This window comes from Chitinophaga oryzae (assembly GCF_012516375.2).
GTDB lineage: Bacteria > Bacteroidota > Bacteroidia > Chitinophagales > Chitinophagaceae > Chitinophaga > Chitinophaga oryzae.
In genome coordinates this window covers 1,499,233-1,556,903 of the sequence record NZ_CP051204.2, presented here as the reverse complement: position 1 = coordinate 1,556,903, position 57,671 = coordinate 1,499,233, and the positions used below count along the sequence as shown (strand labels likewise).

The following is a 57,671-nucleotide window of genomic DNA, read 5'->3' as shown; positions in this document are numbered from 1 at the left end:
CCGCAATATTGAAAAAGACCTGCGGCAGCTGTTACAGGAGCAGTACGAACCACAGGAGGAAGTATTGGAAACAGGCAGGAGGTATTATGTACTGTAAGACATTCCGCTCATGTGTCAGTTAACGTCTAAGACAAGGACGTAATTATTTATAGCGTATAGTTTCCCCCGGTATACACCGGGGGTTTTTCTTGTCTGGTCAGCAGATGGACCAAATGGGGGAAATTGATTATCTTGGTATCATCTATCAAATCCTTTATCAACCCATACATGGCAAGAAATAATTCATTTCTCACGGATCTGTATAACGAGGAGATAACCGGCGTTGCTTATAAAAACCTCCAGCTGAAGAAAAGCATCCTGTCATGGTTTGCCAACCAGGGCAGCACCACCATCGCCGACCTGAGCAAGGTGCTGAATGTGAGTTCCCCCAAGATAGCAGAACTGATCAACGAACTGATGGAAGCCGGACTGGTAAAGGACTACGGCAAAACAGAATCCACCGTCGGCCGCAGGCCCAACCTGTATGGGCTGGAATCCAACTCCCTGTTTTTCCTGGGCGTGGAGGTCAAAAACAATCACATCAACATCGGCCTGCTCAACTTCCAGAAGGAGCTGGTAAAATTCCAGGAAAAAATCCCTTACGAGCTGAGCAACACGGCCGCATCGCTGGACGAGCTTTGCCGGCTGATCAGCCAGTTCATCAAAGAACTGAAAGGCGCCGCCAAAAAGATATCCAGTATCTGCATCAACCTGTCCGGCCGTATCAACTACCGCACCGGCTACAGTTACAGCTACTTTTATTTCAATGAAGAACCGCTTACCCGCATCATAGAAAGTAAACTGGGCGTTAAAACCTATGTGGAAAACGACTCCCGGTCCATGGCCTACGGCGAGTTCTGCAACGGTGTTGTGAAGAATGAAAAGAACGTGATCTTCATCAACGCCGATTACGGTATAGCCCTGGGCGTTATGATCAACGGGGAGCTGTATTACGGCAAATCCGGTTTCGCCGGTGAGTTTGGGCATATTCCCTTTTTTGAAAACGAGATCCTCTGCCACTGCGGAAAGAAAGGATGCCTGGAAACCGAAACGTCCGGGCAGGCGCTGGTACGGCAGTTCAAACAACGGCTGTCTGAAGGGGCTACTTCAGGCATCACCCGGAAAATACCGGTAAAAGATATTACGCTGGAAGATATCCTGGATGCCGCCAATCACGACGACACACTGGCCATAGAGCTGATTGCCGCCATCGGTGAGAAACTGGGCAAGGGCATTGCCATCCTGATCAACCTGTATAATCCGGAGCTGATTATCCTGGGAGGGGCGTTGTCTGCTACAGGGGAGACTATTTTCCTGCCTTTACGGAGCGCTATCAATAAATATTCGCTGAGCCTTGTCAATAATGACACGCAGTACAAGCTGTCCAAACTGGGCAGCAGGGCCGGCGTGATTGGCGCCTCCCTGCTGGCCCGTAATAAACTGTTTGATATGTTATAGGGCTATGCCTTCCAGGGCAGCCTCACCCAGGGGCTGTCCGGCGCCTGCAACAGGTAATTCATATTGTTTTGCAACGCCTGGAAGCTGTCCTGCTCCACGCCGTTCCATACGCAGCGGGCAAACTGATACGAGAGCGACAGGTGTTTCCATGAACTGTAGGTACGCCTGATCACCGGCACGCAGGCCATGATCTGCTCCAACGCCTCATCATACCCGATATAGCCTGCGTCAAAGCCAGCCCTGGACAGGTTGATGATACGGGCGAAATCCCATATCAGCATATCCGGCTGCAGCTTGTCGTGGATGAGCTGTTTGCTGCGGAACAGTTCCAGCGCATCGCGGGTATTGCGCAGGCGCTCCATCACCACGGCTTCTTCCAGCTCGTTGGCCGCAATGTATTCCCGCAGAAAGGCTTTGCTTTCTTTCATGGACACGCTGCTGATAGCCTGTAGAATGATGTCATAGTCAATTCTGTGGCCGCTCTCCCGGAGCCATGCGAACATCTCGTTCAGTTCTTCCGGACTGTCAATGTCCCACCATTCGGAAAGCAGCTGCCGGCATTCCTGTTTGGAAATACCGGTGGTAATGTCGTTGAGGTATTGGCCGTTGAGGAAAGCCAGATCGGCGCCACAGGCTACGGCCCATTGCTGTTCCTGCGTTAGTAAGCTGGTTTTACTCAGCAACACTGTTTCGGGCTCCCGGCTAAGCGCTTCTTCATCGGCATCGTCGCCGGTAAAAAACTGATTAAACTGTTTGATGTTTTCCGCAAATGGAAGAAGTTGGTCAGCCGTATTCATCGACTGTTCCATCTGCTGGCGGTACAGGTTAATCATCTCGTTGCTCAGGCCCAGATTCTTCAGTTGTCGCCAGTACAGTTCCATATACTGCTGGGAATTCATGGGAAATGGTTTTTGGGTATGGTCGTATGCGTATTCTGATACAAGATAGACATTCCCGTTGTTATAACCAAAAACCTTTTTGTGAGGCAACCCCACCTTTTCACCTGACTATCAATTATTTGAATAGATATAACACAAAATAGCCATTCCTTATAGGGCCACCGTAACCCTTACCCATAGCGATTTACGGTGCTTATCCCTGTAAAAGGAGCCTGCCAATGGTCAGCAGCTCCTTTGGGAACACAGGCATGACCGTTATATTTTTGCCGATTGCTGTAATAGCAAGTCTCCCCAATCATTCAGCTGCCATAACACTTTTACCAGCTCCTCTCCCAGCGCGGTAAGCCGGTACTCCACCCTGGGCGGCACTTCATTAAAACTTTCGCGGGATATGATACCTGCCGCCTCCAGCTCTTTCAACTGCTGGTTAAGTACCCGCCTGTCTACATTGCCGATACCCCGCAAAAACTCGCTGGGCCGCTTTTTCCCTTCATTGATCTGCCACACGATAGGGATCTTCCACTTTCCGCTGATAGCATTAACAGCAAATTCCAATGGACAAATCTTTTCTTCAATAACACGGTCCTTTGTCTTCATAAAATTGACTTTTTTGTCCCTATGGGATAAAAATATGCGGTATTGTCCGCCTGCATTTGTTTCCTCACCTTTGCGGAAACAACAGGCCTGCCTGCATATTATTCATTTTTACAAACATGAACAAACCGACCCGCAAAGGCGCCAGATCTGCCAAAGACATCACGCCGGAAATACAACGCCAGCTAAACAGCGGAGAAACATCCTCTGTCAACCTCACCGAATGGCTGGCCGTAGACCAGCGGGCACTGCTGGCCCACATCCTGCAACAGCTGGGCCGGCCGCAGTACCTGATGCCCGTACTGTCTGCTGCTGACCAGCTGAAAAAGCAGACCGTCAATACCCTCAACGAAGTTATCGGGACCACCCTGCTATCACTGGCCACCACTCACAAAGACCAGGAACTGCTGAAAAAAATCATGCACCATCCGGCCGACATGGTACGGTGCTGGGCCACGTATACCATCGGCCGCCATCCGGCGCTATCGCTGACAGAAAAGCTGCAACACATCCAGCCCTTTGCGGCCGATGATCATTTCGGAGTAAGAGAAATCTGCTGGATGGCCGTCCGGCCGGGCATTGCCGCGCATATAGAAGAAAGCGTCACTTTATTATCCGCCTGGACCACACACATCAATCCTAACATCAGAAGATTTGCCACAGAAGCGACCAGGCCCAGAGGCGTATGGTGCGAACATATAGAAACCCTCAAAAAAGAACCCGAACAGGCATTGGCGATACTGGAACCGCTAAAGGCAGACGAAGCCCGGTATGTGCAGGACAGTGTGGGCAACTGGCTCAATGACGCCGGTAAAACACGACCCGACTTTGTACAGGCGCTCTGTCAACGCTGGCAGCAGGAAAGCAACAGCAAAGCGACCGCCTACATCGTCAAAAAAGCCCTCCGCACCATTACAAAAACAACAGCATAACTTCCGGAGAAGTTATGCTGCCGTCAAAGAAACAAACCGTGATTATCTACGGGCATTCACCGGATTGGGCCTTGCCTCCCCGCCTCCCGGCAGGGTTACAAAATACGGGGTGCCGTAGCCATTGCCCGGCCGGAAGAAATCGGTGGAGATAACCTGCGCGCCGCTTTTAAACGCCGCCTCCGCGCGGGTATGGTCATTCACTTTCGCCTCATAGGTTTCAATATCGGAACGGGTCCTTACCAAAAAACCCTGCTTCACTGCCTGCTGTATCTCCTGCTGACGCATGATGGCGTTGTCCAGCAGTAAAAACGCCGCATAGCTGTCTTGTGGCTTCGACTGCATAAACATGACCCGGCCTTCCAGATTAGGCCTGTTTTTAACATAGTCGGAAGCGAGGTCCATACCCGCGGTGGAAGGCAGCAGCAGGAAAATAAATTTCCCGCGGGCGGCTTTTACGGTCGGCCAGTTTTTCGCCAGCACAGCCTCGCGCAGCGTAGGAAACTGGCCACGCACATCGTCGGGCGTGATCAGTTTGTCCCTGCCCAATTGCCCAATCACCTCCTGGTCCAGCGCATCAAAAGCCTTTTCGTCAAACGGCAGTACCGCTGCGGAACCGGGGAACAACGGGATACCTTTGTCTTTTGCTTCGATCATCACATAGACAGGAAAGTGGCCGGGGTGTGCGTCGGACCAGGAACGCATGGCAGCCAGCGCACCTTTGAAAGTGGTATAGTGCGTACGGAAATCTATATCCGCCATATGCAATACTTTGAAGCCGGGCTTGTCCAGGTCCGTGGTATCAAAGGGCGCCAGGTCCGTCACGCCTTTTTGCCGCAGCACCTGGTAGGCGGCAGGACGATTAAAACGGTTACCGGAAGGATCGTTATACACATCTATCTCGATGCTCCTGATACCGGCATCCAGCTGCACGTCAAACGGCGGATGATTATAACGTAATCCTTCGCTCATTTTCACCGTATTGGGATGAAACTCCCGGAAAGCGGCCAGCTGGTCTTCCGGCATGCTTTTCATGAAGGTCTCTCCCATTTTTTCAAAGATGGGATCTACTAAAGCCAGTACAGCAGCATCCACCGGACGGGCGTAACTGTTATGGGTGCCCAGTACCTGCACCTGGTTTATTTTGAGCCTGTCCAGCGACTGTGCGCCGCAAATGGTGGTGGCGCAGGCCAGCAGCATTGTTCCCAATGCCCGGGTCATCATTGTCTTCATCGTTAATCGTTTTTTGTCTTTAGAAAATTTTAACGCTCACGCCTATCTGTCCGCGGAGCGAATACCATTCGGCTTGCTCCACACGATCGAAGGTACCGTGGTAGTAACGTACCGGCGCGTTGGTGATATTATTCAGTTCGAGGAATGCCCTGATTTTCGGCGCGATGGCGCAGGAAGCGGAAAAGTCGACCGTAAAGTTCTCCGCATACCAGCGGTAGTGGTCCGGACCGGCAGCCTGACGGATCACGTCCAGGTATTTGCCTTTATAGTTACCCGCTATCCGCGCCATTACTTTTCCGTATTCATACAGCAGCGAGGCGTTGAAGATGTGTTTGGCCTGTTTGGGGATTACGCTGTTGTCTTCCACCTTTTCGCTGTTCACAAACCGGGGGATTTTCACACGGGAATCCGTGTAGGTGTAGTTGACATCTACGCCGAAACCTTTCCAGAAGCCGGGCAGGCCGGTGAATCTTTTCACAAACCCCGCTTCGATACCCGCCAGCCAGGCGCCTTGCAGGTTCTGCGGTTCGCTCACGGTATATTGAATGCCGTTGATGTTTTCGGAAGATTGGTTGGTATATACCAGGTCTGTCAGCTTTTTATAGAAAGCGCCTATATTGACCATGCCGATACCGCCGAAATAGTGTTCTGCCATCAGGTCGAAGTTATTGGCAAACGTGGGTTTCAGGGCCGCATTGCCCCGGGTGATGAGTTTGTTGGCATCGTCCTGCGTGGTGCCGGGGTTGAGGTTATTAAAATCTGCGCGGGCGAAGCTGCGGGTATATGCCAGTCGCAGTATATCCTTCTCCGTTAGCTGATATTTCACATGCAGCATCGGCAGGAAAGCGTTGTAGCTGTTGTCCTGTGTAAGGGCCGTCACCTGTTTGCCGTTTATCTTGCTGCCGTTGAAAGTTACCCTATTGTACTCGTTGCGGATACCGCCGGTCAGCGTCAGTTTGCCGGACACCTTGTATTCTCCCATCACATAAAGCGCATATACGTTTTCCACACCGTTGAAGTATTTGGTAGCGCCGGATGCGTTGGTAGCGGAATCCACCTGGAAAGGATACAGCTTATACCGGCTGATGCCCTCCGGCGTGACCAGCGATTGCAGGTTGCCCAGCGCCATCTGATCAATGATCACGTTGTTATAGGGTGAATGAATTTCAGACAGGAAGCCGCCGTTGTATGGGAAGGGCTCGGTGCCGAGGCCCGCCATGGATGGCGCCGCCCCCTGCATGCCTGCTATGTATACATTGTAAGGCGACTGTACCACTTTGTCTTTATGAATGAACTTACCACCGAACTTCAGGAGGAGTTTTTCTGACAGAGTATACTTTAAATTAAAGCTGAATCGTTTGTTTTCCTCCCAATTGGTGGCGCGCAGCATGATCACCTGCGACAGTTTCATGGCATCGGCAGTGATGGGCGTATTGGCCGATATATGCGGCAACACGGCGTCTATTACATCTCCTTTTCCATCGGGGGCGTCCATGGCGAGGTACTTTTTACCGTCGGCGGCGAGACCGTCGTAGGTGACCGCCTGCTGGAAAGTGGCCATGGGATAATATCCCGGGTCTTTAAACCGGAACTTTGATTTATCCAGGCCGGCAGCCCAATCCAGCGTGAGCTTTCCGGAAAACACCGACTGACCGCTCAGTTCACCGGAATACAGGTCCGTGAAGTAGTTGGAAGCCCGGTCTGTAATGGTAGCGTTTTTATTGTTGAAATAGAAATAGGTCTCCCGTACATTCTGCCCGTCCAGGAACGAGCTGTATATCCCTCTGAACTGCATCTTATGCCGGTCGTTGAATTTATATTCCAGGCCGGCATTCAGCCCGGTGGTTTTGCGGTGGGCGATGTAATCGCGCAGCTGCAGGTCGGTGATGGAATACGACTGCCGGGCGTTCGGATTGGCGAAATCGTAGTTCATATTGTAGCGGTCCTGCGCGGAGGTACGGTCCCATATAACGGCAGACACGACAAAGCCCAGTTTGCCTTTCAGCAGGCGGTCGCCATAAACGATGGACGCGTTATAGGAACCTTTGCGGGCCTGGTCGCCGTAACCGCCGGCGGTGTTGATCCGCAGCATCCTGGACTGCGGCGCTGCTTTGGTGATAAAGTTGATGGACCCGCCGATGGCATCCCCTTCCATATCAGGGGTGATGGCTTTGGACAGCTGTACGTATTCTATCAGTTCTGAAGGGAAAATATCCATCTGGATACGGCGGTCGGTATAATCCAGGCTGGCGGTAGGCAGGCGGTTGCCGTTCAGCAGGGTAGCGCTCCACTGGATGGGCGTTCCACGGACAGACACGTAACGCCCTTCGCCCTGGTCCCGTTCAATGGATACGCCCTGGATGCGCTGTACTGCTTCCGCCGCGTTGCGGTCCGGCAGCTTACCGATGGCATCGGCGGCCAGTACTTCCATAATGCCCGGCGCATTCTTTTTGATGCTGATGGCCCGTATCTGTGAACCGGCGGAGGCGCCTTTCACTACCACTTCGCCCAGTACGTCGTTGGCGGGCTCCATCATGATGGCGCCCAGTTGGTTCAATCCCGGTTTGACATCTACCGCTATTATTTTAACGGCAAACCCTACGTAGTTGATTTTAAGCGTCACTTTACCTGTTTTCCGAAGGGTGATGTTGAATACCCCGGAAAGATCGGTCTGCGCTCCGGCGCCGTCGATAACGATGGTCGCAGAGGGCAATGGTCCCTCTTTGGATAAAATACTCCCGCGGATCTGCTGTGCTGTACAGAAAACAGGCAGGAGTAAAATCAGTAATAAAAGCCGGCTGCTCATGGGCGAAAAATATTTTTCCGCAAAGGTGGGCCGGGGGCTGATGGTAGTCGTCCTTCTGGATAAATCCGTACGGCTTTGTAGATCGGGGAAAACAAACAACCTTACTACTAAATAATAATCAATTACTTATGAAATATTACGGAATTGTTATCTCCTCCTGCCAGCGCGTTTTTCACGACGTTCTCCACGGTCACCACCACCGTATTTTTATTTTTCATATAGGCGGAAGGGGTAGTACCGGTTACCTTTTTAAAGTATTGGTTGAACGACGACTTCGAATGAAATCCTGCTTCGAACGCCAGAGAGAGGATGTTAGGTGTTTCTTTGTCCGCCCGGTATTTATCCAGCAGCTTCACCACCTCCCGGATCCGGTATTCGTTGATGAACTGGTAGAACGACTGTCCGAGGTATTGGTTCAGCGTTTCAGACAGATGGTGCCGGGATATCTCCATCGTGGCGGCGAGTTTATCCAGCGTCAGTTCGGGATCTTTATAGGCCGCTTTTTCGTGCATCCACTGTTTCACCTGTGCGGCAATAGCAGCCTGTTGTCCGGCAGACAACACCGATTTACGGGGCAGCGGCGGCGCATCGGCTACCGGCTCTTCTTCTTCAGCAGCAGGTGCTGGCGGAGTATCTTGCAGCAGCGGCAGTGTGGTGCCGGTATCCATCAAAAATAAAATCCTCACCCTGCCGATAGCCAGACAGATACTCAGCAATGAGATGTAGGTAAATATTCTTCCCCACAGATGGCTGTCCATGATAAACCGCGAGGCAGGCGGCAGGTAATTATTGACGGTCAGTACCACGCTAAAAAATGCAGTCCCTAAAAAGACGATTGCCATCCACCGTACCAGCTGTATCTCCGAACGCCAGAAAGCCGGTATACGCCGGGCTTCCCGCAGCGATAAGATAGCGTACAGCGGGAAAGAGATCATCGCGGTGTACCCTACCGCCTGGTTATAATAAATAATGGCGGGAGGAGTTTTTCCGTCATGGGCGATAATATAACCGGCGATGGTGAAGTAGGCGATAGCAGCAGCCATCGCCGGCAGGAAATGGAGATAGTTTCTCCACCTGGCCTGCTGATATCTTCCGGACAGATGAGTGGTATACATCCATAATACCGGCGCATACATCAGCGTAATAAAGGTGTAGTACTGTTTGTGGATTTCCGCATGGGGAAACAGGGTATGCAGCATGAAGCCCGCTCCCAGGTGGACAAACACCAATATTAAAAACCAACTCAATATATTATCAGAAGATCTTTTCTTATGATGGATGACGAATATGCTGAACACCACCAATGCCTGAAAGGCTCCCAGTAAAATAATATACTTCATAACACCCTGGTTTATATGATTCCGGGGGTGAAGCTACATAACCACTATTAAGAAATTATTACCAGTCGCTCAGGGCTGTACCGGCGCCGGCTGCCGGAATACGGGGTAATGGTCCAGCAACAGGTCTCCCAGCGCTTCCCAGCCGGTGGCCTGCTCGCGGATACCCAACATACCGGCGATGGCGGAGAAGATGTCCGCCTTTGTTTTTCCTGCTTTCCGGAGATACCGTACCGAAGTAGCGCCTTCTGACTTGGAGAGTTTTTTATCCGGCGCTTCCATCAGGAGGGAATGATGGTAAAAGGTGGTGCGGCTGAAACGGTCCATCGCAGCCGTTCCAGCAAGGTATAGCTGCGCCAGCGTAGAATCCCATAGGTCTTCCCCCCGGACAACGAGGTCGACGCCGAAGTAATCATCGTCCACTACAGAAGCCAGCTGGTAGGCGGCGTGGCCGTCTTTTTTCCGCACCACGAAATGCCGCTGTTCCACAGGCAGGGCTACCGGCAGCGCGCCGTTGCCCGTATGCATCTGGAGCGGCAACGGTGTTTCGGTATTGATACGCCAGCAGACATCCGGCAGGTCCCATGACAACCCGCGGCGGAGGCAGCGGCCACCGTATACGCCGCCCGTCTGCTGCAACCGCGACCGCGTACAATCGCAGGCAAACAGTTTGCCTTGCTCCTTCAACGCTTCCAGCGCCTGCTGGTACAGCGCCTCCCGGTGCAGCTGCGACCATTGGCGGTGCAGGTCTTCCGGTGTACGGGGGCCCTCCTCCCAGGGTATTTCCAGGAAATGCAGCGTATCGAAAATGTCCTGTACGTATTCGGGACGTACCCGTTGCTGGTCCATGTCATCGATGCGCAGCAGGACGGCGGCGCCGGTGCGGCGCGCCAGCGTGGCTGTCAGCACAAACGAAAACACATTGCCCAGGTGCAGGAAGCCGCTGGGCGTGGGCGCAATACGGGTTTTGCGATGCGCCGGGTAAGTCTGGCTATGTACGGTTTTTTCTATGTGGACATTGTTTTGCACAAAAATAATATGTCTTTGCATTTTTGCGCGTTATAAAGCGGGCCGGAGAAAACATGCAGAAAATTTTTTTCGCCGATTTGTTGGAAAATAAAAAAAGAAATCTTTACCTTCGCACTCCCTTAGGGGAAGAGGATTGGTAGTTCAGTCGGTTAGAATGCCGCCCTGTCACGGCGGAGGTCGCGGGTTCGAGTCCCGTCCAGTCCGCAAGATGAAGTCAATAGACTCAAACAAAAAGGCGCTCAACTATGAGCGCCTTTTACGTTTTTATAATCATTGCGTTAATCATGCTTTCAACTGTCATATTGGTTTCAAAGTGGCTATTTTAAATACGGAGATTTAACTTTAAACCCGCTAATATCAGTTCCGATACCCAAAAATTGAAAAGCCACAGTGAAAGCTCCCCTCAGACAGTAACGTTTTCGACTAAAGTTTCCCCTCAGAGCCCTCATCTTTTTGAAGCGCTCCACATAGCCATTCCGGAAGGCTACCTTTCTGGATAAATCTGAGTTCGATACATTGGACATCAGCGCACCGAGAAAGTACTTCAGCAACCATCTCCGTACGATCTGCAGGTCCGTTTATGGTTCCATTTGCGGTCCGGATTAAATTTTGATTTTCACACCCATTAAATTTAGCGATTATTCGATATTTTTAACCGTAACGGTTTAACTCGAAACTTTCAATACCACAATTACCCTGGAAATACAACCACCAAAAATTGAAAGAAATGCAAATAGTAAATAAAATAGATTTAAAGCATAGAATTTCAAAGTCATTGATTAATGAAAGTGGAAGTAGAGCCCTGATATTATTTGATAACTCCTCTGAATTTGCGGTTATTGATATAATCGAAGATCAATTAACCCTTTCCTACTGCCACCAGTTTGAATTTGTTATTCTGGATGCCTGTTTTTCGGCTGGGGACCGCATTTGGTTTGCATTAAACGGTTCGGGGAATATTGAATGGAATATCGATGCACGAAGCATTTCACGAACGTGTGGAGATGTAGTGCAAAATAATTTGTCCCCACATTTGAATGGTTATTCCTGCATACGTGCCATTCCTTCAAAGAATCTTTTAATTGCCGCAAACGCCGGTTCATTCAAAATTGAATTTTATCATTTGGATACCTTATCAAAGTGGGAAAATAGCGATGCATTATGCGAGGTGTATACAAAGAACATTATCGTTCATCCGAATCAGCAGATCATTGCAGTTCAAATAACTGAATCAGAAGATACTGGAAGCATCCGCTTTTTTGAAATAAAAGATAACTCAGTAAGGCTTTACAAAAGATATATTTCCACATTATTTTCTCCAGGCGCCTGCAACTTTTCTGAGAATGGCAAAGAGATTATTACAACGGGTGGCTTTCCCCCCTTTAGTTACCAGGTAAATAGATTTCCTTCACTGGAGTTTGTCAACGAGTTTACGGACGATGGGGGGTTAAATATGCCTGGACCTTGGGGCAATACCAGGGGCATCACCTTTAACAATGACTTTTTGATCTCGTCGTCCAAACTGATAATACCCTATTATAATGGACATATATGCCAAATTGAACAGGAAACAGGGAAAATTTTCGATTCGGTCAAATGCTGCGATTCTCTCTGCAGCTCATTGACAAGATCGCAAAATGGGCAGCTGTTATTATGTTCGGCAATCGGAGGAGAGGTGGCTTTACTTAGGAATAGCGATTTGGAATTTAACATTGGTCCGGAGGCGATACAGCTCGAAGAACCTGATACCACAACAAATTTATTGTTACCGCTGGCTACAATGAAAGAGGTTGCATCCAGCCTGGATGAGCCTTTGCAAATAAGGTATGAATTGAACAAATAAACAACCTGTTTTGCTATAAAAAGGCTATTTAGTGTCATCGTTCCACGAACAAAAAGGAAAAGCTAAAAAAGTATTTCATAAGTCGGCATAAGCAGGTGACAAAAGACAAAAATTTATGCCGGAATCAACCCCCCAAATTGTCGTTTCCGCACAGTGTCCATTTCTGAAATGATTTTCATCTTTGTATTGTCAAATAAATGAAAGTTATTTATGAAAACGTTCTTCCGCATTCGTCATCTTCTTACATCCATACTCTTAATCACGATCTTTATGTCTACAGCATCTACATCCGGCGCACAAACTGTTAAACCTTCCGAAACCGGCTACGCCGCTACCAATGGCATCAAAACTTATTACGAAGTATACGGCGAGGGCACGCCTTTAGTGCTGCTGCATGGGGCTTATATGACCATTGGCCTGAACTGGGCCCAGTTAATCCCCGAGCTGTCCAAAAACAGAAAGGTAATTGCTGTTGAACTGCAGGGGCATGGGCATACCGAATATTCAGACAGACCGTTGTCGCTTGCCACGCTGGCCAGCGATGTGGCGGGCGTATTGGACCACCTGAAAATTGACAGCGCAGATATAGTTGGATATAGCTTTGGCGGCAAGGTGGCTTACCAGTTCGCCATACAACACCCTAAGCGGCTAAGAAAATTAGTCATCATTTCTGCTACGTATAAAACCAGTGGCTGGCAGCCGGAAGTCGCCAACGCGTTTAAAAACATGAAGGTTGAATTTTTCGAAAATACACCGCTGAAAACAGCCTATGACGCAGTAGCACCGGATAAAACCAAATGGACAAAGTTCCTGGAACAGATGTTTGCTTCAGCTGCAGCACCATTCGATCTCGGGGATGACAATATTGCAAAGATTACGGCGCCTGTATTGATCATCTCCGGCGACAACGACGGGATGAACAAATCAGAGCTGATAAAAACCTATCAATTATTAGGAGGCGGGGGTACGGCAGATCTGGGCGCAGCACCGAAATCCCAGCTGGCCATCGTCCCCGGGCAAAGCCATGTCAGCCTGATGATGCAAACAGCCATCCTTTCCAATTATATCAACGGTTTTCTGAAGTAAGCCTGACTTAATTAAAAACAGCCTTCCCATTCAACGATGGGAAGGCTGTTTTCATTCTAAGAAATGACATGTCAGGACATCGTAATTTCATTGTCTTTTAACCGCTGATAAACCTGCTGCAGCATACGGCTCTTAAAAGCTTCTTCATGGTGTACATTCCGGATCCATACCTGCAGCTTCAGTGCTACGTTATTGTCGTTAATACTCTTCACCAGTAATTCAGGCGCTACTTTACCGATAATGGCATCCGATCCGGACACCTCTTCCAGGATGATTTCCTTCGCCAGCGGCAGTGCCGAAGATGGTGCGATAGTAAACAACAATTCCGTTCGTATATGATTATTGCTGAGTGTCCAGTTGATCAGTTTGGAAGATAACAGGTCCCCGTTCGGCACCGTGACTTCCGCGCCTTCTGTAGTCACCATTCTGCTGGACCGGATGCCGATATCTTTTACCCGGCCTTTCTGCCCGGCAACTTCCACATAGTCGCCAATTTTCAGCGGCCGTTCAAAGATGAGGATCACACCGGACACAAGGTTGTTCACAATGTTCTGCAGGCCCAGACCAATGCCCACGCCCAGGGCGCCGAGTACCACGGTTATCTTGTCCATCGGCAAACCGGATGCCGCAATAGCGATCAGAAATCCGGCGACCAGCACCAGCAGGCGTAACAGCAGCAACCGGGAACTTTTCTCTTTTACCTCCCCTACCATATCATCGTCTGTCTCCCCAAAAAAGTAACCGATGTATTTCTGGAAGAGATTGGAAATTAACAGGATCACAAAGAACAACAGGATATTGCCCAGGGTAAAAGAGGTGGTACCGATAATCCTGGGCGTGGAGATCAGGCTGCTGATTCCATTATATAAATCATTATAGATATTCAGATTGGTGGTAAACACCATCAGCCACAACACCACCACCAATACCGTCAATATCTTGTGTAATCCTTCACGTATTTTCTCAAAGTCAAAACGGGCCGTAATGCCACCCGCTATCCGGCTGGACTGCATCTGGAGATAAAAAGCTTCTTCCACGATCTGTACAAACACCGTGAGGCCGATAATCTGCAGTAAACCGGCGATGGCAGCAGTGCTGTACACCTGCGCTATGCTTAAACGGCCGTACAGGTTGAACAGCGCCGCCAGCACATTAAAAACAACAAAGACTGCCGACACGATCCTGACCAGCTTGCCGGCAGATAAATTCCTATAAATACGGAAATAAATAAACAGGCCGGTTATTACAGACAATACATTCAGCACCAGCATCCATATCCGCACGCGTAAGTCGGGCACGACAACGGCAGCAGTGCCGGTTGTCAGCATGTATAACACCACAATGGCGATCCAGTAAATAAACATCCGGCGTTCCCACCTGCGCCAGAACAGGACCGTCAGTATGATCAGCAAAAAGGACTGCAACAAATCAATATATGCTGCCGGCGCGTTCAGGTCAAAGAAAGATGCGATATTCAGTATGATTACCAGCGTTCCTGCAAAGGGAAGCGCCCGCAGGTATTTTATATAGGGCGGCTGCAGCAATTCGCTTTTGCCTGCTTTTTTTATTCTCTTGAACTGTTTGTTCACCCGGAAGAAAAATACCAGTCCTATCAACAGCATCCACCACCAGATATCGGAATGATTGCCAGCGTAATAATTCAGTATTTTACCCAGTCCTTCAAGCGACCGGGAAGACTGCTGGGTCAGCGTATCGGCGGCAGCATCCCTGTGGCCGTTGTCCTCCCACAGATAGTTGTATTCTTTGCCAAGCGATTTAAGGCTAAAAACCTTTAACTGTTTATCGACTTTATTCTCCAGTTCCAACGCTTTAAAGTAACTGCCGGAAACTCCCGCCTGTAACAGCGAGATTTTATCCAGATGTTGCGTGGTGGCAGCCTTGGCCTCTACCCATTTGCTTTTTAGTTCTTTTAATTCAGGCAGGTAAAAGTTTCTGAAAGTAGTATCTGCTTTGATTTGTTTTACAAAAGAATCTTTGGTAAAGGCCATCATCTCCGCATTCATTTTCACGAGTTCCTTGTTGTAATTGAACAACCGGGAGCGCCAGTCCTCCAGGTGCTCGCGCATGTCGGCCAGCAATACGTGGAACATCTGCAGATTGCGGATATTTAAAACCTTATTATACAGCTTCAGGTTATCTTCAATCGTCTGCAGGTTGGATTTTATTTCAGGCAGGTCTTCCTGCATGCCGCGCGTATCAAATCCCCGGGAGGTGATATCGTTAATGCGGTCCAGGGTGTTGTGGAGATCTTCCATCCGTATCAGCAGGCTGTCGACGCTCAGTTTCGCCGGGCCGGATGCGGTGACGGCTGTGGTGTCTTTTCCGGATTGTGCGCACGCCGCGTTTCCCATAAAATTTAATCCGCACAGGAGAACCAGTGATACCAGTATTCTCGTGCATGTACCATGCATGGATGTTGTCATGTGTATGTAGGCAAAGATGTCCCGTTCAAAAGCATACGCCCTGAAAGGAAAGTGAAACAAGTATTAAAAGCGGTGACGGGTTATGGGGATCGTTAAAAAAGCGGGATAAATATAATGATATTTTTTCAATTGTATAATTTCTTATTTTGTCTGCGGCGATATCGCAGGCCGGGCTACGTATTGCGTCCGGCAACGACCTGCAAAATATTACACGTCTTGGCGAAAATAACACGCATACCACATTCAATTTTTATGTAAATTACTGTCATCTGTCGATTTTTACCTTAGAGAGCGCTGTTATATAAATTGGTTCCATGAATAATGAAAAGTAGTTAAACCCGTATTGTTATGCATATAACAATACTCCCCCATTCTTAAGGTATTAGTGCATCATCAGGTTTCGTGCGTACGGAAAACAGTAATAAAAATTATTGCTGAAGCACCCGTTTGTTCCTTAGTTCATTTGCTGTACACAGCCATGGCCGTGTAGGTAAATCGTTTAATCAAAATCATTAGTCAACCCGAAAATGATACTACCGGCATTATTATTCACCATAAAAATTCATCCAAAATGAAACCGAAATGTTTATCGTTCAGTTTATTGACCGCCTTTATGATGATGCTCTTCGGCATCAGCTGTACTAAAGACCAACGTCCCGCCGATGTAGCTGCCAACAGTGAAGCAGCCAAAGCATCAGGGGCTGTTACTGAATCCCTTGACAGTCTGCTGGCGTACAAAAGCAGGCCCCATGAAATCTATGCAGCCTTTTACCGGCTGGAAGGCCCCTGCTATGGCCCGGCGCCATTTGGCACCAACTTCTCACAGGTACCCGACAGCCTGGACATATTAATCCTCTTTTGTTTCTCTCCCTCTTCTCCGATAGCATCCCAGGTACCCGGATGGATTAACACGCTGCATACGAAAGGCACCAAAGTAATCCTGACAGGAGGGTTAGACCTCGTTGCCGGCGCTACCCATGATTCTATAGGTTACGCCAAAACAGCCAAACATATCATGGACAGTGTAGTCAATAAATATGGTTTCGACGGGTATGATATCGATATAGAAAGTGAACCGTCCGGCCAGGAACTGACCGATATGGCCGGCGTATATAAGGCGCTCTCCAAATACCTGGGCCCCAAATCCGGCACAGGGAAGTTATTAACATTCGATACCAACAGAAGCGGCAGCAACAGTCTTTTCCAAAAGGTGTATACCATGGTCGACTATGTGTGGCTGCAGGCATACGGACGCGGCGCCAGCACCCTGCAATCCACCTGGTCCACCTTCGCTCCCTATATTCAATCTTCACAGTTTGTACCCGGTTTCTCGTTTTATGAAGAAAGAGGTTATCCTTCCAACGTATGGTATGATGTAACCTATCCCGTGAACGGCACCGGCCGCGCTTATGACTACGCCCGGTGGGAACCTACCTCCGGTAAAAAAGGCGGCGTATTCAGTTATGCGATAGACAGAGATGCACCACTGACATCTTCCACCGATAACACCATGTACGCACCTACCTACATCGTCAGCAAACAACTGATCCAGATTATGAACCCCAGTGGCGGCAGCACCACAACCGGGGTGATATTTTACCAGGACGCAAGCTATGGTGGCGCAGCGTCGCAGCCCATCGCCAAAGGCAATTACACCTTATCCCAGTTACAGGCAAAAGGTGTGGCGAATGATTGGGCATCTTCCGTAAAAATCCCTTCCGGCTGGTCTGTTACTATTTATGCCGATGACAATTTCTCCGGTACCTCCTGGACGCTGACCAGCAGCAACAGCTGGCTGGGTGGGCTGTCTCCCAGCGCGAACGACAAAATGAGTTCCGTAAAAATCCAGTAATACTGCTGTATAATAAAAGCGCCCGGTTATTGCCGGGCGCTTTTATTTAGATGGCTATATCAAAATTGCTTCGTAAAAAACTTCATCAAAGGGTCTCTTTAATATATTCTGCCAGTTCCCTGATCTTTTCTTCGTTACGTTTGTAATACGTCCACTGGCCTTCCCGGACAGACTTCAGCAACCCGCAGCTGACCATAGAAGAGAGATAAGCCGAAGCGGTGGACTGGGAGATCCCCGCTTTCCTCTGGATCACGCTCATACATACCCCGTAGTCTTTTACCTCCGGTTCGATATCCTCCGCCGCAAAGTGTTCATGCGGGTCCTTCAGCCAGGTAAGGATCTGGATGCGATGCTCATTGGATAAAATCTTAAACAGTTCTATCATATCTATATTTCTCGAAATATCAATACAAAGAAAGCGATTTTATCCGACATCGTTATCATAACTATTCTGATATAAATACATCAGTTATACTATTTTAAAAATAGTAGAAAAGGGCGGACTTTTGCATTGTCAAATCAAAAAAACAAAAAATGAAATACAGAGAATCGGGCAGGTCTCCGCTGGCATTGTCCACCGCCGGAGGCTTCATGTGGGGAAAGCAACTGTTAACAAAAATCTTCATCCTGGCAGGCATGACCTTCGCGGCACTGCCTTCGCCTGCACAGCAAAACGACACCAGCTGGTATACATCTCCCTATGGCGCCAACGATGAAATCGGCGCTGTCAACCTGCTCACACCGGAAGTAGTGCGGGAAGCCGTTAAACTCGTCAAAACCGGGAAAACCTATCCACTGGCAATGCCCATCGATAAAAACCTGCCGGCATTCCGGCACCGCAGCTTCCACCTGTACAACATCCAACCCGGCGAACAGGGCGGCAACACCCTCGGCCCCAATAAATTCAGCTTTAACGATGAACTGGTAACCGCTTGGACAGGCGTAGGCACACAGTTGAACGGTATCGGCCACATCGGCATCGACAACGTATATTACAACGGTAACAAAGCGGCTGATTTCGTGACTGTGGAAGGCGTCAGAAAACTGGGCATCGAAAAAGTACCGCCCATGGTTACACGCGGCGTAGTACTGGACATGACGGCACATTACGGCAAAAAAACAGTGCCCGGCGGCACCGAGTTCACCGTCGCTGACATACAAGCCGTACTGAAAAAAGAAGGCATCACCCTGCGCAAGGGCGACGTGGTACTGTTCAACACCGGCTGGCTGGAACTGATCGGAAAAGATAACAAACAGTTCCTCGAAGTAGAACCAGGCATCGGCATGGAAGCCGCCAAATGGCTGGCTGACCAGGGCATCGTAGCTTTCGGTGGCGACACCTGGGCATCTGAAGTATATCCCAATCCCGGCACAAAAGCAGAATTTCCTGTTAACCAGTTCATGCTGGCCAAAAGAGGGATCTATAACCTGGAGCTGATTGACAGCCGTGCATTGGTGCAGGATAAGGCCTGGGAATTTCTTTTCGTGTTAGGCCAACCGTTATACGTTGGTTCCACACAGGTAAACATCAACCCTGTCGCCATTCATTAACGCGACGTCCAATAATATTCCGAAGGGCAAACCAGTTATGGTTTGTCCTTTTTTATTTGTAGTTTAAACCCTCATGAAAAGAAGACACTTTCTAAGGAATACTTCATTATCAATGATGGCGGGTTTAAGCGTACCCATGCTCAGCACCGCCACCCCTTCTGCAACCGGAAAAGATACCTTTACGCCTATACGCTTTGGTATCATCAGCGACCTGCACCAGGATTTCGCCTTCGACGCCGCCAGGCGGCTGGAGGCCTTTATCGGCGATATGCAACAGCTTAAACCAGACATGATCATCCAGCTGGGCGATTTCTGTCAGCCTAAACAGGAAAACAACATTATCATGGACATCTGGAACCGTTTCAAAGGCCCTGCTTACCACGTAGTAGGCAACCACGAAACGGACGGCGGCTTCACGCCCGCTGACGCCGCCCGGTACTGGAAAATTCCGCATACCTACTACTCCTTCGACCTGAAAGGATATCACTTTGTAGTACTCGATGGTAACGATGTCAACCCCGACCATAAGCCCAGATGGAAATACGAACGGTTTATCGGCGAGGAACAACTGCAGTGGCTGGCCAAAGACCTCGACAACACACAACTGCCCGTCATCGTATTTTGTCACCAGGGATTCGATAACGATAACGCGGTGGAAAACGCAGCACAGGTAAGACTGCTCTTCGAACATGCCAACAAAAAAGCGGGATTCCGTAAAGTGCAGCTGGCCTTCTCCGGCCACTTCCACCAGGATTATTATAACCGCATCAATGATGTGCATCACGTGCAAATCAACAGCGCCACCTATTTCTGGCGGGGCACCCGTTATGTGGACGAACCGTTTGACGCCGCCATCCACCAGCAATACCCGCTGATGAAATACATGTCCTTCTACCGCGATCCGCTATGGGCGCTGGTGGAAATTCACGCCGACGGTACTACGAAAATCACCGGCAGGACCAGCAGCTTCGTTGGGAAAACTCCCACCGCGCTGGGTATGCCGGAAAACGCGTGGACCTACCCCGCGGTGCCCCATATCTCCAACCGCACCCTCAAACTCAGTAAACGCCTGGCATAATAAAAGCGCCCGGCAATTACCGGGCGCCTCGTTTATTCACATCAGTACTTCGTCTGTCCTATGTCCAGCCGGTCAAACTTACCGCCGGCCCCCTCATGGAATTTGAAAAACACTTTAAAAGTGCCCCAGCTGCCGGCTTTGAAATTACCATACACCTCTTTGCCTTCATTCTCCACCTTATCGATGGACAGGAATTTTTCGTGCCCCAGCGCTTTTCCGAAAAAGGATTTAAAATCGACCGTATTCCCGTCATCTGTCATCACAGGTTGATCAGCAAAAAAAGAATACCAGCTTTTGTCGCCGGCCTGTAGCGCCTCTATGGCTTTCCTCACGTTTGGGTGGGTTATTTTTGATAAGTCCATCGTTTGTTTTTTGGGAGATGATTGTTCAGTTATTTTCCGGGGATGGCTTTGCGCACCGGCCATCAGCGGCCCGCAAAGCGCCATGACGATAACAGTCCTATACATGATTAACCATTTTTGAGTGGATGTTGCAGGTAGATGATCACCAGGTTGAGCAACAGGAAAGGCAGTTCAATGAGCACGCCTTTCAGGTCCTTGTCCAGCAGGTGAAAACAAATGATCAGCAGGATACCTAATGCCATCAGGAAATTACCCCACACAAAAGTTTTCGGGAACAGTATCAGTACGGCCGCCAGGATGGTAATAATCCCGTTGATCATCACGCCTGTTTTGCCGATACCCCATTTGCCAAACATCTCCAGCATCTCCGGTTTCCCGGAAAACATGGCATATCCCTGTTTAAAGCCCATGAATACAGCAACAAGGATCAGTATAGCATTAATGATTTTTAAGACCATGACAAACAATATTAGTAGCGTTAACGGGGATCATTCACTTTTGATGGTAACAAAGCTCGACAATATAATTTACTGAATTATGGTGAACTTTTCGCTTTTTTTTACTTCCGGCCGGCTATAAAAAGCGACGGCCTGCTCCCGGGAGCAGGCCGTCGCGTGGCTATATAAACAAATATTAAAACAGTTTTCTCCACACATGGCTCATAAACCGGAGCTTCCATAAGCTGCGGCGTATATTTTTGATGCTGCCGCGGCGCAGTTCTTCAAAAATAGGCGCTTTGTATTGTTCGGCGCCCTGGGCGGCTATCTGCAAGGCGAGGCCATACTCTTCATTGAGCGTGGCGATGACCCAGCCCAGGAGCAGGTCGCGCTGAGACTGATGATCGCGGGCATCGAAATTATTCAGGTACACCATTTCACCCCAGCCGGCAGTTTCCTTATGAGAAGCGGCCAACAGCTTCTGCAGGAAGGGGCTGGAGCTGACGCTCTTCAGCTGTTCCTGTGAAATGCGGTTCGGTCCCTTTACGGTGATTTCACTGAGGAAAAAGGGCAGGTTGTCCATATGCCGCAGCACAGCATGCAGTTTATCTTCGCCATGGTAAGCATGCATAATGCCCGGCTCAAATTCTGCTATTTTAATATCGCGGGCCATCTTTTCATCGAGCGACTGGAAGATACGCAGGTCCAGTCCCTGTGAATCCGTTTTGAACCAGTCGATATACCCGATATTCAGTTCCTGTAATACCTCCGGGATGGTGCGCGTCATCAGCTTCGTTTCCCGCTCCACGGTAAACTTGTCCGCAAAAGCATACGGCTTCAGGTCCTCCGTGCGGGGTACCAGAAAGCTGGAGCAGTAAGGCGACTGTGTAAGGTAAAACGGTTGCCCCTCGCTGGAAGTATCCGCCACCACACAGTTAAAAACATACAGTTTCCGGTAATTATCGTTTTCACGGACGATGTAACCATATTTCCGGTCATCCGGGTCAAAGGCAATGCAGACGGCATATTTCGCAATCTTCTTCCACCTGAAGTGGATAGCGCCCGACGCGCCGATATCCACCAACACGGGCGGCTGATTGATTAACTCCGGTGTATTAAGTACTTTTTCTATTAATGACATCTAGGTTCTGCTGTTTAAATGGATGTGGATAACCCGCTGAAATACCGGTAAATATAAACACGATTCACAATATATAAAAATAACAATCGTATCTGTTAACGGCCACAGGCGGGCTTTAAATCCGGCCGTAATATCGTGATTTCTTCAGAAATGCCATCAGGGCAGCCTGGTCACCGTAATTCAACGTGATAATATCTTTTATAGCCTGACTTTTATTTTTAGCGCGGCGGTAGTAGGACTTACAAATGGTATACCCCATAAAATAGCCCAGGTCGCCCATCGTTTTCGTAGTAGCGCCGTTGTACAGCCAGTTCGAGAAATCTTCCCCCAGCATTTCTTTTCTGAAGGCCTCTTTCAGCGCCGCTTCGTTCTCCCGCCCATACTGGAGATAGGAATTCATCAGCGGTTCCTTCAGGATCAGCTCTGTCATAAAATCACAGGCGCCTTCATGCAACGCCTGCCCAAGCAGTATTTTCGCTTCTGCCCGTTGTTGGGTATGCACATATTCATGCACCACTACCGGGATGATATTGTCGGTGCTTTGCGTCCGGAAGAAGTTCGCCAGCCGTTTGTCAGGAAACTCGGACACATCGGTGTTTTTATTGCCGGTGGCGATTTCTGTTCCTATCAAAGCCAGTGAATCCCGTACCGTGCCCGCGGCGCGTATAGCCGTGATGGTGAAAAAGAGCTTTGCCGGACGCAGATCGGGATATAACGCTTTGAACTCCCGGATATGTGTTTCAATAGCCGGTATCTTCGGTTTTACTTTCAGCGTGTTTTCCCGGACAGATGCCCAGAATTTCGGGTATTTGTTGATCGCCGTCACCAGCCTCGGCGCATCGAACCTCCTGAGCTTCATGAACAGTTTAAGCCCCTCGGTACCCTTGTCGATATACAAAGACTGCATAAAGGCTATCTGCCGGGTAGTATCTTTCACCGTCTGCACACTATCGAAGGCTTCCCAGAAATGGTCTACATCGGAGGTAAAGACGCGGGAAGTGTCCTGGCCATGAACACGGCCGGCACAGGTGAATAACAAAATAAATACAATACAGCTCACAGAGATATTGCTGCGCAAACAGGTTTTTCTTTTCATGCAAGATGGCATTTGCTGGCGGAGGAAAGATCGGTAAAATAAAGAAAAACGACCAACCACCCAATTATCCGCCATACTATTTTGTGTTATGGATTTTCGCGGTCTTTTCATCCTAACGGACAACGCGCCTGCCATAAATATGCCGGCCTCCCCCGGTCTTCCCTTATTTCCGGTAACGTTCTCGGAGATTTATATGCCCGAATGGTTGCAAAGTAACCGGTTTCGGACGTAATTTGTTAGAGAAACTGTATCAACCAGAATAATTCTATAGCATCAGGGAAGAAGAGAAACAAAAGAAGCCTGTTCACCACGTCTTTCATATCAACAGTGTCTTCCATGTAATGTGGAGCGAAGCACGCCTGATGCGGTCATATGACCGCCCGGCAATGCTTTCCGGCAAATACCGAAAAATATTCACACAACTAAATATCCGGGGGAATATTTATGAAAAAATGGCTACTTCATTTATTGCCGGCAACACTGTTTGTCACTACCGTAACTAACGGAAACGCCTATTCGCAAACTTCCGCTACCGCTACCTGGGCGCTTACGGCCAACCAGCAGGCGGTAACCACGGGAAACGTCTCCGCCAATGCGCAGCAGCTCAATGGGCTGGTGCATTACGATTATATCTCCGGCGGGGAACGGACCATCCCCTCCAGCGGCACATGGCCGGCGCAGACAGGCGCCGACGATACGCGCAATATGCTGTATACTGTTGCTCCCGCTGCCGGCAGCACCCTTACCGTAAAAGAGATAGCGGCATCCCTTAGCTTCAATGGCTCCAGCGCCTGCAGGGTAAAGCTGTCATGGTCTACAGACAGTATACACTTCACCGATGTCACTACCGACTTTGCACTGGTATCCTCTTCCACCCCTACCGCCTATACCTTCACCGGGCTGAACATCAACGTACGCAACAACGGCAGGTTGTTCTTCCGCATCTCTCCGTGGACCACCGGTGTGGTGACAGGCAAATATCTCATCACCAAAAATGTGGCCATCAAAGGGATCACCGCTACCGCACCGGTAGCAGCGTGGCCGCTGACCGCCAACCAGCAGGGTACCGCCACAGGTAACATCTCCGTAGCTGCCCAGACACTCAACGGCTTGTCTGTTGCCGGCTACAGCGCCGGGCAGCAGTTATCGCCCACCGGCGGCAACTGGCCCGCTGAAAGCGCGCCGGCGGCCGGCAGATACGCACAGTTCGCCGTCACGCCCACTACCGGTAACGCCTTCACTGCTACCGGCATCTCCCTGTCACTCGCCTTCGGCGCCGCAGGCGGGCAGGCCCGGGTATCCTGGTCTGTCAACGGTACCGACTATACGACACTGGACACTACGCTTTCCATCGGCGCCACCGCCAACACCTATGCGCTGAATACGCCTGATATCACCGCCACCACCGGGCAAACGCTTTACCTCCGCGTATCTCCGTGGAGCAGCACCGCCACTACCAGCCCGCTCACCATCAGCGAGGTAACTGTTACCGGCTATACGTACATCGTACCGGCCATTACGTGGGCGCTCACGACAGACCAGTCGCCCGCCGTATCCGGCGATGTCACCGCTGCCGCGCAAACACTCACCGGCCTGAAAGTGAACAACTATATCACCGGCAACGGCGGCCAGCGGCTGCTGCCACCGGACAGCACCTGGCCGGCGGCCACAGCCCCGGACAACGGACGGTACATACAATATACCGCCGCACCTGTGACCGGCAACAGCCTCACAGTACAACAGGTAACCGTTCCCCTCTCTTTCAATTCCTCCGACTATGCCCATGCACGCATCGCCTGGTCCACAGACGGCACCTCTTTCACAGACTTCACGGCTGACCAGGCGCTGACTGCAGGCGCCACGCCGGTAGCCTATACGTTCAGTAACCTGAACATCGACGTGCCCACCGGCAAAACGTTCTACCTGAGGGTGTACCCCTGGACCACCGCCGCCATTACCGGTAAATACCTCGTCACCAAAAATGTGATGATCAGCGGCACCACCTACCCTTTCCGCCAGATCGCCTTCCCCGGCGCTGAAGGCGCAGGCAGGTTCGCCAAAGGCGGCAGGGGCGGCAGCGTGTATTACGTCACCAATCTCAATAACTCCGGCGCCGGCAGCCTCCGCGACGCTGTCAGCCAGCCTAACCGCACCGTGATGTTTAAAGTCTCCGGTACCATTAACCTCCTCAGCGCTGTCGTTATCACACAGGATAACATCACCATCGCCGGACAGACAGCGCCGGGAGACGGTATCTGCCTCGCCAACTACGGCATGGGCATACGGGCCAACAATGTCATCATCCGCTATATCCGCAGCCGCCCCGGCGATATCATCCTCAACCCGAACGATACCGCCAAAGCAGTGGACGCCATGTACAATAATTTCGGTTCACCGGTCACCAAACCGTTTTCCAATATCATCGTAGACCACTGCTCCCTGAGCTGGTCCACCGACGAAGCCGGCTCTTTTTATGCCATCTCCAATTTCACACTGCAATGGAGCCTGTTGAGCGAAAGCCTTTACAAGTCCAAACATGTGAAAGAGACGCCGCACGGCTACGGAGGCATCTGGGGCGGCCAGCAGGTCTCCTTCCATCACAACCTCCTCGCCAGCCACAGCAACCGTAATCCCCGTTTCTCCGGCAGCGCCAATACCGGCCAGCCGGAACTGGAATACGTTGATTTCAGGAACAATGTGGTGTACAACTGGGCGGGATCAACCTATGGCGGCGCCGGCGGCCATCAAAATATGGTCAACAACTACTACAAACCCGGTCCGGCTACTACCGGCGAAGCCGGCTGCGCCACTGCCAACCGCCGTCACCGCATCCTGATGTACACTACTTTCAGCGTATCCCTCGCCGGCGACACCATCCCCGGCGGCAAGTTCTATATCAAAGGCAATTACGTGCCAGGCTACCCCTGCGTGGAAGAAACCACCGACACGTCGTCCAATAACTGGACCTATGGCGTACATCCCGACGGGCAGCCCGGCGCGGAAGCTGCGCTGGCCACCGCCCGCGTAAACACACCGTTTCCCTACGCGCCGGTGACGACGCAGACAGCGCAGGATGCCTTCACCTCCGTGACGGCCGGCGTAGGCGCCATCCTCCCCCGCAGGGACACGGTAGACAGGCGTATCGTCCGGGAAACACGTACCGGCACCGCCACCTTCGGCGACAGCAGCTACCAGTCAGCCGGCATGGGCATTCCCTCCGGTATCATCGACAGCCAGAACACCGTAGGCGGATGGCCCACCCTCCAATCCTCCACCTACCCCGATGATACGGATAACGACGGCCTGCCCAACTGGTGGGAGAAAATGAAAGGCGGCGACTCCACCGGCATCGCTGCCAACAGCCTCGACAGCGACGGCTTTACCATGCTGGAAAAATATCTCAACGCCATCCCCTCGCCCGACCAGCAGGTGACCTTCACACAGGCCTCCGGCATCCGCACCGGCGGAGACACCGTACGCATCAGCTTCGACATCGACTGGGCCAAAGACGTATTTACCTTCGGCATCTTCCGGTCCACCGACAATGTCAACTTCACCCAAATCGCCACCATCCCTTCCAATATCAACCAGACACATTATGTGCTGGACGACCCGGCAGCACCGGCACAGACCTGCTACTACAAAATCGGCAGCTCCCGTACAGATGGCACCGGCAGCACCCTATACAGCCAAACCATTACTATCGGCAATGCGCTGATGATGCGTCAGCAGGCCGACAAAGCGCTGATGCAGGCCCTATCATCTGCCGGTATATCCAAAAACAACGGCCTCACCATCTACCCCAACCCCGTCTCCGACAGGCTGGTGGTAGGCCATCCTGCGGTGAAAGGCAGGGGGGCTATCACCCTGTATACCGTTGACGGGCAAAGGGTAAAAACCTGGACCGCCGCCAACGGCACTACGGAAACAAGGATCGGCACAGGAGAACTGAACAACGGCACTTACGTACTGGTGATGGACAACGGAGGGACCCGCAGCGGAAAGGTGTTCATAATTTTCAAATGATTGTCATGATGTATAAAAAGGATTTTATCAAACAACTAACCGGCATGTTCGTCTGTATGCTGCTGTGGCTGGCGCCCGCCGCCACAGCACAGTCGCAGGGAAACACCCTCACGGGAACGGTTACCTCGGCAGAAGACCACAAACCACTCATCGGCGTCACCGTCCGGGTGAAAGACACGCAAACCGCCACCATCACGGATGAAAACGGCCGCTACAAACTAAAGCTGCCCGCCAAAGCTGACAAGCTGCTGTTCTCCTATACCGGCCATGTGGCCCGGGAAGAAACCATCCGCGGCCGCGCGGTGATCGACGTAGCCCTGGCCATGGAAACGAAAAACATCAGCGATGTAGTGGTGGTAGGCTACGCTACCGTAAGAAGAAAAGACCTGACAGGCGCCGTATCCTCCGTCAACGCCAAACAGCTGAAAGACATCCCGGTCAACTCCGCCGCGGAAGCCCTCACCGGCCGCCTTGCCGGCGTACAGATCACCTCCTCGGAAGGGAAGCCCGGATCGGATTTTACCATTAAAGTGCGGGGCGGCGGATCGGTCACACAAGACAACGCTCCCCTCTATATCATCGACGGGGTGCAGGTGGAAGACGGATTCGCCGGTATTGCGCCGCAGGACATCGAATCCGTGGACGTGCTCAAAGACGCTTCCGCTACGGCCATCTACGGCGCCCGGGGCGCCAACGGCGTAGTGATCATCACTACCAAAAACGGTAAAGAAGGCAAAACAATTGTCAGCTACAACGGCACCGTAGGCGTACGCAGCCTGCCTAAAAAACTGAAGGTGCTGTCACCCTACGAATTTGTACTGTACCAGTACGAAAGAAGCCGCGGCCTGTCGGCAGACAGCCTCTCCTTCGCCACTATCTACGGAGATGACCTGGAGAAATACAAGTCCGTGCCCACCATCGACTGGCAGGACAACGTCTTCGGCCGCAAAGCACTGATGCAGACACATAACGTCAGCATCGCCGGCGGCACTAAAACCACCCGGTTCAACCTCTCCTACACCAACAACCAGGAAGACGGCATCATGCTCAACGCAGGGCTGAAACGGAACCTGATTAACTTCAAACTGGACCACAGGGCCAATGACAAACTACGTATAGGTCTCAACGTAAGATACAGCGATGAAACCATCAGCGGCGCCGGCTCTTCCAACGAAGGCGCCTCAGCATACAACGGGCTGCGCCACGCCATCAAATACCGCCCCTTCGAACTCGACAATACCAACGCCGAACAGGAAGACGATGTGGATTACTACAACGACACCAACGCCGGCAACGGCCTCGGCATCATCAACCCGGTACTGCTCAGCAATGCTCAATACCGTAAAAGATATACCCGCATCTTCAACATTGGCGGTTACCTGAACTATACTTTCAACAAACATTTCTCTTTCCGGTCCACCATCGGGTATGACCGGAACAACCAGGAACTGAATGCCTTCGACGGTCCTATTACCTCCAATTCCAGGCTTAACGGCGCCAACCTGCCGCTGATCAGCAACATTCTTACCAACCGCAGTTCGCTCAACAACTCTAACGTGCTCACCTACACGAACAAGGCAAAAAGCGGGCACCATATAAACGTACTGCTGGGAGAAGAAACATATACCACCACGTCAGGTATGCTGGACAACGAACTGCGTTATTTCCCCGTAAGCATCACACCGGAAAAAGCCTTTGCACAATTCAACCTCGGGACGACGGTGCCGCTCTTCCCGAAAACAACCGTGCTGGAAAGCAGTATGCTGTCGTTCTTTGGAAAAGTTAACTACGACTACCAGGACAAATATCTGTTCAGCGCCAGCCTCCGTGCCGACGGTTCTTCCAAGTTCGCACCGGACAAACGCTGGGGATACTTTCCTTCCGCAGCCCTCTCCTGGCGTATCTCACAGGAAGCGTTTATGCGTGACGTGCATTTTATCTCCGACCTGAAACTACGCCTGAGCTATGGCCTCGCCGGCAACAACCGTATCGGGGATTACCTCTACCTGAACACCTACGCCGCCAACGCACAGTATGCGCTGAATGAACAGATCACGCCCGGCTATGCCGCCAACAGCCTGGCCAACAAAAACCTTAAATGGGAAACCACCGTATCACGGAACATCGGCATAGATGCCGCCTTCTTTAAAGACAGGCTGCAATTCACCGCCGACCTGTATTACAACAAAGTAAAAGACCTGCTCATTCCTATCCGCATCCCCACCAGCTCGGGCTACCTCGAACAGCTGCAAAACGTGGGCACCACTTCCAACAAAGGGATAGAGCTGCAGTTGGCCGCCACCCTCATTCAGAAAAACGATTTCAGCTGGACCTCCAATTTCAACATCGCATTTAACCGCAATAAAGTAGAATCGCTTTCCGGCTACCTGACACAGTTCTATAAAAACTCCGGCTGGGGTATCTCCGGACAACCGGCGGACTTTATCGTCAGGACCGGCGAACCCGTGGGCTCCATGTATGGTTTTGTGAATGACGGCTTTTACACCCTGGATGACTTTAACTATGACGCCGCTACGAAAATATACACCCTAAAACCCGGCGTAACAGATGTTTCCACTGCTATCGGCGTAGCCCAGCCCGGCTGGATGAAACTGAAAGATATCAACGGCGACGGCATCATCGATGAAAGTGACAAGACCATCATCGGCAATGCCAATCCTAAATTCAGCGGCGGCCTTAATCAGCAGTTCGTTTACAAAAATTTCGATCTCAGCGTATTCCTGAACTTCGTGGCAGGCAACAAGATCCTCAATGCCAATAAGGTAGAGTTCACGAACGGCTATTCCCGTCACACCAATATGCTGGGCATTATGGAAGACCGCTGGCGGACCATCGACAACAGCGGGAAAGTTATCCAGCAGGTGATCACCGTAGGCGGTAAACAGGTGGTAACCGGCGCATCGCCGGAAGAACTGGCTGCGGTGAACGGCAACGCCAGCATCTGGATGCCGATTTCCGGTGCGGGCGCCTTCTATCCTACCTCCTGGGCAGTAGAAGACGGCTCCTTCCTCCGGATCAACAACATCACTATCGGCTACACGTTTCCGTCCAAATGGCTGAGCAGAGCAAAAATCAGCAGCCTACGTATTTACGCCACCGGCAATAACCTGGCGGTGCTGACCGGCTACAGCGGGTACGATCCGGAAGTGAACTCCCGCCGCTCTACTCCCATTACGCCGGGGGTAGATTATGCCGCTTATCCGCGCAGCCGCTCTTTCTTTTTTGGTTTAAACCTGACATTATGAAGATAGCTTACTATGCAGGATGTATCGCGTTGCTGACAATGGCTGTTTCCTGCAAGAAATTCCTCGATAAAGAGCCGTCGTCCGCTTTCGATGAACGGTATATTTTCAGCGATGTGCCCAACGCCACCAGCGCCGTCATCGGCGCCTATGAGCCGCTTACCCATCAGCAGGCCTACGGGAGCCGGTTGAGCCTCATGTACCCGTACGACAACGACGAAATGATCGGTGTCACCAATACCTCCGCACCCGACAACAGCTCCCGCGACCTCTCCCGTTACAACCTGCAGGCCACCAATGCCCAGCTGCCAGGGCCTTTCCAGCAGCTGTACACAGGCATAGAGCGCGCCAACACCTGCATTAAAAATATCCCGGCCATGGAGCTGTACAGCAAAGGCAACGCCGCCGAACAGCAGCAGTTGCGCCGTTTACATGGCGAAGCACTCACCCTGAGAGCGCAGTATTATTTTGAACTGATCAGGAACTGGGGAGATGTGCCTGCGCAGTATGAACCTTCTATCGATCAACCGGACCTTTTTCTGCCCAAGACAGACCGTGACAGTATTTATGGCCGTATCCTCAGCGACCTGAAACTCGCGGCAGACCTGGTGCCCTGGCGCAACGAGCCGGGCGTAGCAGCAGATGAAAGGATCACCAAAGGCGCCGTAAAAGGGCTGCGTGCCAGGATAGCGTTGTTCAGAGGCGGTTATTCGCTGCGGCGCGCTTCCCGCCGAATGGAGCGCACAGCAGATTACCAGGAGTATTACAAAATAGCGCGCGACGAATGCGCCGACATCATACAACGCCGCGATAAACACACGCTGAATCCCGTATTCCAGGCAGTATTCAAAGAAGGGCTTGATTCCTATAAACAGGACCCGTATGGTGAAGTCATCTTCGAAATAGCTATGGCAACAGGGCTGACGGGCAACCTCGGCTATTATGACGGCCCGCGTTTTTATGTGGCCGGCAACGCCGGTCAGCTGGGCAACAGTTCCATCCGCATCATTCCCACCTACTTCTATTCCTTCGATTCGCTGGATACCCGCCGCGATGTCACCACCGCGCCTTACTATAACAATGCCGACAAGACCAAGACCGTACAGACGATGGTGAATATGGTCAGCGGAAAATTCCGTGCGGACTGGATCACGCCGGCGCCCACCACCACGGCGCAACAGCTGGGCATCAACTGGCCGGTGTTACGTTTTTCCGATGTACTGCTGATGTTCGCGGAAGCAGAAAATGAACTGAACAACGGCCCTACCGCCGCCGCCATCGCGGCTTACGAAGAAGTGAGAAAAAGAGGGTTCAAAGGCAATGAAACAAAAATAGGGATGACACCCTCCACTAAAGCAGCTTTCTTTACAGCGCTGGTCAACGAACGTTCTTTTGAATTCGGGGGAGAAGGGATCCGCAAATATGATCTGATCCGCTGGAACATGCTCTATGAGAAAATCCAGGAAACAAGGGCCAACTATACAAAGATGATGAAACGGGAGCCTCCTTACAACAATCTCCCGCAGGTGATGTATTATAAAACCGGATCACAAACGGTAATATGGGGTAACTCCCTGTACGAGCCGACTCCTGCCACGCCGCCTGCAGGTTACGCCAAAGCCAACTGGGCGAGTTCCATCACCGCCAGCTGGATCACCAATGTGGCACAGCTTTTCACCCCTAACCGCAGTGAGTTGTTACCGATACCACAAACGTCGCTGGAAGCAAATCATAAGCTAACACAGGATTATGGATATTGACCATTTAGGGATTTTTTGATTTACGATTTTTTGATTTTTGGAGTAAAAATGAAGAAGACCAAAGCGATAAAAATTAAATCGCTTTGGTCTTCTTCTTTATGAATTGCGAAATCAAAAAATCGTAAATCAAAAAATCCCCAAATCCTTCAACTCTCTCAGCGCTGTTTCCGCTACTTTGGTAGCACCCAATTCACTTAGATGCGTATCGTCTTTTTTGCCTTTTGGCAGTTTGGGAAAGATGCCCGGCTGAATGTGCACGAATAATTTCACCGATGCTTCCGGCCCATATTCTTCCAGCAGTTCTGCTGATTTTTTATTCAGGTCTACCAGCGGTACTTTCATTTCGGCCGCCAGTTCCCGTACTACAGCAACGTAATCGCCGTGTGTGTTTTCCACTTTGCCGTTGTTGTCGAACTTACGGCGTACAAGGCAGGTAAACAGCACCGGGCGGGCATTCTTCGCTTTCACTTCGTTAACGTAGTTCATCAGGTTCTGACGGAAGGTAGTATGTGGATCGGTATGCCTGGCCGTATCCGGCTTTTGATCGTTCGGGCCGAACATAATAAAAACGTAATCGCCCTGCTGCACGCTATCGATTACTTTTTGCCAATGCCCTTCCGTGCGGAAACTTTTGGAACTTCTGCCGCTGCGGGCAGCGTTGTGTACCTCCACATAAGAAGGGAAAAGCGGGCGGGCCATCTGCATCCAGCCGCGGATAGGATAGAGACTGTCTCCGCCAAAGCCGGTGAGGTATTTTTCATCATAGTCACACATGGTAGAGTCGCCGATAGAGAAGATGCGTACTTTTTTTTGCTGTGGCAGGAAACTGCAAAGCAACAGGCCCAGGCCTGCCAGCATGATCCTGGTGATATTCGTTAATCGCATGTTGGATTTGTTTTCACCTTAAATATAATCAACGCCGGAGAGCCATACCAGCACTTACCGCATAAAAGAGCGAGAACGTTCTCGCTCTTTTATGCCCTGCGGCGCATTTAATTGATTATTTTGTAGGTTATGCAAGACCACTATTTTTCCCGCAGAAAATTTTTGTATACAGGCGCAGTGGCGCTGTCAGGCGCCATGTTGACCAGCACCCTGCCCGTACTGGGACACGCAGCGGCAGCACCGCTGAAAATCGGCATTATTGGCACCGGCAACCGCGGCAGCGGCATAGCCAAACTACTGCAGAAAATATCCGGCATGGAACTGATCGCCTGCTGTGATGTGATACCGGCGCATTTGCAGCGGGGCATGTCGCTGGCAGCCAAAGGAGCGAAAGCATATACCGATTACCGGCAGCTGCTGAACGATAAAAAAGTGGAAGCCGTTATCATCGCCACCCCGCTGTCGATGCATTACCCCATGGCTAAAGATGCGCTGGATGCCGGCAAACATGTATATCTCGAAAAAACCATGACTTATGATATCCCGCAGGCGATACAGCTGGCAGCGCAGGTCCGCAAAAGCGGCCTGGTGTTGCAGGTAGGTCATCAGTACCGCTATTATGAGCTGTATCACCGGGTGAAGGAAGTGATCGGGCAAAACTGGCTGGGAAAAGTCACCCATTTTGAATGCCAGTACCATCGCAATTCCGACTGGCGGAACCCTGTGCCAGACCCGTCGCTGGAGCGGCTGGTCAACTGGCGCATGTACCGCGAATACTCCGGTGGGCTTGTAGCGGAGCTGTGCGGTCACCAGATCGATATGGTAAATTACCTGCTGGATGCGCATCCGTTGCGCGTAGTGGGCATGGGAGGCATCGACTATTGGAAAGACGGCAGGGAAACATGGGATAATGTGCGGACCGTTTTTGAATATCCCGGCGGCGTGAAAGCCAGCGTGTCTTCTATCCTTAGCAATGCTTACAAAGGGTATGCTATCCGGGTGCTGGGCGATCGTGGCACCATTGAGATACAGCGGGATAAAGCGTTTGTCTACAGTGAAGGAGGGAAAAAGGAGCTGGCGGTGGTAGATGGTGTTACCGGCGCCACCAAAACCGATCAGGCCGGGGAAGGCGCCCCGCTGACATTCGGCGTTGCTGGTCAACCGGTGCCGGAGCCGACCACTTCCGCGTTGCTGGCTTTCGCAGAAAGCATCCGTAAAAATATCCCCCCTGCTTCCAGTGCGGAAACAGGCAAAATAGCCGCAATAGCGGTGCATATGGCTAACAAAGCCATCGAAACGGGCGCCAGCCAGTCCTGGAAGCCGGAATACGATGCTTCTTAAAATATCTTAAACCGGAATACGATGCCTCTTAAAATATTTTAAACAAACCTCTGCGTTCTTTACTTTCTTTGCGCACTTTGCGTGAAAAAGCGGATCTTTGCACCAGATCTCACTGTGCCCCAAAGAAACCTTTGCCTATGTTCAAGGTGCAAACATTCCGGCCTCATCGGCGGCTGCAGGATGATCTGCTTTCGTGGCAGATGATCACATGTGATTTCCCCGCAGAAGAAGTCCGGTATCTGACGGTCCTCCCGCATTTTATGCAGAGCATGTGGTTCAATCCCGGCCCTGAGCGTACCCTGTATGATGTTGCCCGGCAGGAGTATTTACCCTCCGCTACGCTTTCAGGCCCCCGCAGCCAGGTCAGCGAATGGCGCGTCGATGGTCGTATGCAGCTGCTGGCCGCTCATTTCAGGCCGGGCAGCTGGTCCCGGTTGTTCCGCCTGTCTGCGCAACCGTTTTGTGACCGGAGCACCGACCTCACCACCGTATTCGGCCCGGGTACGGCATCCGCCATAGCGGAGATCAGTTCCTGTACTACGCCGGAGCAACAGGTAACATTGCTGGAATCCTGGCTGCTGGCGCAGTTAACAGCAGCACCCGGAAATGGTTGTCGTATCGAAGATGCCATTCAGCTTATCCTTGCGGCCAACGGTAACATTACCATCCGGCAACTGGAAGCGCAGGTATTCCTTACCAAACGTACGCTGGAAAGGGCGTTCCTGGACCAGACGGGGCTGCACCTGAAAATGTTCTGCCGGCTGGTCCGTTTCAGAAAAACCATCGATTACATAGCGCGGATGCGGTACCCGCAATGGAAGCTGCTGGCGCATAAAGCCGGATATTGTGATCAGACGCATTTTATCAATGAATTCCGCTATTTCACCCACCGCTTACCACATCAGTTCCCTGATTTGTTACCACCATCCGCTTTAGATTTTGTCACTTTTATCTGATAAGCGCTTTTCCTGTTTCTTTACATTTATATTACTTCTCTTCAGGTATTTTGACCGTGTCAGGTGATAGCCATACTATAACCTCAAATTTTTAAGCTATGAATCATACACCAAACGGGGGTACCAACCGACGCGACTTCCTCGGAAAAATGCTGACGGGCGCCACGCTGCTGAGTATCCCTTCTTTCGCCACACTGGCACAGGAAAGCAAACATATGAGCACCGACACTCCCGATGCATGGGCCAATAAAATCAAAGGGAAACACCGCATTGTACTGGACGTTACCCGTCCGCATGAGGTGTTCCCCTTTGCATGGGCCAAAGTTTTTCTGTTGACCAACCAGGCTACCGGCGTGCCGGAGAAAGACTGTTGTGCGGTGGTGGTGCTGCGGCATGACGGCATCCCTTATGCGATGAAAGATGAGCTGTGGGAGAAATACAAATTCGGGCAGCTGTTCAAGGTAGACGATCCTAAAACAAAAGCACCTGCTGTCCGTAATCCTTTCTGGCAGCCGCAACCGGGAGATTTTAGTGTTCCGGGCATCGGTGAAGTGGAGATAGGCATTGATCAGTTACAGTCCCACGGTGTGTTGTTTGCCGTGTGCAACATGGCCATTACCGTGTACAGCGCTATTGTGGCAAAAGAAATGTCACTGGATGCGACGGCCGTTAAGAACGAATGGCTGGCCGGCGTTTTGCCGGGCATCGACGTGGTGCCGTCCGGCATGTGGGCGCTGGGGCGGGCACAGGAAAAGAACTGTGGTTATTGTTTTACAGGATGACCAACAAACAGTGTTACGTCACTTTTTTAATGGGGCTGCTCACCGCCCTGTATAGCTGCCGCCGCGCAGGTCCCTTACCGGAAAAATTATGGCAGGCGCCTGATACCGCCATGATCCCGCATACCGCCGAAGGCGACCGGATACGCTATGGCCGGTCGCTGATAGCGCATACCGCCCGATACCTTGGTCCACAGGGCAGCGTGGCGCAGATCAGCAATGGCATGAACTGCCAGAACTGCCACCTGGACGCCGGCACCAAACCATGGGGCAATAATTATGGCAGTACCGCCTCCACCTATCCGAAGTTCAGGGCCAGAAGCGGCACGGTGGAATCCATCGCCAAAAAAGTGAACGATTGTTTTGTGAGAAGTCTCAACGGCGCCGCCCTTGACAGCAACAGTCCGGAGCTGCAGGCCATCATCGCCTATATACAATGGCTGGGAAAAGATCTTCCCAAAGGATATAAAACGCCCGGTAGCGGTATCCGTGAACTGCCCTATCTGCCGGTAGCTGCTGATACGGTGAAAGGGGAAGCCGTTTTCCTCCAACAGTGCCAGCGGTGCCATGGCGCCGATGGTTATGGCGAGCGCCCTGCCGGGGCAACGGAATACCGTTACCCGCCGCTATGGGGGCCCGGCAGCTATAACACCGGCGCCGGCTTATACCGGCTGTCGAGGTTTGCCGGATATGTGAAATACAACATGCCCCTGGGCGTCGATGATCAGCATCCGCTGCTCAGCGATGAAGATGCCTGGAATGTGGCAGCCTTCGTGAATTCGCAACCACGGCCGGCAAAAGCCTTTCCGGCCGACTGGCCCGATATCCGGACCAAACCACCGGACCATCCCTTTGGCCCTTTCAGCGACACCTTCCCCGCTGTGCAGCACAAATATGGCCCCTTCGGCCCCATTGCACGGCACCACAAAAAATAATATCCGTTTCACCTAAAACCATCTGGTATGAAAAAACTGTTGATCATGCTTACCTTCCTGCTGGGCAGCATCGTTTGCCTGGCACAGGCCGACTACAAAGTTATTTTCGACATCACCAGCAAAACGCCTGAAGCACAACAAACCCTTTTACGGCAGCTGAACGGTATCCTGAAAGGCGCTCCTGACGCGCAACTGGAAGTAGCGATATACGGAGACGCCCTCGATATGGTGTTAAAAGATAAGTCCGGCGTAGCACCTGCGGTGAACGAATTACTCAGCCATCACAAGAATGTGAGCTTTAAAGTGTGCGGCGCTACGATGAAACGAAACAACAAAACCGCCAGCGATCTGCTGCCCGGCGTACAGGTAGTGCCGGACGCCATTTATGAGATCATCACCAAACAAAGAGAAGGATGGGGTTATATTAAAGTGGCCCATTGACACATGACCGGATTCTCATGATTTTATTCTATGTTTACAACTATATATCAGATATTTAGTTGGATAGTAGCGAATTTCATAACGAACCGGCTTTACTGCGACAGATAGCGGCCGGCAACGAGATGGCTTTCAGCGTGCTGGTAGACCGTTATTGGACAAGGGTGTACGGGCACGCATTGACATACGCCAAATCATTGCCGGCAGCGGAAGAAATGACGCAGGATGTTTTCATGGACATCTGGAACAGCCGTGAAAAACTCCCGGATATCGATCATTTCCCGAACTACCTCTTCATCGTTACCCGCAACCGCCTGTTAAAAATCATCCGGAAAAGACTGGAAGCAACAGCCTCCCTGGAAGACATCCATCCCGCCGATGACATCTGGCTCCCTGACCAGCAGGCCGAATACCGGGAAATACACACCTTACTGATGCATGGCATTTCCCAGCTGCCGCCCGCACGCCGGCAGGTATTCACCATGAGCCGTCTTGAGGGAAAAGGCTACGACCAGATTGGCCAGGAGCTGCAGATTTCCCGTAATACCGTCAAGGAACATATTGTGAAAGCCCTTCATTTTCTCCGGCATTATATGGCACGCCACGGCCGGCCGATGCTTTCCCTGCTGACTTTCCTCGTCACCACCCTGTTCCCGTAATTTTTTTTTCCGCATAACCACCCTCCCCGCAAAAAACCGGGTCTTTATAGATAACAGCCATGATGACACCTGAAACATTACAGCAATTACTGGACGATTACGCCACCGGCAGCCTTACACCGGAAGGCCGGCAACAGCTGCTGGCCGCCCTGCGCGATCCCCGCCGGGCGGAGGAAATGGCCGGCATGTTGCAGCAAGATCTGGAAACAGGGCGGTATGACGTCATGGCTACTGAAATGCCGGAGGTGCGGGAAAGGTTACAGCAACGGCTGTCTAAACAGATACATGCCGTGCCCGCGGCCACCAAAGCACCATCCCATATTTTTTCGCTGCCGTGGCGAAAGATCGCTGCCGCTGTGGTAGTGGTCGCCGGCCTGTCAGCTGCAGCCGTCTACCTGCTGCCATCCGGCCGGTCCACTCAACAACAGGTGGTAAAGAACACTGTCAACATCGGCCCTGGCGGCAACAAAGCGATGCTGACGCTTTCCGACGGCAGTAGTATTCACCTTGAGCAGGCGGCCGATGGGATCATTGCCCAACAAGGCGGTACACGGGTAGTGAAGCTCGCCAACGGGCAACTGGCCTACCAGCATCAGTCGGGAGCCGATACCACCACCCGGTGGAATACCATCAGCACCCCCAAAGGAGGTGAATACCAGGTGACACTGCCCGACGGGACTAAAGCGTGGCTCAACGCAGCGTCTTCCATCACTTTCCCCGCCGCGTTTACCCGGAATGAACGCCAGGTGAAAATTTCCGGGGAAGCCTATCTCGAAGTAACACCATCTGCCAGCCAGCCTTTCCTGGTGACCGCCAACGATGTTACCGTCAGGGTACTGGGCACCAGCTTCAATGTGAACGCTTATAAAGATGAAGACTATACGAAAATTACGCTGGTCACCGGCAGCGTAAAAGTGAAAGCATACCGCCGGGAATGGCAGCTGCGGCCAGGGCAGCAGGCAGCGGCCCACAGCCATGATACCATCGTCAACATCAGCGCCAACACCGATATGGATAAAATTCTTGCCTGGAAAAACGGCCTGTTCAATTTCAACGGGGCAGACGTGCGCACGGTCATGCGCCAGCTGGAACGCTGGTACGGCATCAGGGTGGTGTACGACGGTCCTGTTTCAGACATTATTTTTAAAGGAGAAATGTATAAAAATGTAAATCTGTCAGATGTATTAGAGATGCTACAAGCGATGGGCATAAAATTCAGGCTGCAGGACAGTATCTTAACAGTGAAAGGCTGACCTGTGGAAGCGCGACCTGTGCTAAATCAACCATCTATTAAAACAATCATTCCGTAAAGCTCAATGTATTATTGACAACGCCGCTGCCGCGGCGCGAAGGGATGTTGTACGTCATACCATCACCATTAAAACCGATTAAAAAAATTCATCCAACAAAAAACCGGAAGCGTTGGAAGCACTTCCGGCGAAATATCTGGCTGAGTAAAAAAGACAAGATCCCGTAAAGACTACTTATTCATCAACCAAACCAAACGAATTTATGCAAAATTCTGCGATTCATGCGCGGAGGGCCCGGAAGTGCCCCGACATCACCAAAATCATTCTCGTCATGAAGTTAATCATGGTGCTATTGACCACCGGTTTCCTGCACGTTTGTGCTAAAGGGTTATCCCAGAACATCAGTTTCTCGGGGAGAAACGTCCCCCTGGAAACGGTCTTCTCCGCTGTAAAACAGCAAACAGGATACGTGTTTATGTATACCGAACCGCTGCTTCGTACAGCCAACACCGTTACCATTAACAACAAAAACGTACCGCTGGAAAAATTTCTCGCCGCTGTTTTCCAGTCACAGCCTCTCCAGTACGCCATCAAGGGCAAAACCGTTTTTGTATATGCCAAAGACAAACCAGCACCTGTCAACGTCATCCCGGCTGTTGTAGCACAAACGATTATCGGCCGGATCACCGGTGCGGACGGACAGCCACTGCCCGGCGCGACGGTCGTGGTAAAAGGCACCACCCGTTCCTGTGTCACCAATGCGGATGGTGTATTTACGTTGTCTGTCAATACAGGGGATATCCTGAGCATCACCTTCATCGGCTATGAAAAGAAAGAATTTCCGGTGACAGCGGCAGTACTGGCGGGTCATAACATCAGCATCATACTGGCGCGTTCCACCAGTGTGCTGGACGACGTACAGGTCATCGCCTATGGCACTACCACGCGGCGTATGACTACCGGCAGCATCGCCAAAATCAAAGGCGAAGATATCCGTAAGCAGCCGGTCGAAAGTCCGCTGCTGGCCCTAAGCGGCAGAATGCCGGGCGTACAGATTTCTCAGACGAGCGGACTGGCAGGCGCTCCCGTAAGTGTGATCATCCGGGGGAAAAGCTCTCTCGGCGCCGGTTCAGAACCACTGTATGTGATTGACGGCGTTCCCTTTGCACACTCCCTCGGCAGCGTCACTTTCGCTAACGGCATATCCGCCCAAACCATGGGCGGCCTTTTCGGCGCCACCTCCGGTATGAGCCCGTTCGTGAGCCTTAACCCCGCAGACATCGAAAGCATTGAAGTACTGAAAGATGCCGACGCTACGGCCATCTATGGCTCCAGAGGCGCCAACGGCGTAGTGCTTATTACCACCCGCAAGGCCAAAGCCGGCAAAACCAGCGTAGACGCCTCCTATTATACCGGCTGGGCACGGCCTACCCGCATGGCCAAAATGCTGAATACACAGCAGTACGTGTCCATGCGAAAGGAAGCATTTGCCAACGATAATATTGTGCCTACCGCTTCCAACGCCACCGATCTGATGGTATGGGACACCTCCCGCTATACCGACTGGGGTAAACTGCTGCTCGGCAAACAAGCCCGCAGCAACGATGCGCAGGTACGTATTTCCGGCGGCAGCCAGCAGACACAGTTCTCGCTTGCTACCGGCTTCCACCGCGAAACACCCATCTACTACGGCAATATGTCCGACAACCGCGGAAATGTACATGCCAATATGGCCCACCACTCGGCAGACAGTAAATTCTCCATCTCGTTTAATGCCGGCTACAGTACCGATAAAAACAATATCTCCACCACAGACCTGATGCAGTTCCTGTCGACAATACCCAATGCCCCGTCTCCCTGGGATGCCGATGGCAATCTCGTATGGCGCGATAAAGGCATCAATTTCTCTAACCCGCTGGCCTATACACTGAAAAAATTCGTTGCCAACACAGAGAACCTGCTTGGCAGCATGAACGTGCGCTACCAAATCATAGACGGCCTTCAGTTGAAACTGGATGCAGGCTATAACTCATTGCGACTGGAACAGACGGCCACCAATCCCATTAAATCACAAAGTCCTTACAGTGCTACGTTAAACAGCACCGCCGACTTCTTCAGTAAAAACACCCGTAACTGGATCATCGAACCACAGGCCGAATATGCCCGCACCTGGGGCAAAGCAGCCGTACAGGTGCTGGCCGGCGGCAGCTTCCAGGAGCAACTGAACCAGGAAACCAAAATCAGCGCCAGCGGCTATGCAAACGACGACCTGCTGATGACACCCGGTCCCGCTTCCGTAAAGAGTGTGACCAGCGGCTACAGCAAATACCACTATGCAGCACTGTTCGGCCGCGTGAGCCTGAACTGGGACGGTAAATACCTCATGAACATTTCCGCCAGACATGACGGCTCCAGCAGGTTCGGGCCGGGCAAACAGTTTGGTACATTCGGTGCCATCGGCGCAGGATGGATATTTACAGAAGAAAGTTTTATGAAAGGACTGCCTTTTCTCAGCTTCGGTAAAATAAGGGCCAGCATGGGTGTTACCGGCAACGACCGCATCGGGGATTATCAATACCTCTCACAGTGGTCGCCCACCAATGCTGCGCTACCCTACCAGGGCTCCAGCGGCCTTTATCCCTCCAGCCTCGACAATCCCAACTATGCCTGGGAGCGTAACCGCAAGTGGGAAGCCGCTTTGGAACTGTCTTTCCTGAAAGAACGTATCTATGTGAACGCGAACTATTACCTCGGGAAAACAGACAACCAGCTTACAGGACTGACGCTTCCTTCCCAGGTAGGTTTCGATTATGTGAATGCCAACCGCGATGCTATTCTGCAAAACTCCGGGTGGGAGCTGATGATCAATACCACCAACATAGAACGGAAAAACTTCAGCTGGAAAACCAGCTTCAACATCACCATTCCTCGGAATAAACTCATTGCTTATCCCGGGCTGGAAGACACCTACTACGGCAGCGTCTGGACGATCGGGCAACCGGTCACCATTTCCAAATGGGTGAAATACCTCGGCGTAGACCCGGCCACAGGCATGCATAAGCTGGGCGGTATGGCCATTCCTAAAGATCAGACGGAAACACATGATCTCGCACAGCGCCACTACGGTGGTTTGCAAAACACGATTACCTGCAAAAACTGGACGCTCGATTTCTTCTTCCATTTTGTAAAGCAACAGGGTAAAACCAGTATCCTGTTCCAGGCACCGGGCGCCCGCACTAACCAGCCGGTGGAAGTACTCGACCGCTGGCAGCATCCCGGTGACATCACTGATGTGCAACGTTTCGCTACCACCGGCGCTGCCGTTACCACCTATAGTTATTACGCCAACTACTCCGACGCCCGTATTACCGATGCGTCTTTTGTACGACTGAAAAATGTGTCCCTGTCCTATCAGTTTGATAAAAGCATTGCCCGCAGGATCAAAGCGGAAAACCTCCGTGTATATGCACAGGGCCAGAACCTGCTGACGTTCACGCGTTACAAAATCGGTGATCCCGAAACCATGACTTTCACCAGCATGCCTCCCATGAGGATGTTAACAGTAGGCGCGCAGGTATCCTTCTAACTATTTTTAAAAATGATCATCATGAAAAATACATTTCTTCATATACCCGGTTTCAGGCAATGGACATACCTCCTTGTACTGATCATCACTTTTTCTTCGTGCAGAAAGTTTGTCACCGTAGAAAACCCGCCTAATATCCTGACCAGCGACAAGGTATTCACCAATGATAAATCAGCTACGTCCGCCATGCTGTCTGTTTATATCAGCATGATGAACGATCAGTACGGCAGCAGCGGATCTTTCGTTTGTTTCTCCATGTCGGCGCTTGCCGGCATGTCTGCCAATGAAATCACCTGGACGCAGAACAATACCACTGCCCCTACCTTTCAGCAGTTCTCCGATCACGGGCTTACACCGGACAACCGTTATGTCGGCAGCTTCTGGTCTGATGGATATAAATACATTTACCGTGTCAACGCCATCATTGAAGGACTGAAAACCGCGACCGGCATGACGGACAGCGTAAAGACACAGCTGGCAGGAGAAGCCCGGTTTATGCGCGCCTTCTGTTATTTCTACCTGGTTAATCTTTTTGGAGATGTGCCCCTGGTACTGGATACGAAGTACCAGGAAAATATGCTGTTGCCGCGGACACCTGCAACAGCTGTATGGGAACAGATCATCAACGACCTGAAAGATGCACGTTCGCTGTTGACCGACAAGTATCCCACCGGAGAACGGTTGAGGCCCAACCGCTATACAGCCGCCGCATTGCTGGCAAGAGCTTATTTATATAACAACCGTTGGCTGGAAGCGGAAAACGAAGCCTCCTTTATCATTAATTCAGGTATGTACGGCGCTTCCCTGCCTGCGCTGGAGCAGGTGTTTAAAAAGGAAAGCCCTGAAGCGATCTGGCAGTTGCAACCAGTGATTGCCAACGCCAACACCACTGAAGGCGGACAATTTCTTACCACACCTAATACCAGGCCCAACTATGAGCTGACGCCGCAGTTGTTAAATGCCTTTGAAACAGGCGACAACCGCAAAACAGCCTGGATCGGCTTCAGCAGTGCTGACAATCCCTCCTGGGCCTATGCCGCTAAGTATAAAGCCGGCAGTGGCGCCCTCACGGAATATTATATCGTTTTCCGGTTAACCGAACAATACCTGATCAGAGCAGAAGCCCGTGCACACCAGGCTGGTAAGGTCACAGCCGCGCAGGCCGACCTTAACGTGGTGCGCAGCCGCGCAGGCCTTGATCCTACCATTGCTGCCGACCAGGCTGCCCTGTTGCTGGCCGTCGAAAAAGAGCGGCAGTCAGAATTTTTCGCGGAATGGGGGCACCGCTGGCTGGACCTGAAACGGACACACCGGGCGGAAGCCGTTTTAAAACCGCTCTCTCCACCCGATACCTGGAAGCCCGGCTCCGTATTATATCCTGTCCCGGACATGGAGATCAAGGCCAATCCAAGGCTCACACAAAACGACGCCTATCTTAACTAACGGCCGTCTATAAACGCTTTCTGATAAAAATCAAAGTACCAACAACATGAAAAAACTACTGGTCACCTCGTTACTCATCTGGCCCTTCACGATGATGGCGCAGGACTCAAGCTTCACCATCAAAGGCAGCATCGGAAAATTAAACGCGCCTGCCACCATCTATCTCTCCTACCGTACTGCCAGTGGCAACATGCTGGATTCCGCCATCATAAAAAAGGGACGTTTCGAATTTAAAGGCACTGCCACTTCCCCGATAATGGCCACGCTGTCTGTAGCCCACCAGGGCGAAGGGCTATCCGCCCGCATGGATGCGCTGACCTGTTATATTGACCGCGGCAGTATGCAGGTAACGGCCAAAGATTCCGTTAAAAACGCACGGATCAGTCACTCCCCGATCAACGATGCCTATAAGGTATATCAACAACAGTTAGCGCCGCAGGAGGCCATCATGAAAAGCCTCGACGCCAGATGGGCGCGGGCTACCAACGAAGAGAAAAAGGGCAGCGCACTGCGCGACAGCCTTATGGCGATAGCAGCACCCGTTACAGAAGAAAAGAAAAAAATACAGCAGGAATATATCCGTCAGCATCCGGAAAGTTATTTCAGTCTCGTAGCGTTAAAAGAGATCGCCGGCTCCCGGATCGACTATAATGCTATCGCTCACGTTTTTAACGGCCTTGCTGCTGCTGTTAAAAACACCAAAGCGGGCGTTGACTTCGCGAAGCGGCTGGAGATCGCCAAAGCCACCGCCGTGGGCGCTATGGCCCCCGATTTCACGCAGAACGATGTGGCCGGAAAGCCGGTAAGCCTCTCCGGATTTAAGGGCCGGTATGTGCTGATTGACTTCTGGGCGTCCTGGTGCGGGCCCTGCCGCGGAGAAAACCCCAATGTGGTGAAAGCATATCAGCAATACAAAGACAAAGGGTTTACCATCCTGGGCGTATCACTGGACCAGAACAAAGAAGCCTGGTTAAAAGCCATTGAGGCAGACAATCTCACCTGGACGCATGTATCTGACCTGAAATACTGGAACAATGCCGTAGCGCAGCAGTACGGCATCCGGAGTATTCCCGCTAACTTCCTGCTGGACAAAGAGGGTAAAATTATTGTCAGCGATCTCCGTGGCGAAGCCCTGGAGAAAAAACTGGCGGAGCTGATGAACTGATGAAAGTTGTTAAGGTTGGAAATACAAAAGGGCCGGCGATTAATTGCCGGCCCTTTGTCATACATTCAGGCAGATGTTATCATTTTTTCACAAGACGTACCAGCCAAATCAATATAATGGAGCCGATCAGCGCCACTACCAGTGAGCCGATCAAGCTATTGCCTATATGCAGCCCCAGCTTACCGAAAATCCAGCCACCCAGCCAGCCGCCAACGACGCCCAGAAGAATATCGATAATAATCCCGTATCCGTCACCACGCATAATTTTACCGGCCAGCCAGCCAGCGATGCCTCCGATAATAATAGTCCAGATCATAATGATGGGTTTTAATGTACTTATCAATATAAGGTAAAATTTTCTTGTTATTTGTTATTTTTTGTTAATACAAGCTAGAGGATAGGGATTTACGGATGTTAAATTATTAGTTTGTAATAGGTTGACAGACCTAAGGCATCAGCGACGTTCTCCAAATTTCCTCATGCATGAATTCAATCGCCGCACAGTCGAGGTATCGTAATACTTTGTCGCCAGATTCATGTCCTGGCAAATTTCTGTTTTCCGGCAACGGGATTCCCAAAGCATCGTATTTCTCCATCATATTTCTATGATAATTGGATAATAACCGAAGGTACTCTGTTTCCATGAAGTCACAACAATACCCGAGATGTAATACTGCTCCGACAACAGCAGGTTCCCTGATTACGCCTCGCTTTTGCTAATCACGCGCCCATTCCAGCGCCCGGTAATAATTATTCTCTCAGAAATAGAATCCATTTCCCAGCCAGTCAAAGGGTTTCTGGCTCATTTTAAATTCATCCGGATTACATAAAAGCATGTCTCTCACCTCGGCTTCGCATCCATGGAAACCGATGACAAGATTGGGTTTAACATCGTACATAGTTATTGATTATTGGGGATCAACATTCTCTTCAGGATCAACGTTCTCCTTTGAATCAGCTCTTCTATTGCGGATCATCTCAGTAAAATAACCTTCTAACTCCTTATACGGTTCTCTGAAATTACCGTTCCAATCAAGAATACCGGCTCCAACGAATGAACGGAGCGCTGCTTCAGGAGTGAGGTCCTCATAACGCTGCCTTTCTGACAGTTCCATCAACGCTTTAAACTCTGCTTAGGTCATAGTATAATGGTTGTAGCAGCAAATATAAATTTTTCCATTTCCCCTCAAAAAAAATTAATCAGCACCCCTCACTAAAACTGCAATCTGAAGCTCCCAAACACGCCGAAGTTACCCGAATTCGATACCGGCGCTTTCTGCGGATAAAACCGCCATACAGCATCTACCCTGAAGAAACGGAAAATATTATCGAAACCGGTGCCCACTTCCGTATATACGTTCCCGTTAAGCGACCGCATGCCATAGCGGCCAAATTCCATCTGGTTATACACACGGTTTCGATAGGACAAATCGCCGATCACCGACTTCACATTCCAGAACTGCCGTACGCCTGTCCTCCGCATGAAAGGCAGCAGGTTCAGCAATTTCCCGTTAAAATTATGCTCGATATTGATTCCGGCATAACGGTCACTGAAGAACTCATATTTATTCATCAGGCTGAAAGCCTCTTTGTTATAATAATAGGTTTCGTTTCCGGGATGTAGTTGCAACAGCATAAAAGGCAGCTTATCGGCAAAGATCTGCCCGGCATATACCAGGTAGTTGATACGTCCCCAGCCGGTCAGGTTAAACTGCTGCCGGATACTCATATTCAGCTTATGATACTGGTATTTGCTATCCAGTACGCCCGCCCCGGCAAGCGAATAGCCTACCTCTGCCACCGGCAGATTACTGCGTACCCGCCTCGTTTTACGGAAGGTACGTATCTCTTTCTCCCCCGGCGCATACCGGAATTTGAGCTGCAGCTCGGTATTGACTACCTTTTCGTGTTCTGTCAGCAGGAAAATTTTATGCGAAGGCAAAGGTTCAAAGGTGGTATAACAGGTACGGGAGACGGTACTCTGTAACGAGAACTCCTGCGGGAACTGTTTGAGGACAGACACCCGCATATCAGCCTCGCGCATGAACTTCTGCGGAATGCCGCGCCGGCGTACCAGCTGACCAAAAATATTGTCGAGTGATACTTCTTCTCCGTTAAATCCACGTTGATTATTATCCAGGTCGTCTTTATAGGAAGCAAACACCTGCCAACCGTTGTCTTTAGGCCAGGTATAGGATACCGCCATCTTTCCCTTGAGAGACTCGTCTTTCATGCCATAGGCCAGGTAGCCGTTCAACCGCCAGTTACGGCTGAAGGCAGTGGTGGTGCCCAGATCGAACCGTACTCTCGCTCCTTCCACCCGGTTGCGGCTCACCCATTTATACCACGGCCCTATCTCTACTTTCCCCAGCTTGATATGACCATCCACCAGGAAGGTAATGGTATTGCTCAACCGCCTGAAAGAAGGCATCGATTTTAGTGTGTCCACCAGCGTTATAGCATGTTTTTCATTGCGGGTCAATGTCTCCGGCCGGTGCTGCTCCATATATGCTTTCCCTCCGGCGGTCGCACTGTCCGCAATCACCACTTCTTCATTCCTGCGGTTGTTGCTGAGCTTAGTGGTAATAAAATCCTGGTTGATAGCAACGTTGCGGTACAATGTTGTCTTACGGCCGATGAAGGTCGTCCTGGATTTCCCCAATGGCGCCAGCTCCACCACAAAGCGGTCTTTCGCCACCACCCATTCTTTCTCGTGCTGCTGCGTAAACTCCTGGATAATATCCAGCCGCTTTACGAAATTGATATTCACGGCACCCGCCACCGACAAACTGATCTTCTGTATCGCCCAGGTGGAGGCCTGTATCCAGCAATCGCCGGCAAACAGGTTTTCGCCTTCGCGGCGGGGGGTAAATGCCAGGTGATAAAACTGCTCTCCGTTCCGGGTAACGGTATCCAGCCCTTTGTAGTGATAGTAGCGGTCTCCCACGCTGCTAAGCGGACTGATAAATTCACGTCCGAAGACAGGCATCGTGTTTTGATAGGTATTGATTTTCTGGTTGATGCCCCCCATATATTCCATCACCGACTCATTTTTAACACCGCTGCTGCTCAGGGCACGGATCTCTTCCCTTACGCGGGACGGGCTGCCGGACACATAATAATCGGAAACGGATTCACTCAGGAAAACGGGAAGGAAAGGACTTTGTTCGGAAGTGGAATCAATCCGCTGCGTGACAAAGGCATAGGGTTTCATAAAACGCGACTTCTCCCAGCGTCGTTTGTCGATATTGGAAATATCTATCTCCAGTTTGTTATACAGTTCGGCATAATAACTATCGTAGTGGCCGGGCGCGTTGGCCGCTTTGCGGGCTATTATCTGCCGCCACCATACCAGCCCCTTGTCCAATTTTGCTTTTACCTCCACACCAGGCTTCATGGTAGCCTCCATCTGTATCAACAGAGAGGGAACATCAGTAGCCGCCAGCGGAACCATCTTCTGATCATATCCCACGTAACGCACTACCAGTGTGTCTTCCCGGCGGGAGCTGCGCGCCAGCTTAAAATGACCGGCACTATCGGTCATCACGCCGTAACCGGCGGATTTCCAGTAAACAGTAGCGAATGGTAACGGCTCTTCGGTAAATTTGTTCACCACCTTCCCGCTCGTTGTAGCAGAATGCTGTGCCCAAACCTCATTTGCGGTCAATAGCAACCAAAATAACACGACCCATCCCTTGCAAATACAGATGAAGGTTTGCGGCATCAATATAACAGTTGTAGTACTAATAAGACGATAAATATCACACCATCCCCCCATCTCTCTGAAAGAATTATTGAAAACAGTACCCCGGCATTAAAAGGTGACTACAACTGTTAAACCTATTTTTATCACAACATGCTTATAACCAACTTTTGTAAGTAAAAAAACAAATATGAAACCGCTTTTATTCTTTTTGATGATAATGGGACTTACGCAACCGGGCAATAGCTATCAACTTTTACGTACCGGTTGCCATCAGGCAGGGCCATCATCGGACCAACGGCTCCCCCGGAGATAAAAAAGGCCGGATAAGGTTATCCGGCCCTGACTGTTTTATGCCAAAACACCTGCAGGTTGCTGATAGCGGGCATAATCCGTATAGCCTTTTCCGGTGCCTCCGAAGAAAGTGGAAGGATCCGGTATGTTCAGCGGCAGATCGTGTTCCAGCCGGTAAGGCAGGTCGGGGTTGGCGATAAAAGGACGGCCAAAACCTACCAGGTCGGCCCAGCCTTTCTCCAGTGCTTCTTCGGCCCTGGCCTTGTTGTATTTACCGGAGTAAATCAGCGTGCCTTTAAACGCTTCCCGGTAGGCGGCCTTGAAAGCCGGGGACATCACCGGCGCATCGTCCCAGTCGGCTTCCGCGATGTGGATATAAGCTACGCCTACTTCATTCAGCAGCTTTGCGGCAGCGATATAGGTCTCTTCCGGATGATCGTCCTGCGCGCCCATCAGCGTTGTCAGCGGCGCCTGGCGCACGCCTACTCTCTCTTTGCCGATGGCGGCCGCAACAGCTGTCGCTACTTCCTTCAGGAAACGCAGCCTGTTTTCAAGGCTGCCGCCATATTTATCGGTACGATGGTTGGTTTGTGAATCAATAAACTGTTCTATCAGGTAACCGTTGGCGCCGTGCAGTTCCACGCCGTCAAACCCGGCGGCGATGGCGTTTTTTGCCGCCGCTGCGTAGTCGCTGATGATAGCTTCTATTTCCGGGATGGTCAGCTCACGGGGCATGGAGTGTTGTTCCTTGCGGATACCGCCGCCGGTCGGGCCTTCGCCGGTTGCGTCAATCACTACTTTTACGCCTTCCGCCAGGATGGCGGAGGGAGCCACCGGAGCCGCACCTCCCGGCTGCAGGGACACGTGGGACACACGGCCTACATGCCACAGCTGGGCAAATATCTTCCCGCCTTCGCGGTGTACCGCGCTGGTTACTTTTTTCCAGCCTTCCACCTGTGCGGAGGAATAGATACCCGGCGTCCAGGCATATCCCTGGCCCTGGCGGCTGATCTGCGTGCCTTCGGTGATAATCAGCCCGGCAGATGCACGCTGCGCATAATATGCTGCCATCTCATCGGTGGCCACTTCGTCGGCCCCGGCCCTGGAGCGGGTCATGGGAGGCATTACAATCCGGTTGCGGAGTACTGTATTTCCTATGGTATGATTTGTAAAAAGCATTGTCTTCGTTTTTAGGTTTTCTGATTCGACAACACAAATTTCCATCGAAATAACTCATTACACAAATAAGATAAATTGTACTTTTGCATCAGAAAAATAATAGATCATGAATTTAAATATGGAATGGCTGCGTACCTTTAAAACCATCTACGAGAAAGGTACCCTTACAGCCGCCGCACAGGCGTTATATATCTCCCAACCCGGCGTCAGCCTGCATCTCAACTCACTGGAGGTAGCTACCGGCTACAAACTGTTCGACCGCTCTGCAAAGAAAATGGTGCCTACGGAAAGGGCCAAGGTGCTCTACAACTTCATCCAGGAGCCGATGGGGCGGCTGGAAATGGCGGAACAGGTATTTCACCGCAGCAGCCGTGAAGGACGCTCTACCATCAGCATCGGTATGTGCTTCGAAACATTCCAGTTCACCCTGGAAAGATATATCTCTACCCTGCCGTTCAACGTGATCGTGAAATTCGGCCTGTACCAGGAAATGATACACGACCTGGATAAAGGGGTGCTCGACCTGATCGTGACGCCGGAAAAAGGAGAACAGACCAACCTCGAATTCAAACCTTTCTCACGCGAGAAAATCCTCCTGGTATGTGGCGAACGTACCAACATCAAACCGCTTAAAACACTCCTCAAAGAGATCGATGTAAAAGATGAGAAAGTAAAGGCGGCGAAAATAGGCGCAGTGGAAAGCTGGCTGAAACAACAGGTATGGTACAGTACCGCCGCAGACATGGACCATCTCAAACGTTTCTGGAAAATGAACCTCCGGCAGAACATCGACTTCAAGCCCAACTATATCGTGCCCAATATCAGCTCTATTGTCCGTTGCCTGAGCGGCAACGAGGGCTTTGCGATCATCCCCGATTTCCTTTGCCGCGATGAGATCAAATCAGGCCAGGTAAAAGCCGTATGGGCCGGCGATGTAAAAGTGGAAAACACGCTGTACTTCGGCTCCCGCAAAAAAACCATCTACGCCAAAGAAATCAAAATGGTGGAAGACATCTTCCGGAAAGAAATGGGAGCGCTATAAAAAAGTCAGCCGCTAATTGTTTCCAATTAACGGCTGACGTGACAATTATGGGTGAAGCAAAAATTATGGCTTTTTAGCCCACCAGAGCGGTGTGGTGACATCTTCGGTGCCACCGAGGAAACCTACGGCTTGGTCGTAGCCTTTACTGTTGGCGTTTTTCATGACAGACGGATACTTAATACGCTGTGGATAAAATTTAACGTTACTGGTCATGTAATTACCGTTGTTCAATCCCGGTAAACCAGGTATTGGCTGTTCTACGTTCGGTGTTTCAAAGAACGGCAGGCCAAGTCTGCGCTGATCGCTCCATGCTTCCAACGGCAGCCATGGCATATTAGCAATGTACTTCTGCGTGATAATCTTGGTCAGCAGGTCATTTTTCACCGATCCATTTTTATACAGGTTATTAACCGGGTATTTAATAGCAACAGTGCCTGGTGCATCGGTATAACCGTTTTTGAAATTCATGGTGTGCGTAGCCGGCGGCTCAGCAGTGTGGTCCCAGCTTACGGAAGTACCTACCATGTTAAAATCGGTAGAAGTCAGATAGGTGCCTGCGAACTGAGCAACACCCCAGTATTCAAAGTTTTGCGTGATGCCTTTCTCATAGGCGGCCTTGCCGGACATCGGCACGTTCCAGCCTCTTACCGCTGCTTCCGCTATCAGAAAGTAAGTTTCCCAGGGTGCGAAGAAAATACGTTTACTGGTGCTGCCACGGAACCTCTGTGTCATACGCGGAGCACCGCCGGGCCAGTAATACCAGCGGTTGAGCGTACCTTTAGTCCCCCAGTCGCCATTGGTTTGACCATTCCAGGCCATTTTGCCATCCAGTAATTTGGCGGTATCCCTATCGTTCTTCATCAAAGCGCGGGCAGTTCTCTTCCAAGCATTCTCATTGTAAGATGGATATTTAGAGAAATCAGGATTAGAAAAATCACCAGCAGGGATAAACGCCTTATAGGCACGTGGATCAATGGATTGCGGTAGCCCATCGAACCAGAAACCTGCCAGCGGATCACTGGAAGTGGTCGGGAAGTGGTCTGTCAGTTGCAAACCTGCCCAGTCGGCGGGCCTGATATATGGCTGGTAAACCGGGTCAGTGAGTTGGTCAGCAGTTTTTATACCACCGAGGCCGGTGTACAAATTTTCCAGGGTGGTGGTCATCAGCTGCTCATTCCATTCACGGCTCATTACCCCACTCAGCGCGTTCCATCCTTCCTTTTCCTGTACCTGAAAGGTCTGGTTCATGTCTGTGATCAGATCACCGCGCACAGCATCTTCAAATTCTGTTTTTGCTTTACCGCCATCTATTTCAGATAAACGCATGGCAAGGCGCAGGCGCAGAGAGTTAGCATAACGTTGCCATTTTTTGAAATCGTAGCTATAGGCAGGATCGAATTTGGAAAGCGCATCCCCAGGTGATTGATTAATGTTCAGTTTGGCACTGGCATCTTTCAGCTCGGACAGGACAAAGTAATATACATCTTTTACGCTTGCAAAATCAGGGTTGATGCCATTAGCGTATCCCTGTATAGCGATAGGGCCATAATTGTCGGACATCTCGCTCAGTAAATACGCACGCCAGATACGTGCTACCTGCAACAGGTTCGCTGTGTATTCATTGATATTACCGGTCTTGATTTTTTGTTCACCCATATTAACAGCGGCAGTAATATTGGTCAGCCAGCTGGATACCTGTGTATAGTAAGCACCTGACCAACCATCATTATTATTGCCGGAAGTAATACCGTCATCCAGTTGTTGGTGAGCAGCAGCTTTCCAGATCAGCACAAATGAACGTTCAGCCACATCCGGGTCCATCTGGGCAGCGATGATAGAGCTATTGATAAGAAACTCTTCCTGCACTTGGCTTTCACCAGCTTTCTTAGGGTCCTGATTGATTTCTTCAAATTTACTACAGGCGGACAGCAACATGGAAAAAGCAGCCAGCACTACGCCTGATTTTATGATTATTTTTTTCATGTCAGTTGCATTTAATGGTTAGAAACTAAGGCTAAGGTTCAACAGGAATGTACGGGTGGTTGGAGGCGCACCGTTTTCAAAACCGGTAGCATTGGAACCGATGGCGAATACAGATTCCGGATCCAAACCGCGTACATGGCTGGAAATCATCCATACGTTGTTGCAGGACAGGCCAACTTTCACTGACTGAACCGGCATACGGCCTAATACGCTCTTAGGCACATTGTAGTTCAGCTGTACGTTTCTGAGACGAATGCTGGTAGCGTCATATACGTTTATTTCAGGAGCGCCCAGGTTGCCGGCGGTAATGGCATTCCAATATTGTTGTTGAGTTACAGACCGGGTATTAGGTGTATACTTACCATTCCCTGCATCAACGACACCTGGTACTACCAAATCGTTTCTTTGTCCGCCCGGAGCTGTAACCGCTGCTGTTCCTGCCTTCTGCATCATCAGCTGGGTGACAGAATATATTTCACCACCAATGCGGGCATCTACCAGGAAGCCCAGTGAAAAGCTCTTGTAGGAGAAGGTATTGGTAATACCAAAGAGTGCTTTGGCCGCCTGATTACCCAGGTATTTGTCACCATCAATAATTTTGGGAAGACCATTGGCTTCAAGTATCAGTTGTCCATAGTACTCGCTATTTACATCCGTTACCCGATTTAATACTTTGTTGGCATAAATATCACCATACAAAGAACCTGTTTTCGCAATAATGGAAACAGCGTCGAAGCCGCCCAGCGGATAAAGGCTTACACCTTGCGCCTCCCCGATATCAATAATTTTGTTACGGTTCACAGACAAGTTACCGGAGATATTCCACATCAGACCTTTAGGATTGTTGAGAATCCTTGCATCCGCCATAATCTCAAAACCACTGTTCTGGATGTTACCAGCGTTGATCTTACGTTTTCCATAACCACTGGCAGGGTCCATCGGTAAGTCGATCAACTGATTAGTGGCGTTGGATTTATAGTAGGTAAAATCAAGTCCGAAACGACTATCCATAAAACGAAATTCGGCACCCAACTCATGAGATTTGATCAACTCACTTCTTACATCTTTATTATAGTAGGTTTTATCGCGGGAAGCTGTGATTTGACCGTTCGGGTCCTGACCAATTAAATAGTTATTATACAGCTGGTAAGGCAGCAGACTGTTACCAACAGCAGCGTAGGAAGCTCTTAGTTTACCATAACTCAGCCAGGAAGGCAGGGATTTGATATGCTCAGTAAACAGGTAAGACATGCTTACGGAGGGATAGAAGAAAGAGCGGTTTTCCGGGGCCAGGGTAGAGGACCAGTCATTACGTGCTGTAACATCAAGGAAGAGATAACCATCCCAATTCAAACCTGCCGTTCCGTACAGGGAGTTAATACGCTGCTCTGTAAATGCGTCAGTAGTACTAATCGCGTCTCTTGAGTTCTTGATCACGAACAGGTTGGGTACTACCAGCGCGCCTGTGCTGTACCCTACATTGGAAGTCTTCTGTTTCATCAGGTTTCCGCCAACACTGATATTACCACTCAGTTTGTTGATCAGATTATCTTTTTTGGCGGTGATCAGAGCACTGTAGTTCAGTTCGGAAAAACTAAGCCTGCCGGCACCATATCCACCATTAACAGCGGCTGGGCTGCCAACGTATGATTTACTCTCTGTTGTGGTATTATACATGTCTGCGCCAGCTTTCACTTCAGCGTCCAACCAGCTGGTGAACTGGTATTTAAGAGCGCCGTTCATGATAAAGCGGTTACGGATATCCTGGTTCAGCAAATATTTTGTGGCCCAGTAGGGATTTACGTCATTGCCAATGCTGTACCATGCCATCTTTCCAAATTCATTCACGGGGTTTTTGAACTGGGTAATATCCATGGAAGTAGGCATGGAGTAAAGCAACGTTGCGTAGTTGCGAGAGTTGGTGCCGGTTGCAGGTCTGTTTACAGCATTGGTATTGGAGTACTGTACTTTAAAATCTGTAGACAGACGGTCTTTGGCACCGTACTTTCCGGAGATCCTGCTGGTCACATTCACGCGGGACAATTTAGTTCCCGGAATCATACTTTTATCATTCAGGTAGTTCAGGGAAGTGTAGACAGATGTTTTATCAAACTGTTGTTGAAAAGAGATGTTTTCGTTATGGTTCAGTCCTGTGTTATAGAAGCTTTTTACGTTGTCATAATAACGCAAATTCTCTTTCTTGCCTGCCCAGTTGGTCACTTCCTGCCCTTCAATTTTCGGGCCCCAGCTGGTACCGGAAATCTCGTTGAAGACGCCGTTTGTACCTTGCCCGAAAGATTTCTGTGCTTCCGGCCGGGTAAAGAAAGTTTCCAGGCCAACGGTGGAAGAGACAGTGATGCCCACACCAGTGTTTTTCCGGCCGGTTTTCGTGGTAACGAGGATAACGCCATCTCCTGCGCGGCTACCGTACAATGCAGCAGCAGAAGGACCTTTCAGCACTGTCACACTGGCGATATCATTAGGGTTCAGATCAGAGAGACCATTACCCATATCGAGAGAAGGGTTCCAGTAATCGTTGGTACCATCATTACCAACACCGGTGGAGTTATCGATAGGTACGCCATCCACTACGATCAGCGGTTGGTTTTTACCGTTCAGCGAGGTGTTGCCACGGAGGTTGATTTTGGAAGACGCTGCAGGGCCGCCGCTGGCGCGCGTTACCTGTAAACCAGCCACCACGCCGGTCAGCGCATTGGTGATATTGGTTTCATGCGCTTCTACCAGTGTATTGGCTTTTACTTCCTGCATGGAATAACCCAGTGATTTTTTTTCACGGCTGATGCCCAGAGCGGTTACCACCACTTCGTTCAGCCCTTTGGAATTGTCCTGCATTACGAGGTCCAGGTTGCCGTTGGCCGGCACTTCCAGTTTAGTAAAGCCTACGCTGGTGATAACAAGCGTAGCGTTGGGAGCTACCTGTACGCGGAAAGCACCTTTTTCGTTGGAGGTGGTACCGTTGGTAGTACCTTTTTCAACAATTGTTGCATAGATAATAGGGGCGCCGGAGCCATCCTTCAGGGTACCGGATACCCATTTTTTCTCCTGCGCATAAGCGCTTTGACAGCAAAGGGCTACCAGACAAGCCAGCAGCGCAAAGCCTAACCACCTTTTCATTGCGGTAAATTTTGAATTTAAATAATAAATGATGACACGTTACTGTACAGCACAAGAGGTCTCATTCAGCCTTTATGGTGCTGTTTATGTTTTGATTGATGCTAAAAAATTTTTTTGTGTCTTACGCTTTACTCCGTTGAGCTCTATCCAAATTTTCCATAACCAGTGCTGCAGCGCCTAATCGTTCCGCAGCATAACCCAGGGATGATGTTCTTATTTCTACATTTTCAGCGATTTTTGGAATACAATGCTCGTTTAATGCATGTTGTACCGGTGCCAGCCAGAGCCTGCCGGCCTTTGTGCCTCTCCCACTTAAAATCACCAGCTTGGGGTTGAATAAGTGAATCAGTATAGCGATCCCCCTGCCGATGTGATATCCTGCCTCTGATAATAATTCTACAGCATACTTGTCGCCCTTGATAGCAGCGTCCATAATTTGATGATACGTGGCAATCCTGTTGTCCATCGACAACCCTTTCATTACCGTGGTCCTTCCGGCCTGAATTCCGGCGATCGCTTTTTCTGCTATTACAGAAAGGGAAGTCTCTGTTTCCAGGCAACCCATTTTTCCACAACTGCAGATCTTATTGTTGGTAAACAGCGGTATGTGACTGAACTCGCCGGCAAAGCCGTTT

General features: G+C 50.7%; 42 protein-coding genes and 1 tRNA gene (2 of these 43 only partly in view). 23 read left to right on the top strand and 20 right to left on the bottom strand.

Annotated features, from left to right (window positions below; genetic code table 11):
* Both HF324_RS06445 and HF324_RS06440 read left to right on the top strand, forming a co-directional pair.
* On the top strand, positions 1-97 hold the end of the coding sequence (locus tag HF324_RS06445) for a bestrophin family protein (protein WP_168810588.1). Its footprint begins 821 nt before the window's first position; the window shows 97 of its 918 coding nt (coding positions 822-918); the start codon falls outside the window, past its left edge; its stop codon occupies positions 95-97.
* A 170-nt stretch (positions 98-267) separates the two neighbouring features.
* Positions 268-1,497: an ROK family transcriptional regulator gene (locus HF324_RS06440; protein WP_168810587.1), complete on the top strand. Its 1,230-nt coding sequence runs from the start codon at positions 268-270 to the stop codon at positions 1,495-1,497.
* 2 nt (positions 1,498-1,499) lie between these two features.
* Here HF324_RS06440 and HF324_RS06435 read toward each other — a convergent pair whose 3' ends face one another.
* Positions 1,500-2,396 carry a DUF1266 domain-containing protein gene (locus tag HF324_RS06435; protein WP_168862154.1) on the bottom strand — a complete coding sequence of 299 codons (897 nt, stop codon included), beginning with the start codon at positions 2,394-2,396 and terminating at the stop codon, positions 1,500-1,502.
* Between the two features lie 255 nt (positions 2,397-2,651).
* Entirely contained in the window at positions 2,652-2,993 is a 342-nt protein-coding gene (locus HF324_RS06430) for a winged helix-turn-helix transcriptional regulator (RefSeq protein ID WP_168862153.1), read from the bottom strand.
* Positions 2,994-3,109: 116 nt separating this feature from the next.
* Between HF324_RS06430 and HF324_RS06425 the strand changes: the two genes are divergently transcribed.
* Positions 3,110-3,922, top strand: coding sequence for a DNA alkylation repair protein (locus HF324_RS06425; RefSeq protein WP_168862152.1), 813 nt, complete (start codon positions 3,110-3,112; stop codon positions 3,920-3,922).
* A 42-nt stretch (positions 3,923-3,964) separates the two neighbouring features.
* Here HF324_RS06425 and HF324_RS06420 read toward each other — a convergent pair whose 3' ends face one another.
* The 4 genes from HF324_RS06420 to HF324_RS06405 form a co-directional block, all read right to left on the bottom strand.
* The gene (locus HF324_RS06420; RefSeq protein ID WP_220101280.1) at positions 3,965-5,152 is read right to left on the bottom strand and encodes a Ca2+-dependent phosphoinositide-specific phospholipase C; all 1,188 of its coding nucleotides are present in this window, start codon (positions 5,150-5,152) and stop codon (positions 3,965-3,967) included.
* A 19-nt stretch (positions 5,153-5,171) separates the two neighbouring features.
* Complete coding sequence (locus tag HF324_RS06415) at positions 5,172-7,958, bottom strand: TonB-dependent receptor (RefSeq protein WP_168862151.1); 2,787 nt, start codon at positions 7,956-7,958, stop codon at positions 5,172-5,174.
* A 122-nt stretch (positions 7,959-8,080) separates the two neighbouring features.
* Complete coding sequence (locus tag HF324_RS06410) at positions 8,081-9,298, bottom strand: AraC family transcriptional regulator (RefSeq protein WP_168862150.1); 1,218 nt, start codon at positions 9,296-9,298, stop codon at positions 8,081-8,083.
* Positions 9,299-9,367: 69 nt separating this feature from the next.
* A complete protein-coding gene (locus HF324_RS06405; RefSeq protein ID WP_168862149.1) occupies positions 9,368-10,345 on the bottom strand; it encodes a glutamate--tRNA ligase family protein in 978 nt (325 codons plus the stop codon).
* A gap of 109 nt (positions 10,346-10,454) precedes the next feature.
* Between HF324_RS06405 and HF324_RS06400 the strand changes: the two genes are divergently transcribed.
* The 3 genes from HF324_RS06400 (at position 10,455) to HF324_RS06390 (ending at position 13,253) form a co-directional block, all read left to right on the top strand.
* Positions 10,455-10,528 (top strand) — tRNA-Asp (locus HF324_RS06400).
* Positions 10,529-11,051: 523 nt separating this feature from the next.
* Positions 11,052-12,167, top strand: a complete 1,116-nt coding sequence (locus tag HF324_RS06395) for a hypothetical protein (protein ID WP_168810573.1) — start codon at positions 11,052-11,054, stop codon at positions 12,165-12,167.
* Between the two features lie 270 nt (positions 12,168-12,437).
* Complete coding sequence (locus tag HF324_RS06390) at positions 12,438-13,253, top strand: alpha/beta fold hydrolase (protein ID WP_168810571.1); 816 nt, start codon at positions 12,438-12,440, stop codon at positions 13,251-13,253.
* Between the two features lie 71 nt (positions 13,254-13,324).
* On the opposite strand, the gene HF324_RS06385 is transcribed toward HF324_RS06390, so the two are convergent.
* Positions 13,325-15,625 (bottom strand): mechanosensitive ion channel family protein, encoded by a 2,301-nt coding sequence (locus tag HF324_RS06385; RefSeq protein WP_168810569.1) that lies wholly within the window; start codon positions 15,623-15,625, stop codon positions 13,325-13,327.
* Positions 15,626-16,268: 643 nt separating this feature from the next.
* Here HF324_RS06385 and HF324_RS06380 point away from each other — a divergent pair.
* Positions 16,269-17,549: an EndoS/ChiA family endoglycosidase gene (locus HF324_RS06380; protein WP_220100686.1), complete on the top strand. Its 1,281-nt coding sequence runs from the start codon at positions 16,269-16,271 to the stop codon at positions 17,547-17,549.
* A gap of 85 nt (positions 17,550-17,634) precedes the next feature.
* Here the strand turns inward: HF324_RS06380 and HF324_RS06375 are convergent, their stop codons facing one another.
* Positions 17,635-17,934 carry an ArsR/SmtB family transcription factor gene (locus HF324_RS06375; protein WP_168810567.1) on the bottom strand — a complete coding sequence of 100 codons (300 nt, stop codon included), beginning with the start codon at positions 17,932-17,934 and terminating at the stop codon, positions 17,635-17,637.
* Positions 17,935-18,083: 149 nt separating this feature from the next.
* On the opposite strand from HF324_RS06375, the gene HF324_RS06370 reads away from it, so the two are divergent.
* Positions 18,084-19,100, top strand: a complete 1,017-nt coding sequence (locus HF324_RS06370; RefSeq protein ID WP_220101279.1) for a cyclase family protein — start codon at positions 18,084-18,086, stop codon at positions 19,098-19,100.
* Positions 19,101-19,212: 112 nt separating this feature from the next.
* Positions 19,213-20,178, top strand: a complete 966-nt coding sequence (locus HF324_RS06365) for a metallophosphoesterase family protein (RefSeq protein ID WP_168810565.1) — start codon at positions 19,213-19,215, stop codon at positions 20,176-20,178.
* 41 nt (positions 20,179-20,219) lie between these two features.
* Here the strand turns inward: HF324_RS06365 and HF324_RS06360 are convergent, their stop codons facing one another.
* The 4 genes from HF324_RS06360 to HF324_RS06345 form a co-directional block, all read right to left on the bottom strand.
* Positions 20,220-20,645, bottom strand: coding sequence for a hypothetical protein (locus HF324_RS06360; RefSeq protein WP_220100684.1), 426 nt, complete (start codon positions 20,643-20,645; stop codon positions 20,220-20,222).
* A gap of 2 nt (positions 20,646-20,647) precedes the next feature.
* Positions 20,648-20,998, bottom strand: coding sequence for a DoxX family protein (locus HF324_RS06355; RefSeq protein ID WP_168810563.1), 351 nt, complete (start codon positions 20,996-20,998; stop codon positions 20,648-20,650).
* A 175-nt stretch (positions 20,999-21,173) separates the two neighbouring features.
* On the bottom strand, positions 21,174-22,118 hold the full coding sequence (locus tag HF324_RS06350; RefSeq protein ID WP_168810561.1) for an FkbM family methyltransferase: 945 nt from the start codon (positions 22,116-22,118) through the stop codon (positions 21,174-21,176).
* A 115-nt stretch (positions 22,119-22,233) separates the two neighbouring features.
* On the bottom strand, positions 22,234-23,214 hold the full coding sequence (locus HF324_RS06345; RefSeq protein ID WP_168810559.1) for a gliding motility protein GldB-related protein: 981 nt from the start codon (positions 23,212-23,214) through the stop codon (positions 22,234-22,236).
* A gap of 444 nt (positions 23,215-23,658) precedes the next feature.
* On the opposite strand from HF324_RS06345, the gene HF324_RS06340 reads away from it, so the two are divergent.
* Genes HF324_RS06340 through HF324_RS06330 form a run of 3 tightly spaced genes read left to right on the top strand, consistent with a single transcriptional unit; the run spans position 23,659 to position 32,263 of the window.
* On the top strand, positions 23,659-27,240 hold the full coding sequence (locus tag HF324_RS06340) for a T9SS type A sorting domain-containing protein (protein WP_168862148.1): 3,582 nt from the start codon (positions 23,659-23,661) through the stop codon (positions 27,238-27,240).
* Positions 27,241-27,245: 5 nt separating this feature from the next.
* Positions 27,246-30,506: a SusC/RagA family TonB-linked outer membrane protein gene (locus tag HF324_RS06335; protein WP_220101278.1), complete on the top strand. Its 3,261-nt coding sequence runs from the start codon at positions 27,246-27,248 to the stop codon at positions 30,504-30,506.
* A complete protein-coding gene (locus HF324_RS06330; RefSeq protein WP_168862147.1) occupies positions 30,503-32,263 on the top strand; it encodes a RagB/SusD family nutrient uptake outer membrane protein in 1,761 nt (586 codons plus the stop codon). Before HF324_RS06335 ends, HF324_RS06330 begins: the two co-directional genes overlap by 4 nt.
* 126 nt (positions 32,264-32,389) lie before the next feature.
* Here HF324_RS06330 and HF324_RS06325 read toward each other — a convergent pair whose 3' ends face one another.
* Positions 32,390-33,148 carry a rhamnogalacturonan acetylesterase gene (locus HF324_RS06325; RefSeq protein WP_168810553.1) on the bottom strand — a complete coding sequence of 253 codons (759 nt, stop codon included), beginning with the start codon at positions 33,146-33,148 and terminating at the stop codon, positions 32,390-32,392.
* 129 nt (positions 33,149-33,277) lie between these two features.
* Here HF324_RS06325 and HF324_RS06320 point away from each other — a divergent pair, with 129 nt between their 5' ends.
* The 10 genes from HF324_RS06320 (at position 33,278) to HF324_RS06275 (ending at position 45,700) form a co-directional block, all read left to right on the top strand.
* Positions 33,278-34,489: a Gfo/Idh/MocA family protein gene (locus HF324_RS06320; RefSeq protein WP_168810551.1), complete on the top strand. Its 1,212-nt coding sequence runs from the start codon at positions 33,278-33,280 to the stop codon at positions 34,487-34,489.
* Between the two features lie 137 nt (positions 34,490-34,626).
* On the top strand, positions 34,627-35,445 hold the full coding sequence (locus HF324_RS06315) for an AraC family transcriptional regulator (RefSeq protein WP_168810548.1): 819 nt from the start codon (positions 34,627-34,629) through the stop codon (positions 35,443-35,445).
* Positions 35,446-35,543: 98 nt separating this feature from the next.
* Entirely contained in the window at positions 35,544-36,227 is a 684-nt protein-coding gene (locus HF324_RS06310) for a hypothetical protein (protein ID WP_168862146.1), read from the top strand.
* A complete protein-coding gene (locus HF324_RS06305) occupies positions 36,224-37,159 on the top strand; it encodes a c-type cytochrome (RefSeq protein ID WP_220101277.1) in 936 nt (311 codons plus the stop codon). The genes HF324_RS06310 and HF324_RS06305 overlap by 4 nt, the downstream gene beginning before the upstream one ends.
* Positions 37,160-37,186: 27 nt before the next feature.
* Positions 37,187-37,600, top strand: a complete 414-nt coding sequence (locus tag HF324_RS06300; protein ID WP_168862144.1) for a DsrE family protein — start codon at positions 37,187-37,189, stop codon at positions 37,598-37,600.
* A 59-nt stretch (positions 37,601-37,659) separates the two neighbouring features.
* Positions 37,660-38,256 carry an RNA polymerase sigma factor gene (locus tag HF324_RS06295; protein ID WP_168862143.1) on the top strand — a complete coding sequence of 199 codons (597 nt, stop codon included), beginning with the start codon at positions 37,660-37,662 and terminating at the stop codon, positions 38,254-38,256.
* 59 nt (positions 38,257-38,315) lie between these two features.
* Positions 38,316-39,509: a FecR domain-containing protein gene (locus HF324_RS06290; protein WP_168862142.1), complete on the top strand. Its 1,194-nt coding sequence runs from the start codon at positions 38,316-38,318 to the stop codon at positions 39,507-39,509.
* Between the two features lie 328 nt (positions 39,510-39,837).
* Positions 39,838-43,092, top strand: coding sequence for a SusC/RagA family TonB-linked outer membrane protein (locus HF324_RS06285; protein WP_168862141.1), 3,255 nt, complete (start codon positions 39,838-39,840; stop codon positions 43,090-43,092).
* A gap of 21 nt (positions 43,093-43,113) precedes the next feature.
* Positions 43,114-44,535, top strand: coding sequence for a RagB/SusD family nutrient uptake outer membrane protein (locus HF324_RS06280; RefSeq protein WP_168862140.1), 1,422 nt, complete (start codon positions 43,114-43,116; stop codon positions 44,533-44,535).
* A 46-nt stretch (positions 44,536-44,581) separates the two neighbouring features.
* Complete coding sequence (locus tag HF324_RS06275; RefSeq protein WP_168862139.1) at positions 44,582-45,700, top strand: TlpA disulfide reductase family protein; 1,119 nt, start codon at positions 44,582-44,584, stop codon at positions 45,698-45,700.
* Between the two features lie 79 nt (positions 45,701-45,779).
* Here HF324_RS06275 and HF324_RS06270 read toward each other — a convergent pair whose 3' ends face one another.
* From HF324_RS06270 to HF324_RS06250, 4 genes are all read right to left on the bottom strand, one after another.
* Positions 45,780-46,016, bottom strand: coding sequence for a GlsB/YeaQ/YmgE family stress response membrane protein (locus HF324_RS06270; RefSeq protein WP_168862138.1), 237 nt, complete (start codon positions 46,014-46,016; stop codon positions 45,780-45,782).
* Between the two features lie 592 nt (positions 46,017-46,608).
* Complete coding sequence (locus HF324_RS06260; protein WP_168862136.1) at positions 46,609-46,815, bottom strand: hypothetical protein; 207 nt, start codon at positions 46,813-46,815, stop codon at positions 46,609-46,611.
* Positions 46,816-46,913: 98 nt separating this feature from the next.
* The gene (locus HF324_RS06255; RefSeq protein WP_193114985.1) at positions 46,914-49,313 is read right to left on the bottom strand and encodes a DUF5686 family protein; all 2,400 of its coding nucleotides are present in this window, start codon (positions 49,311-49,313) and stop codon (positions 46,914-46,916) included.
* 441 nt (positions 49,314-49,754) lie between these two features.
* Positions 49,755-50,876, bottom strand: coding sequence for an alkene reductase (locus HF324_RS06250; RefSeq protein WP_168810537.1), 1,122 nt, complete (start codon positions 50,874-50,876; stop codon positions 49,755-49,757).
* A 106-nt stretch (positions 50,877-50,982) separates the two neighbouring features.
* On the opposite strand from HF324_RS06250, the gene HF324_RS06245 reads away from it, so the two are divergent.
* Positions 50,983-51,918, top strand: coding sequence for a LysR family transcriptional regulator (locus HF324_RS06245; RefSeq protein WP_168862134.1), 936 nt, complete (start codon positions 50,983-50,985; stop codon positions 51,916-51,918).
* A gap of 63 nt (positions 51,919-51,981) precedes the next feature.
* Here the strand turns inward: HF324_RS06245 and HF324_RS06240 are convergent, their stop codons facing one another.
* The 3 genes from HF324_RS06240 to HF324_RS06230 form a co-directional block, all read right to left on the bottom strand.
* Positions 51,982-53,901, bottom strand: coding sequence for a SusD/RagB family nutrient-binding outer membrane lipoprotein (locus HF324_RS06240; protein ID WP_168862133.1), 1,920 nt, complete (start codon positions 53,899-53,901; stop codon positions 51,982-51,984).
* Positions 53,902-53,919: 18 nt separating this feature from the next.
* A complete protein-coding gene (locus HF324_RS06235; protein WP_168862132.1) occupies positions 53,920-57,036 on the bottom strand; it encodes a SusC/RagA family TonB-linked outer membrane protein in 3,117 nt (1,038 codons plus the stop codon).
* A gap of 121 nt (positions 57,037-57,157) precedes the next feature.
* Positions 57,158-57,671, bottom strand: the end of a protein-coding gene (locus HF324_RS06230) for an ROK family protein (protein ID WP_258539446.1). 590 nt of this gene lie beyond the right edge of the window; 514 of the gene's 1,104 nt are visible here — the last part of the coding sequence; its start codon lies off the right edge, out of view; its stop codon occupies positions 57,158-57,160.

What these genes read in the sequence shown, in the direction of transcription:
- HF324_RS06440 (WP_168810587.1), top strand. Translation starts at nt 268, where the DNA reads ATGGCAAGAAATAATTCATTTCTCACGGATCTGTATAACGAGGAGATA.
- HF324_RS06435 (WP_168862154.1), bottom strand. Translation starts at nt 2,396, where the DNA reads ATGAATTCCCAGCAGTATATGGAACTGTACTGGCGACAACTGAAGAAT.
- HF324_RS06430 (WP_168862153.1), bottom strand. Translation starts at nt 2,993, where the DNA reads ATGAAGACAAAGGACCGTGTTATTGAAGAAAAGATTTGTCCATTGGAA.
- HF324_RS06425 (WP_168862152.1), top strand. Translation starts at nt 3,110, where the DNA reads ATGAACAAACCGACCCGCAAAGGCGCCAGATCTGCCAAAGACATCACG.
- HF324_RS06420 (WP_220101280.1), bottom strand. Translation starts at nt 5,152, where the DNA reads ATGAAGACAATGATGACCCGGGCATTGGGAACAATGCTGCTGGCCTGC.
- HF324_RS06415 (WP_168862151.1), bottom strand. Translation starts at nt 7,958, where the DNA reads ATGAGCAGCCGGCTTTTATTACTGATTTTACTCCTGCCTGTTTTCTGT.
- HF324_RS06410 (WP_168862150.1), bottom strand. Translation starts at nt 9,298, where the DNA reads ATGAAGTATATTATTTTACTGGGAGCCTTTCAGGCATTGGTGGTGTTC.
- HF324_RS06405 (WP_168862149.1), bottom strand. Translation starts at nt 10,345, where the DNA reads ATGCAAAGACATATTATTTTTGTGCAAAACAATGTCCACATAGAAAAA.
- HF324_RS06395 (WP_168810573.1), top strand. Translation starts at nt 11,052, where the DNA reads ATGCAAATAGTAAATAAAATAGATTTAAAGCATAGAATTTCAAAGTCA.
- HF324_RS06390 (WP_168810571.1), top strand. Translation starts at nt 12,438, where the DNA reads ATGTCTACAGCATCTACATCCGGCGCACAAACTGTTAAACCTTCCGAA.
- HF324_RS06385 (WP_168810569.1), bottom strand. Translation starts at nt 15,625, where the DNA reads ATGGGAAACGCGGCGTGCGCACAATCCGGAAAAGACACCACAGCCGTC.
- HF324_RS06380 (WP_220100686.1), top strand. Translation starts at nt 16,269, where the DNA reads ATGAAACCGAAATGTTTATCGTTCAGTTTATTGACCGCCTTTATGATG.
- HF324_RS06375 (WP_168810567.1), bottom strand. Translation starts at nt 17,934, where the DNA reads ATGATAGAACTGTTTAAGATTTTATCCAATGAGCATCGCATCCAGATC.
- HF324_RS06370 (WP_220101279.1), top strand. Translation starts at nt 18,084, where the DNA reads ATGAAATACAGAGAATCGGGCAGGTCTCCGCTGGCATTGTCCACCGCC.
- HF324_RS06365 (WP_168810565.1), top strand. Translation starts at nt 19,213, where the DNA reads ATGATGGCGGGTTTAAGCGTACCCATGCTCAGCACCGCCACCCCTTCT.
- HF324_RS06360 (WP_220100684.1), bottom strand. Translation starts at nt 20,645, where the DNA reads ATGTATAGGACTGTTATCGTCATGGCGCTTTGCGGGCCGCTGATGGCC.
- HF324_RS06355 (WP_168810563.1), bottom strand. Translation starts at nt 20,998, where the DNA reads ATGGTCTTAAAAATCATTAATGCTATACTGATCCTTGTTGCTGTATTC.
- HF324_RS06350 (WP_168810561.1), bottom strand. Translation starts at nt 22,118, where the DNA reads ATGTCATTAATAGAAAAAGTACTTAATACACCGGAGTTAATCAATCAG.
- HF324_RS06345 (WP_168810559.1), bottom strand. Translation starts at nt 23,214, where the DNA reads ATGAAAAGAAAAACCTGTTTGCGCAGCAATATCTCTGTGAGCTGTATT.
- HF324_RS06340 (WP_168862148.1), top strand. Translation starts at nt 23,659, where the DNA reads ATGAAAAAATGGCTACTTCATTTATTGCCGGCAACACTGTTTGTCACT.
- HF324_RS06335 (WP_220101278.1), top strand. Translation starts at nt 27,246, where the DNA reads ATGATGTATAAAAAGGATTTTATCAAACAACTAACCGGCATGTTCGTC.
- HF324_RS06330 (WP_168862147.1), top strand. Translation starts at nt 30,503, where the DNA reads ATGAAGATAGCTTACTATGCAGGATGTATCGCGTTGCTGACAATGGCT.
- HF324_RS06325 (WP_168810553.1), bottom strand. Translation starts at nt 33,148, where the DNA reads ATGCGATTAACGAATATCACCAGGATCATGCTGGCAGGCCTGGGCCTG.
- HF324_RS06320 (WP_168810551.1), top strand. Translation starts at nt 33,278, where the DNA reads ATGCAAGACCACTATTTTTCCCGCAGAAAATTTTTGTATACAGGCGCA.
- HF324_RS06315 (WP_168810548.1), top strand. Translation starts at nt 34,627, where the DNA reads ATGTTCAAGGTGCAAACATTCCGGCCTCATCGGCGGCTGCAGGATGAT.
- HF324_RS06310 (WP_168862146.1), top strand. Translation starts at nt 35,544, where the DNA reads ATGAATCATACACCAAACGGGGGTACCAACCGACGCGACTTCCTCGGA.
- HF324_RS06305 (WP_220101277.1), top strand. Translation starts at nt 36,224, where the DNA reads ATGACCAACAAACAGTGTTACGTCACTTTTTTAATGGGGCTGCTCACC.
- HF324_RS06300 (WP_168862144.1), top strand. Translation starts at nt 37,187, where the DNA reads ATGAAAAAACTGTTGATCATGCTTACCTTCCTGCTGGGCAGCATCGTT.
- HF324_RS06290 (WP_168862142.1), top strand. Translation starts at nt 38,316, where the DNA reads ATGATGACACCTGAAACATTACAGCAATTACTGGACGATTACGCCACC.
- HF324_RS06285 (WP_168862141.1), top strand. Translation starts at nt 39,838, where the DNA reads ATGAAGTTAATCATGGTGCTATTGACCACCGGTTTCCTGCACGTTTGT.
- HF324_RS06280 (WP_168862140.1), top strand. Translation starts at nt 43,114, where the DNA reads ATGAAAAATACATTTCTTCATATACCCGGTTTCAGGCAATGGACATAC.
- HF324_RS06275 (WP_168862139.1), top strand. Translation starts at nt 44,582, where the DNA reads ATGAAAAAACTACTGGTCACCTCGTTACTCATCTGGCCCTTCACGATG.
- HF324_RS06270 (WP_168862138.1), bottom strand. Translation starts at nt 46,016, where the DNA reads ATGATCTGGACTATTATTATCGGAGGCATCGCTGGCTGGCTGGCCGGT.
- HF324_RS06260 (WP_168862136.1), bottom strand. Translation starts at nt 46,815, where the DNA reads ATGGAACTGTCAGAAAGGCAGCGTTATGAGGACCTCACTCCTGAAGCA.
- HF324_RS06250 (WP_168810537.1), bottom strand. Translation starts at nt 50,876, where the DNA reads ATGCTTTTTACAAATCATACCATAGGAAATACAGTACTCCGCAACCGG.
- HF324_RS06245 (WP_168862134.1), top strand. Translation starts at nt 50,983, where the DNA reads ATGAATTTAAATATGGAATGGCTGCGTACCTTTAAAACCATCTACGAG.
- HF324_RS06240 (WP_168862133.1), bottom strand. Translation starts at nt 53,901, where the DNA reads ATGAAAAAAATAATCATAAAATCAGGCGTAGTGCTGGCTGCTTTTTCC.
- HF324_RS06235 (WP_168862132.1), bottom strand. Translation starts at nt 57,036, where the DNA reads ATGAAAAGGTGGTTAGGCTTTGCGCTGCTGGCTTGTCTGGTAGCCCTT.